Here is a 57,671-nt window from a genome sequence, read left to right as displayed (position 1 = left end):
TCATGTAATGCGGTGGCGAGTGCGCGGGTGGTGCCCACTAAGGTTTTTTCTTGCCCTTGTCTTAAGAACTTTTCCATTTCCCACACATACTCATAGCCAAGCCAAGGCAATAAAAACAAAAAGCAGGATAAGAAAATAAACTTTGTTCTAAGCCCCAAACGCAGCATTAAGCTTGCTCCCAGCGATAACCCATACCGTAAACGGTATCAATGCAATCAAATGCATCATCTAAAGCAATAAACTTTTTACGAATGCGTTTTACGTGCGAAGTAATGGTGCTGTCATCAACATAAATTTTCGCATCACTCATTAATTCGTTGCGGCTTTTTACATGACCTGGACGCTGCGCAAGTGAATGCACCATCCAAAATTCTGTCACAGTTAAATCAACCAGTTGCTCTTGCCAAAAAACCTGCATGCGCTGGGTATCTAACTTTAACGGGCCGCGATGTAAAAGAGCGGTTTGATCAGCAGGTTGATCGAAGGCATCAAGGCGTCTAAACAATGCGCCAATGCGAGCAGCAAGATGCGCCATACTGATGTCTTTGGTTAAGTAATCGTCAGCACCCATGCGCAGGCCACACACGGTATCAATTTCGCTATCGCGGGCGGTTAAAAATATAATCGGTAAGGTTTTAGAAAGACTGCGTAATGTTTGGCAAAGTAAAAAACCACCATCTACTTCATGGCCAAGGCCAATATCAACAATGGCTAAATCTGGTAAAGATTGATTAAATGCCAGTTCAGCACTGGCTCTGTCAGCAAAGCCTACAACCTGATAGCCCTGAGCGCTGAGCATTTCTGTGTAGTTTTCGCGGATTGCTGTTTCATCTTCAACGATTGCTATTTTCTTCATTGTTAATACTTACTTAAATTCTTTCTATAGCGAACTATACCTAATTTTTTGCCTTGCGTACTGGCAAAAATGCGATTGCCATTTTTCTGCCACAATTGCTCAGCAGTTTGCCTTTTTTGATCCCCTTTATTGCCATTTCGACTTGTTTTAATAGCTCCATACCAAGTTCGCAACACCAACCAATGTTGCCAAGCAATTAAGTACAAAAAGGATTAAACCATGAAAAAATTAATTATTGCCACTGTCATTACCACTGCTTTATCAACAACACAGTATGCGGTTGCTGCAAATCAAACAAAGCAAGATACACCAAAAGAAACAGCGATAGGCCTTAGTGCTGGTGCCGTTGTTGGCGGCTTAGTAGGTGGTCCAATTGGCGCGTTTGTGGGGGCATTTGCTGGCGGCTTAATTGGTGAAAAAGAAGCGGCAGAAAACACCATTGATGAACAAGCTCACGCATTAGTCGTAATGAAAGAGCAAACCGCTGATTACCAACAAGTGATTGCTGATAACGCCGCCCTAAGTGAGCAGCTTGAATTATTAGCGGATGAAAAAGAGCAGTTATTGCAAGCCCAGCTTAATACTTTACTAGCCATGACGGTGCAGTTTAAAACTGGCTCTAGTGAAATTGCCCCGCACTTTGCTAATCAACTCGACAAAGTAGCTCAGTTACTGATTGCCCAGCCAAATCTGGCTATCGACTTAAATGGCTTTGCAGATCAGCGCGGTGATGAGTTGGCTAATTTAATGCTTTCAAAGCAACGTGTAAATGCCGTGCAAAGCTACTTAATTAAACAAGGCGTGCCGCATACCCGCTTAACCGCAACCGCCTTTGGTGAGCAGCAAAGTGTTGCTGATTCAAATAACTACGAAGACAACATCTTTGACCGCCGCGTAACATTGACGACGCGCCCTGTGACACAAAGTAGTTTGCGTACAGCGCAAAGTAACCACTAATTCATCGGTCGATGGAGTGACTAATTATGTTGAGTAAACGCACCAAAAGGCTCATGTATATGAGCCTTTTTATCCTGCTGTTAGGTTATGCTGTTAACCCTGTGTTCGCTGCTAATGCCAGTGCCGAACTGCGTTTTTATGATGACTCAAATAGCCAAGTGTCGTCGGGTTTATTAGTGAAAAACGATGTCACTATGACACTCACGGGGCTGATTAATCATGTTGTTGTTAAACAGCGTTATCAAAACCCGCATCCATTTGCGGTCAATGCTCGCTATGTGTTTCCGTTACCTGATGAAAGTGCTGTGCATGCCATGCAAATGCAAATAGGTGATCGCATTATCACAGGCAATATTGCCCTTAAGCAGCAGGCTGAACAGCAATTTGTACAAGCTCAAAAGCAGAGTAAACGCGCCGCTTTAGTGCGTCAGCAACGTGCTAATATTTTCTCTACTGATGTGGCAAATCTTGGAGCCGGTGAAGAAATTGAAATTACTTTGCAATACCAAGAGATCATCGGCTTTCGTGATGGTGTGTTTTCGTTGCGTTTTCCGACCACTATTACGCCGCGATACGAACCTTTAACGGCAGAATTACAGCAAAAAACGTATCTAGAAAAAAAAGACACAGAACAACAGAGTGAACCAGCGACTAATAAAGCGCAAGTGGCATCAGCGTGGCTAAAACCTGTTTTTCACCATGCTAAAAGCCAAGAGTCTGATGCGAGCCTAAACCTTGCTATTTCGATGGATATTGGCCTAGAGCTTAGTTACATCAACGCCAACTTAGACGGTATGCAAGTCGATAACCCGAGTTTTGGCCGTTATCAATTATCGCTTAATCGTGACATTCCGATGGATAGAGACTTTGAGCTAACATTTAAGCCCCTTGATAAAGCTCACTCACAGGCTGCATTTTTTACCGAAACAGTCGCAGGGCAAGAGTATGGCTTATTAATGCTAGTGCCGCCAAGCGATCACTTTACCTCGCAAGCTCGTCTTCCCCGTGAGATGGTGTTTGTTGTAGATACCTCCGGCTCAATGCATGGTCAATCTATGGAGCAGGCTAAACAAGCCTTATTTTATGCCCTTTCGTTATTGGATGAAAATGATAGTTTTAACATCATAGGCTTTGATAACGAAGTGACGGTATTAAGTGACACGCCAATGATTGCCAATGACTTTAATATTCGCCGCGCTGAGCGCTTTATTTATGGTTTACAAGCCGATGGTGGCACCGAAATCGCAAAAGCACTGACGCAGGTACTTGATGGTAAACAGCATGATGGCTTTGTACGCCAAGTGGTATTTTTAACCGATGGCAGTGTGGGTAACGAAACGCAGTTATTTAAGCAAATTCAATCTGACTTAGGTGACAGCAGGCTCTTTACTGTGGGTATTGGCAGTGCGCCTAATAGCTTTTTTATGACACGAGCGGCTGATATTGGCCGTGGTACTTTCACTTTTATTAGTAGCACCAGCCAAGTACAGCCAAAAATGCAGCTGCTTTTTGATAAGCTAGCGCATCCCGCGGTTACTGAGCTTGCTCTTGAAGGCAACAAAGCTGCACTTGAATACTGGCCATCGCCATTACCTGACTTGTATTTTTCAGAGCCGGTTTTGGTTGCCATAAAGCTTGATGGCAGTCAGCACTTAACGTTAAAAGGGCAAACAAACTCAGGACCCATGACCATTAACTTAGCAACGGCCAATGCCGCAAACGGCGAAGGTATCGCTAGGCTCTGGGCAAGACAAAAAATTAAGTCACTACTGCTTTATAATGAAAAGGATGCGGTACGCGCAGAAGTTGAGACATTAGCACTTCAGCACCATTTGCTCAGCCCTTTTACAGCCTTTATTGCGGTTGATAACTATGCGGGTAATGAGATTGCAGAGCGTTCAATGCAAGTACGCAACAAACTACCTAACGGTATGACGCTGCCGCAAACCGACGGACAAAGCCGCGTGTTTATGCTACTTGGGTTGTTGCTGCTTACATTCTCATGGTTATGGCAATGGCGACGCTAAAAAAAGCGCTGCCAGTTTGCAGCGCCTTACTTGGCATCGCATTGTTTGTTAATGGTGGCTATATGCAGGCGAAAGCTTGGCTGGCACAGGCTCTAATTGAGTCAGCTTGGCAGCAAGCTTTGCAAAGCCCTAATGAGCAAGTGAGGCCATGGTTTTACGCCGATGGTTATGTCACCGCACAGATAAATTGGCCAAGCCAGCAGCAAGAGTTAACAGTACTTGCTGGTGCATCGGGGCGAAACCTTGCGTTTGCCCCTGGGCATTTTTTGCCAAGCGGTGAACTTGGCAGCAAAAATGGGGTATTAATAGCTGGCCATAACGACACCCACTTTGCATTTCTAAAACATGTCGCAGTGGGTGAGCAGTTCAGTTTGCAGTTGCAAAATGGCCAGATTGAACACTATCAAGTTCGCAGCATTGATGTTATTCATCAAAGCGAACAGGGCTTTTTAGCACAATCAGGCCTTTATTTATTAACCTGTTATCCTTTTGACTCGTTAGCGTCAGGCACTGAGTTTAGGTTATTGGTATCGGCTGATAAATTATCGTCGTCTACTTCAACTTTGAGCTCTTGATGACGTTGGCTGACAATAACACCTGCAAATACCACTGCAATACTCACCCATTGCCAAACAGTCAGCACCTCGTCTAGTAGAATGGCTGACAAAATTAACGCAAAAATTGGAATAAGATTAGAGTAGGCGGCAGCGGTTAACACCGACACTTTACTGATGGCGTAATTGTACATGCCATAGCCACCTAACGTAACACATGAGCCTAAATATAAAATGCTCAGTAGGGCACTTAAATCGTGCTGATTTTCGCTCGGTAGTTCGATGAAAAATAAAAAAGGCGCAAAGAACAAGCTACCACTAAACCCTTGAATTGCAATTAAGGTAAGCGGTGAATAGCGCGTCACTAAGTGTTTTACACTCACGGTATAAAATGCCGCGCACAACATCGCCATCAACTCTAAAAAGTTACCAAGCAGAGGGTTAGGGGCTTGCTCAGTGCTTGGTGATAATAGCGTTAATAAAATACTGCCACCAATACATAAGGTAAAACCAACGACAATGGCTTTACTGATGTACTCTTTTAATATTAAGAACGCCAAAATGGCAACGATAATTGGTAAACAAGAGACAATAACCCCAGCTTGCGATGCTGACGTGTACTCTAGGGCATGCCCTTCAAATAAATAATAAAAGCAAGGCTCAGCCAGTGACATCCCAATTAAATACTTCCAGTCACCTTGTTTAAACTCAAAGCGGATCACATATCGCCATAAACATAAGCAAATCAGTAATGTGGTTAGCATTCTTAAAAAAATCACTAACACAGGGTCGTAAATATTGATTGCGTGCTTTAACGCAATGTAAGAGCTACCCCATAAAAAGGTCGCGATAATTAAGCATATACTGGCTGGCATAGGTGTCGATATTGAGTAAAAAATGAGAGCGTGATCCTAGCATGAATTTTTTTTACTTGTTCAAAAACTGTTAACTGGTATATATAAATTCCCTATTATTTATTACAGACTTTAAAACACACATGCAAAGGCCACACGTCGTTGTTGTCAAGCTAGGTACGAGTGTATTGACTGGCGGTACAGACAAATTAGATAAAGCACACATGGTTGAACTTGTTCGCCAATGTTGCGAATTAAAAAAACAGGGTTATCAGGTTGTTTTAGTATCAAGTGGCGCGGTTGCTGCTGGGCGCGAGCAATTAGTTACTCCCTGTGGCCGTTCTTTGATTGAAAAACAAATGCTGGCCGCGATTGGTCAAGGGCAGCTTATTCATATTTGGCAAAGCTTGTTTGCTTTGTATGGCGTGAATGTTGGGCAAATGCTACTGACTCGCGCCGATGTAGAAGACCGTGAACGTTACTTAAATGCCCGCGATACCTTAAATGCGCTACTTGCGCACAATGTGGTGCCTATTATTAACGAGAATGATGCCGTGGCCACTGCCGAAATTAAAGTCGGTGATAACGATAACTTATCTGCTTTAGTCGCAATATTAGCGAATGCTGAAAAGCTGTTACTGTTAACTGATCAAGAGGGTCTATTTACAGGCGATCCTCGCTCTGATGCCAGCGCGACACTTATCAATGAAGTTGAGCATATTAATGATGAACTCAGAGAGCTTGCTGGTGGCAGTGGTACAACACTTGGTACCGGTGGTATGGCAACCAAACTGCAAGCTGCCGATATTGCACGTCGCGCGGGTGTTGAGGTGATCATTGCCAAAGGTGCTGGTAAAAATGTGATTTTAAATTGCATGGCCGACAAGCTTCCTGGTACACGTTTTTTAAAGCTCACTGCACCAAAAGATGGCCGCAAAAAGTGGTTACTTGCAGGGCCTAAAAGTACGGGGCAATTAGTGATTGATGATGGTGCAAGCCTTGCGCTTAAAGAGCGTGGCGCGAGCTTACTAGCAAAAGGTGTAAAGACTGTGCGAGGACAGTTTGAGCGCGGCGATGTGATTGAAGTAGTGTCTAATCAAGGACAGTGTATTGCTAAAGGTCTTGTTAATTTTAATCACCAAGAAATTGATCAAATTAAAGGCTGCCATTCATCGCAAATTACCCAGTTGCTTGCATTTGCACCTAGCAGCGAAGTCATTCACAGAGATGATATGATTTTACTGTAGTTTTTTAGTAATTTTTATAAAGTTAACTAGACTAAAGTTATAGTTAGTTTAGAGGGCTTTCTAAATGCCAGCAAACGCTTGCGGACATGACTGGATAATCTCAATAACGCAACAAGAAGAAGAGCCTGAACTTGATCAGGCGCTTATCAATGCGGTGACGGAGCTCGAAGAGTTTTCTCGGTTCGCTATTTATGTGAACAAGTTATTCAAACCAGGGCTACCAGCTCGTTTACTTAACAAAGACTCAGTTATTGAAGAGTTAAATGAGCATGAAGTAAGTGAGTTAATAGAGAAAGTCAGTCGCAACAAAATTCGCATTAGCCGTAATTATGGGGTTATTTCTACCTATGTGCCTATTTACCATATAGGAAATGTGATGGGGGTGCTGGTGATAGAGTCTGAAAAAGAGCTTTCAGAGCGCTCAAGTATGTTAGCCATTTATATGCTAAATATCTATGCTAACCAATTGTCATTGCTACACAAGTCTAAATTAGATCCCCTTACTGAGTTATTAAATAGACAAACCTTTGATAAAAAGGTGATTGATATCGCAGCAGAAGCGACACTTGAGCCAAAAGATCATCAATACCATCCTCACTGGTATCTGGCGATGGTGGACATTGATCATTTTAAGCGTGTTAATGATAATTTTGGTCATGTTATTGGTGATGAAGTTATTTTACTGGTAGCCCAATTGCTTAAAAATAATTTTCGCATTGAAGACTATGTTTTTCGTTACGGTGGTGAGGAATTTACTGTTTTGTTTCAAGCGTCTGATGAAACTGATGCGCGCAATGCACTTAATCGTTTTCGTGCTTGTGTGGCAGAGTATCCTTTTCCTCAAGTTGGAAATCTAACCGTCAGTTGCGGTTTTTTACCTATTTGTGAGTTTGAAATGGTCGCAAGCCTTGTTCAAAAAGCAGATGTTGCACTATATCATTCTAAAAATAATGGTCGTAATCAGGTAACATCGTACGCTGAGCTCGGGATTCAAGATAGCAAACGCTCTGATGACTCAATAGAGCTTTTTTGAATCTGTTGTCGCGATTATTGCTGTGTTAAAATTGCCCACCATCAATTTTAATCAGTATGAGATTTTACATGAAGTTTGTTCGTTGGTTACTCGGTCGCATTATTTTATTCTTTGATTTTATTTTTACACCACGCAGTAAAAAACGTCCTGCGGCTGAGCAAGCTGCGCTTGATTCAGTGACATCGCAATTTAAATTATACCAATTCAAAGCATGTCCTTTTTGCGTAAAAGTACGCCGTGCTATTAAGCGTCAAGGCTTAGCCATTGAAACCCGTGATGCGAAAGGTAACCAGCAATTTCGTCAAGAGTTACATGAGCAGGGTGGAAAAATTAAAGTCCCTTGTTTACGTATTGAAGAAAATGGCCAAGTAACTTGGTTGTACGAATCAAACGATATCATTGCTTATTTAGATAAAGTCGCTGCATAAAGCGGCTTTTCACTTCGATTATAGCCCGTGCTGTGCTAGCATTTGGGCAAATTTTTAATTGTCTTTTGAGAGATATAACCATGACAATTCGCACCCGTGTTGCTCCGTCACCAACAGGTGACCCGCACCTAGGTACTGCATACATCGCATTATTTAACTACTGTTTTGCTAAGCAGCAAGGCGGTGAGTTTGTGTTACGTATTGAAGATACAGACCAAGTTCGTAGTACGCCAGAATCAGAACAAGCTATTATGGATAGCTTACAATGGTTAGGCTTAAACTGGGATCATGGTCCAGATGTGGGCGGTGAGTTTGGTCCATACCGTCAATCTGAGCGTAGCGATTTATATAAGAAATTTGCGCATCAGTTAGTTGAACAGGGTAAAGCATTTTACTGTTTTGCAACCAGCGAAGAGCTAGACCAAATGCGTGAAGAGCAAATGGCCGAAGGCCTACGCCCTAAATACGATGGTCGTGGTTTAAATCTTTCTGAAGACGAAATCAAAGCGAATCTTGAAGCAGGTAAGCCTTACGTTATACGTATGAAGATCCCAAGCGAGGGCACGTTTAAGTTTAACGACTACCTACGTGGCGAAATTGAGATCCCATGGGAAAACGTAGACATGCAAGTGCTACTTAAAGCAGATGGCTTCCCAACTTACTTCCTTGCTAACGTTGTTGATGATCACCACATGCAAATTAGCCACATCTTCCGTGGTGAAGAGTGGATCAACTCAGCGCCTAAGCTATTAAAATTATACGAAGATTTCGGTTGGGAAGCGCCAGTACTTGGCCACTTACCGTTACTGCGTAACCCAGATAAGTCAAAATTATCGAAACGTAAAAACCCAACGTCAATCAATTACTATAAAGAAATGGGTTACCTACCAGAGGCACTATTAAACTATCTAGGCCGTATGGGTTGGTCAATGCCAGATGAGCGTGAAAAGTTCACCTTAGCAGAGATGATTGAACACTTTGATATGAAACGTGTGTCGCTAGGCGGCCCAATTTTCGACGTGGATAAGCTTAGCTGGTTAAACGGTATGTGGATCCGTGAGAACTTATCTGACGAAGAACTAATGCAACGTTTTGTTGATTGGAAATTTAATACTGAGCTATTCGCTAAAGTATTACCAGAAGCAAAAACACGTATTAATACGCTTTCTGACATGGTTGACCTTGCGGGTCACTTTGTGGGTGGTATTCCAAGCTATGACCCTGCGCTATTAACAGCGGGTAAAGCGGGTGAAGATGCAACTCGTCAAGCATTACAGTTCTTTATCTGGCAACTAGAAGGCTTACGTAGCTGGGAGAAGTCAGAGATTTTTGCGATTGCAAAAGCGGTTGCAACTTTCCATGAATTGAAGATTAAAGACTTTCTTGAGCCAATCTTTGTGGCTATCACAGGGAAGACCTCATCAACATCAGTACTTGATGCGATGGAAATTTTAGGCTCTGACCTATCTCGTGCTCGCTTACGTGTTGCATTGGCGCATATTGGTGTGTCGAAAAAGCAAGCGAAAAATATTGAGCGTGCTTATCGGGATTATCCGCAAGCATAGTTTTACTAGGTAATCTATTTTAAGCCGAGCATCGCTCGGCTTTTTTGTATCTAAATCAAACTTTCTTCTTTTTTTCATTGAAATATAATACTACTTGTTTAGTATTAAATATGAACAATTTATCACTTGTAGAAACAACTTAAGTAGCAGTATAAGGTGGCTGCAAGCGAGGATTTAAATAATTACTGGTTATTAAAATCAGTTTATTTTCAAGGAGAAAGTGATGTTTAAATATCTTGTGGTCTGTATGACCATACTGGCTTTTAGTCTACCCAGCTACGCCGCCGATAAGCCCAATATACTCGTTATTTGGGGGGATGATGTTGGTATGTGGAATATCAGTGCCTATCATCGCGGTATGATGGGAGGCAGTACCCCTAACATAGATAGCATTGCCAATGATGGCATGATATTTATGGATCACTACGCACAAGCCTCTTGCACCGCAGGGCGTGCAGCATTTATCACAGGTCAGTACCCGATGCGTACAGGACTTAGTACGGTAGGCCTTCCTGGTGCACCGCAAGGCTTGCAAAAGAAAGATCCAACACTTGCAACTATGCTTAAATCCAAAGGGTATGTAACAGGTCAATTTGGTAAAAACCATTTAGGTGACCTTGATGAGCACTTACCAACTAATCATGGCTTTGATGAGTTCTTTGGTATTTTGTATCACCTCAATGCTGGTGAATATGTTGAGCAGCAAGATTATCCGCAAGACGCTAAAACGCAAGAGAAATTTGGTTTAAAAATGCGTGGTGTGATCCACTCAAAAGCGCTTGCTAACGGTAAGCAAGAAATTAAAGATCTAGGACAGTTTGGTAAAGAGCGTCAGCGCAACTTAGACCAAGAGGTACTTGTTGAATCAAAGCGTTTTATTCGTGATGCAGTTAAACAAGATAAGCCTTTCTTTGTTTGGCATAACACCACACGTATGCATTATCAAACTAACTTAAATAAAGCGTATGATGGTAAGACTGGCTATGGTTTATACGCTGATGGTATGGCCGAAATGGATGACGATGTGGGTGAATTACTTAACTTGCTTGATGAGTTAAAAGTCGCAGATAACACGATCGTGATGTTTTCGACTGATAATGGCGCGGCATCAAACTCTTGGCCTGATGGTGGTAACCAACCATTTCACGGTGAAAAAGGTGTTGGTGGCTGGGAAGGGGGCTTCAGAGTGCCTTTAGTTGTGAAGTGGCCTGGTCATATTCCAAAAGGTGTAAGCACCGGTGAGTTCATGACAATGGAAGATTGGATGCCTACAATTATGTCATGGGTGGGTGATAAAGATCTCAAAGCTAATTTATTGAAAGGCACCAAAATTAATGGTCAAAAGTACAAAGTGCATTTAGATGGTTTTGATCAAAGTGATATCTTACTAAATAACGGTAAAACAAAGCGTAAAGAGTTTTATTATTTCACCGAAACTACTTTCCATGGCATGCGTTATGGTGATTGGAAGCTTATTTTCACTGAGCAAAACCACTGGTTTAGATCAACACAAAATGCACTTACTTCTCCTTACATTATTAACTTAAAAATGGATCCATTTGAGCGTTTTATTGATGCTCGGGGTTATGATGAATGGGCTGAAAACCGTAGCTGGATTTTAGGCCCTGCGGGCAATCAAATTGCAGAGTTTGTGAAAACCTTTAAAGCTTTCCCACCAAGCCAAGAAAGTATGTCGGTACAGGTTGGAAGTGTTGCTGAAATGATTTCAAAGCAAGCACTTAATCGTTAGTAATGCTTAAAGTGTCGTTTACAGCTAAGAAGGGCCTACGGGCCCTTTTTGTATTTAGGTAATATAAAATGTTGAAATGGCTATGTAGCAAAATGTACAAGGTATTTCATATTTTCTTTAGTGTGATAATTTCATTACGGGTGTGTGAATAAGTCGCTCATCTTTGGCTAAAGAAATATACAAAGGTGTATTCAAACGTTATGATCGCAAGGGTAGAGGCGCTTTTTAGTCGCATTAATTGTTGCCATATAAATACATTTTGATACCAACAGGGTGAATAAAGTTGATAAAAAACTTACTTGGCATAGCATGTTGTTTAACCTCATTAGTTACATATGCGCAGACAGATTTAGGGCAACCTCACTACATCGAAAAATCTACCTTGAATGCCAGTATAACGCTTGGCTATGGTGGCATAGAAAACCCAGTCATCAATGCTGACAATATTACCTCACCTGTTTTACCAAGCTTGGCTTACTATGGAGAACATTGGTATTTTGATGATTTTTCAGTTGGCTACAGTCTATTAGAAACGCCTAGTTACTACCTTGATCTCTTTGGTCGTTTTAATGATGATGGTTTTTTCTTTGAGTTGGATGGCATCGACAAATTATTTGCGGTAAGTGCAGTCTCTAGTAAATCAGGCGGTAGGCCGAGTATCCCTTCAGCAACACCAATAAACCTGACGGCGATTGAGCGTGATTTGTCTTATATGGTGGGGTTATCTTCTGCTGTTCAGTTGTATGATGATGTGTGGCTGAACACGGCATTCGTGCAAGATGTAACTGATGTACACAATGGCCATGAGTTCTTTGTTAATGTGTATCGTAATTTCGAGATGCTTTTTGGACTGGCCAGCCTTGAAATAGGTGCTGTCTATAAAAATAGCGAGTTAATTGAGTATTATTATACTGTGGCAGCTGGGGAAAGTAAGACACGTCTGCCTCATTATAATTTAACCAGTGCCATTAATTACCATGTTAAAGCAAGTTATAGTTACCCAATAAACGAGAGTGTAAGCATTGATTTAAAACTTAAGCATACTTGGCTTGATAGTAACCTTGCCCACTCACAGATGGTAGACAAAGGGGGATATTTCTCAGGTTTTGCAGGAGTTACTTACCACTTTTAGGCCAAGTAATAGAGATAGCAGCTCCGCCAGTTGGGCCGTTATTATTTAAAGAAACCTTTCCTCCGTGCCAACTGACGATACGATAAACTATATATAATCCAAGACCATAACCACTGGCTAACTTATCACCTTCGCCTTGCTTAAAAGGCTCTATGAGCGCATCAGCGTTAACAGGTAAGCCTGAGCCGTCATCTATTACACGGATAACATAATAGCCTTGCTCACTTTTGCTTTGGATAGTAATCGTTTGTCTTGCATATTTTGTTGCATTTATAAGCAGGTTTTGTACTGCAATTGCCATAAAGCTGCTTTCGCAATATGCACTCGTTTCGTGCAGTTGGAGATCGAATGTGAACTCTTTATAGAGGTCAAATTTACTCACTTCATAACTTATTAATTCATGAAGGTTGGTTTTTTCTTGAGTAAAGACGCTTTGTTGATGCTCTAGTCGTGCAAATGAAAGATATTGCTCTAAACGCAGCTCAATTTCATCAATGTCTCGTTCAATTTGACTACTTTGTTCTAACTCTATGTCGGTGATTGAAAGTGCAAAGCGCATACGAGACAGTGGCGTACGAATTTCATGTGAAATAATGCGTGATAAATCATTATGCAGTTGTACAAACCGGTTTATTCGCTCTGACATATGAGTAAACGTATTAGCCAGTGGCGCTATTGAGGAGCTAGGCTTGATATCTAAAGTAATGGGGTGTGGTTTTTTACTAAAGCGGTAGGCTGCCTGTTGTAATAGGCTTAAGTCCCTAAACACAGGGCGTATAAAGACTAGGATCATTGCAGCTAATAAGCTGTAAAAAGCAAAAAAAGCCAACCAATCAGTTGAGCTTTGCGTCATTAGCTCGACAGGACCTATACGTTGAATACTCCCATTGTTGCTCTTTAAATAAATAAACTGCTGGTCGTTTTCTGTAACACTAATAATGCCATCTTTATTAAAAGCAATTTGCAAACTCTCTGGGAGTATTAATTCACTCACATTAAACGATTGAATGCGCGCGTCTTTATCTTGTGCAATTTGAGCCAGTTCATCTACGCTGATTTGTATACTCGGCGAATGCTCTGAAAAAAACTCATTGTATAATTGGCCAAATGCAAGCACCAAAGCGATTAGACTAACGGTAATGATCAGATAGAGCTTAAAGAATTGCTGTTTCATTTTTATGTTATATCCAAGCTATACCCTTTGCCGCGAACAGACTTAATATCAAGAGAGTTACTGTGTTGGTTGATAGTGTCTTTTAGTTTTTTTCGTAAGCGACTAATTTTTAAGTCTATAGCACGGTCTAAACCATCATATTCTCGGCCTATAACATGCTTAAAAAGGATTTCTCTGGAGACGGGTAACGGGCTGTTTTTTGCAAGATAGGCGATAATTTCAAACTCGCTTTCATTAAGGTTAAGTGCCGTACATTGGAAATAAATGTCCTTCTTAAGATTATCAATCCGCAAAGGACCATGTGTGTCAGAGTTATTACTTTGACCTACTGTGTGGGCAATAATTGTTTTAATCTTTGCTAATAAAAGCTCCGGTTTTATTGGCTTAATCAGGTAATCATAAGCGCCGAGATCAAGGCCTTTTATCTGAGATTGTACTGAGTCTAAAGCGGTTAAAAAAATCACAGGACAACTATACTTTTCTTTTAATTGAGTAATTAACTCAAAGCCATTCCCGTCAGGTAGCATGATATCGCAGATAATTAGAGAGGGTAGAAACGTGATCTCACCATTGTGATAAGCTTGAGCGGTGTTGAAAACATCAATTGTATAGCCGTGCTTTAATAAAAATTTTTGGATTAAGCTGGCTAGCTTAATATCATCTTCAATTAAAAAAATATGCTGCATCATAAACTCCAGCCAAAGCGTCGTTTTATACGGAAATCTTTAGCTTCATAACTTGCTATCGATAGAAGTTGTTGTTGAACAATTTTATTATTTAATGGGTTGATTAACTTTATTGTTAGTGGGTGCTCTGTTTTGATATTCAGCTTTTCAATGATCAAACTTGTTTGTGTGTAACACTGAGTGTGCTGTGGACGTTGTGTTATTTCTAAGCAAAGCTCACGGTATGGTGCAATTCTAAAGTGTATTTGTACTTTAAATTCACACATTTTTTGTTTTACATCAGTAATACACAAAACCGGTGATACCTTAAAAAAAGGAGCATCGATTTTTTGTGCCTGAGAGTTTGTTGATATTACTGATAAACATAAAAGCAGTGATATCCAACTTAATTGGTTGATCATTTAATCAAACCTTTCTCTTTTTGATGTGTTTGTGCAAAGTGATATAAACCATTAAATACTGTTTTTTCAGCCAAACTCAATGTATGAGCCCAATTACTTATGTTGTTATTTTAATTTGTAGCAGGGAGAGTGTGGTGAATACATAATAAAAAAGCATGTTTATCATACCTTATTTTAAACTTTTGCAACAAATTGACGCTTGTTATATATGACCTCACTTAAGGGGGATGTTGCTGTAAAAAATAGGAGATTGTTTTTTATAGAAAAATGAATATCAATTTATTCTTGGCTAGTAATTTATCATTAAATTACTTTGTGTGAAAATTGTTCATCAGTCTTTACTTGTTAACAGTTGTGTACAAAAAGATACAAAATACCCCTGGTTGTTTTTCAAGCATTCTTCGTAATCATTCATATACATTTTGCTCTCAAAAGTTGAATTGTGAACAGATTCGACCTCTCAACATGTTTTTTCTGGTAGTATAGTCAGGTTATGAGTAGTTTAAGCAGTGAACAATTATGTTAAGTCCTTATTATCAGCAGCACGCTGATTACGTTTCTATCTCTCGTGAGCAGGGAAGTCGTTTTGCTAAGTCTGTAGCGGATGATTTCAACCCTCTTCACGACATCGATGCAAAAAAGTTTTGTGTACCCGGTGATCTTCTTTTTTCACTTGTATTAAACCAATACGGCATCAGTGAGAAAATGGAATTTACTTTTGCAGGCATGGTGGATGAAACATCGCAATTAACTTTTCCTGCTGGGGCTGATGAATTTGCCATTACTGATGGTGATAAAATCATGCTTAAAGTGAAGCGTGAAGGGGCTGTAAGCCAATGCGCTAAACTTACAAATAGTTTGATTAAGAACTATGTTGAGTTTTCAGGTGCCGCATTTCCGCATGTTATTATCCCATTAATGGCGAAACAAGATGTAATGATTAACCCTGCAAGACCTATGGTTATTTATGAATCAATGCTAATTAATCTAGAGCGTCTTGATATCGAAGAGCCAGAGCTTGAGTTTGTTGAACCTGATTTTACTTACACAGGCAAGCGCGGAAAAATTATCTTACGATTTAATTTACTAGAAAATGGTGAGAAAGTCGGCTCAGGTGAAAAACACATGGTTGTTTCTGGCATTCGCGAGTATTGCCAAGCAACGGTTGATGAATTAATTAGTTTTTATAATCAACGTAAAAGTACATTAAACCACGCTTAATAGTACTGTTTTAGATAAAAGGCGCATTAGCGCCTTTTTTGTTTGTGGCCATGTGCGTACAATACTCGCTTTATAGCCAATGTACTTCATATCATGTCAGTAGCGACTTTTTCAGAATTAAACCTTGCCCCCGAACTTTTAGAAGCTCTGCAAGCGGAAAATTATCAAACCCCAACTGCAATTCAAGCGCAGACAATCCCGCTTATTTTATCGGGCGCTGATGTGATGGGCAGTGCACAAACAGGAACAGGTAAAACAGCAGCGTTTGTGTTACCTCTGCTGCATAATTTGTTATCTGAAGAGACACTTCCTGACACGGTTAAAATACTTATTTTAACGCCTACTCGCGAGCTTGCTCAGCAAGTATTTGCAAGTGTAGAGCGCTATGCTGCGCATACTGATATAAAAGCAGCTCTTGCTTATGGCGGTGCCAGTATTGGGCCACAGATCAAAGCCATAAAAGGCGCACAGCTTGTGGTAGCAACACCTGGGCGCTTACTTGATCATGTGATTAAAGGCAGTATTAAGCTTTCAAACATTAATGCCTTGGTGTTTGATGAGGCTGATCGCATGCTTGATATGGGGTTCATCGACGAGATAAAACGTATCTTGCGACATGTGCCAAAAGCGCGTCAAACCTTACTTTTTTCAGCCACATTTGACGACAGCATTTTTAACCTTAGCAAACAGCTCTTAAATGACCCTAAGCTGGTTGAGGTGAATAAACGTAATTCCGCTGCGACAGAAGTAGAGCAAGTTGTTTATGCGGTTGATGAAGACCGTAAGCGCGAGCTGGTGTCACATATGATTGGTATGAAAAACTGGCAACAAGTGCTGATATTTACCCGCACCAAACAAACCGCTGATTTACTTGCTAAAGAAATGTGCAAAGACGGCTTAAAAACAGAATCCATTCACGGTGATAAAAGCCAAGGCGCACGTGACAAGGCACTACAAAACTTTAAATCTGGCGCAACGCGTGTGCTTGTGGCAACAGACGTTGCTGCACGTGGTCTTGATATTGCCTCTTTAAGGTACGTGATAAACTATGAGCTGCCTTATGTTGCAGAGGATTATGTGCACCGAATTGGCCGCACAGGGCGAGCGGGTGAGAAAGGTTTTGCAATGTCGCTGGTGAGTATTGACGAACAATACCTGCTTGATGAGATTGATATTTTGCTCGATACACGCCTTACACCGCAATGGTTACCAGGTTATGAACCTGATTTAAGCAAAGAGCCGAAACAAATCAGAAAAAACACCAATAAAGCACGTCGTTCACGAGATAAAAAACGTATTTTAGGAAAAAAAAGTCCGAGACGTCGTTAAATTTGGCGTATATTTAAACTATCCACTGGTTAATTTGAGTGTGTAGTATGTTTGAAGCCAATAAATGTGCATTTCGTCAACCGGACAACCAGTTTTCGCTACAAAAGTGGCAAAAAACAATTGATTTAATGACAGAGCTATTTTCTGCCCCAGCTGGTTTTATCGTGCAAAAAAACAATGATGCGTATCGCATCATTGTCTCAAGCAAACAACAAGAAAACCCCTATGATGTGGGGGCTGAATCAAATGCTGACGATAATATCTTTTGCAAGCAAGTTTTGCGCGACTTAGCACCGCTTTATGTTCCTCATGTGAGTGAGGACAGTCAATGGCATGACAGTCCTTATAGTAAAGATGGCATAGAATCATATTTAGGAGTGCCAATTTGTTGGCCTAATGGAGAACCATTTGGCACATTTTGTGTGATGGATTTTGAACAAACTGATTATCAACCAAGCCTAATAGAACTCATAAAGCAACTCAGAGACATGGTTGAAGATGATTTAGCACTGTTAGATAGCTTCGCACAAATGCGTGAAATTGCCATGCTAGACCCATTAACGAATATTTATAACCGTCGCGCCTTGGACTTACTCTCGCAACATAAATTAAATCTAGCAGCTCGTCTAGGCTTTGAAGTATGCTGCTTATTTATTGATATTAATAACTTTAAACCGCTTAATGATAATTTTGGTCATGAGGTGGGAGATCAAGCTCTAATTAGCCTTGCTGACTCGATGAAAGGCACTTTACGAGAGGCTGATATTATCGGTCGACTAGGTGGTGATGAGTTTGTTGCCCTTCTTCAAGCAACGAGTGGTGATTGTATCGATACGATTATGAAAAAGCTTGAGACCAAGTTTAAGGCAAACCTGCAAAGTCAGGGCTTGCCAGAACTTAGCCTCAGTATCGGCTATGCGATGCTTACTCAACATAATGAAACATTTGCTGATCTTCTAAAACGTGCAGACGAAGATATGTATGAGAAAAAGCAAGCCTATAAACGTGATTAGGCTATTTGCTTCTCTGCCAGGTTTAATTCCATCGTTGCTTTAAGTAAACGGTAAAGATTGATAGATGCATCAATTTCTTCTTTACGGTTAGTTAAACTCTCAATATTTAAGCCAAGCGGTACATTTAAATGAGCGCAACTTTGCAATATTAGGTCGAGGTTTTCACGGCAAATACGTACAGACTCGCTTAGTGGGTTAGCGGAATCAAGCATGCGCCATTTTGTTGCCTCTGGTACAGATATACCCAACCACTGCATAAACTCAAGTGTTTTCTCACCACCACAGGGTGTGAAAGTAAGAATGATTCGTTTCGGTGAAATGCCAAGTGCTTTACAGCTACGCGCATAACTGGTGATTAAGTCGATTGTAGCCTGTGCGTTATACACAGCTTGGGAGATAAAAAACTGACAACCTTGCTCAGTTTTTTCAAGCAATCGCTCATGCTCATTGCGTTTGCTAGCATGACGCTCAGCTATGGTAACGCCACCTAAAAATATATCATTATCTTGTTTTTGAAGTGTTTTATAAGCATCAGGCAGGCTCAATTTGATATCGCCATGAGATGATGGGCTACCAACTAACACTAAGTTTTTTAAATCAAAATCATTACGAGTTTCAGCTAGCCATTCGTTAAACTCAGCTTCACCGCGTTGAGCAACGCTTTTGTACGTAATAACATCTTGTTGAGACAAGTTACGTAATAAATGAGAGTACTCACGTGGATCGACGGTTTCTTTGAATGGAAATGGGCGTGGTTTTGCCGTACGACTACTTTCATCTTGAATGTCATAGATAATCACACCATCGTATTCAATTTCGTGTAAACGACCTAATAGCTTTTGCGCAATGGTTTCAAGCTGAGCTTTATCAGTGCCAGATTTAGGCGGTGTGGTACCAATAAGGTAAACACCTTGATTGGTGTCTTCAATTTTCTCTTGTAATGATAAAGCCATAATCCTCATTCCAGCTGTAGTTGCGTCTATGAGGATAATATAGCAGCCATTTAGACGTCTAGATAGATTTTTTTCGTGAAAGTTTTTCAATGACTATGAATTTTGCTCAACTTAAGAGGCCGTTGTTCGTAAAAATTGACACACCTGTTTACATTAATTCTGCCTTCAACCCTCATATTTTCTGGTACTTTGGTGCATAATCAACGGTTAATAACTATGAGAAAAATAACTAACAAGGGAACATAATGAAATTTAGATTATTAGCAACAGCCGTTGCTGTCACGCTAGCGCTCGGCGGATGCGCAAGTAATTCACAGTCAACGATGGTTAAAGAAGTCGAGGTTGAGCAGTCAGTAAGCCAAGATGATAATCGTGTATTTAGCCAAGATTACCTATTAGAAGAGCTTGAAAACGGTCTTCGTGTAATGGTGGTAAAAACAGATTACCCAGATGTTGTGTCACTGCAAATTCCAGTATCGGTTGGTTCACGTAATGAGGTTGAAGCAGGTAAAACCGGTTTTGCACATTTCTTTGAGCATATGATGTTTAAAGGCTCTGAAAAATTCCCGCAAGATGTGTATTCAGATATTCTAAAAAACTCAGGTGTTGATAATCGCGCATACACAACCAACGATTACACTAACTACCACTTAAACTTCTCAAAAGAGCACTTAGATAAAGTACTCGAAATCGAAGCGGATATTTTTCAAAATCTGACTTACAGCGAAGAGCAGTTCCGCACTGAAGCGCTTACCGTAAAAGGGGAATATCTAAAGAATAATGCCAGCCCAATTCGTAAGTTACTTTCTGCTGTTCGTAACGAAGCATTCGAAAAACATACGTATAAACACACCACCATGGGCTTTTTTGAAGACATTGAAGCTATGCCTGATCAAATGGCGTATGGTAAAGAGTTCTTCGCTAAGTTTTATAAACCTGAATATGTATCTTTAGTTATTGTTGGTGATGTTGATCCACAAGAAACCATAGCAATGGTGAAAAAGCACTGGGGCAACTGGGAAAAAGGCGATTACCAAGCTGATATTCCTGTTGAGCCAAAACAACAAGCAGCAAAATATGTGCATGAAAAAAATGATGGTTTACCAGGTCACTGGTTGCTTGTGTCTTACAAAGGCACAGCATGGGATCCAACTCAAAAAGACCGTGCAGCCCTTGATCTGATCTCGCAGCTTTATTTCTCTAACAACTCGGCACTTTATCAAGAGCTTGTTGTTGATAAACAAATTGCCAGCCAAATGTTTACCTATAACCCTGATACTAAAGATCCTGGGTTATTACATGTGTTTGTAAAAGTCGAAAACGAAGCGGACCTTGCAAAAGCCCGTGATGCGATTAACCGTACTTATGCACAAGCACGTACTGAATTGGTTGATGCGCAAAAGTTAGCTGACTTAAAATCTAACTTAAAATACAGCTTTATTAATGGTCTTGATTCATCGCAGTCAATTGCCTCAACGCTTGCAAGCTACATGCATTTTGAGCGCGACCCTGAAGTGATAAACCAACTGTATGCAACTGCTGATAGCATCACTCCAGAAGATATCAAAGCGGTAGCAAACAAATATTTTGTTGATTCAAGCCGCACCACAGTGACAATGTCGGCGCTTGATAAAGTGGCAGGCTTTGATCACGAGGTTGACTTAAACGCGGCAGTGGCGAGTATTGAGCAAGCCCCAACAGAGCGTCATTTTAAAGTACTTGATAAAACAAATAGCTCGCCACTGGTTGATGTGAACTGGTTATTCAATACCGGTGCAGCAGCTGATCCACAAGGCAAAAAAGGCTTAGCGGCACTCACTGCTGCAATGCTAGCGCAAGGTGGCTCAGAAACGATGAGCTACAAAGATATTCAAAAAGCATTATACCCACTGGCGGGAAGCTTTGGCTATCAAATCGATAAAGAGATGATTTCACTACGTGGTCGTGTGCATAAAGACAATGCTGCCAAGTGGTATGCACTTGTTAGCGATCAATTGTTAAATCCTGGCTTTAGAGAAGATGATTTCAAGCGTCTGAAAAAAGAGCTTATTGATAGCATTAAAGCGGGTCTGAAAGCGTCAAATGACGAAGAGTTAGGTAAAGAAGTGCTTTATCATCAGCTTTATAAAGGCCATCCATACGAAAGCTATAACTATGGTGATTTATCAGATCTTGAAGCGTTGACGCTTGACGATGTAAAAGCGTTTTATGCTAATCAGTTTACCCAATCTAAGCTAACTGTGGGTTTAATTGGTGCGATTCCGAGTGATGTTAAATCAACTATGCTGAAAGATTTAACATCGCTTCCACAAGGTAAAGAAAGCCGCTTAACGATCCCAGATGCGCCAGTGCTAAAAGGGCATCATGCAACGATTGTTGAAAAATCAGCGCAATCTACCGCTGTGTCATTTGGTTTCCCTATCGATACTATTCGTAGCAGTGATGATTGGACCGCACTTTGGTTAGTGCGCTCTTACTTTGGTGAACACCGCAGCTCAAACAGCTTCTTGTATCAGCGTATTCGTCAAACCCGTGGTATGAACTATGGTGACTATGCATATATTGAGTACTTCCCGCGCGGTATGTTCCAAACTAAACCTGATGCTAACTTAGGTCGTTCAGAGCAAATTTTCCAAGTGTGGTTACGACCGCTTCGTTCTAATAACGATGCGCACTTTGCAACGCGTACGGCGCTGTTTGAGCTTGATAAGCTAATTAAAGAGGGTATTAGTAAAGAAGACTTTGAAGCGACGCGTAACTTCTTAATTAACTTTGTGCCACAAATGGTTGCAAGCCAAGATCGCCAATTAGGCTATGCGCTTGATAGTGAGTTCTATAACACAGAGAGCTTTGTTGACTATGTGCGCGGCAAGCTTGAAAAGCTAACCCTTGATGATGTTAACCGTGTTATTCGCGATAATCTGCAAACAGAGAATATCCACTATGTGTTTATTACTGGTGACGGCAAAGATATGCAAAAACGCTTAGCATCAGAGCAAACATCGCCTATGGTGTACAACGCTGAAAAACCAGCAGAGCTTGTTGCTGAAGATAAAGTGATTGCAGACTATAAACTTGCGATACCGGCGAAAAATATTAAAGTACTTGATGTCGAAAAAGTATTTCAATAATAACTAATCAATGCCTCTGCCTAGGGGCATTTTTTATGTTTAATAGCAAATAACGATGACACTCTGGTTATTAGATATAACCAGAACAAATAAACAACGGGTTAGTACATCTTGCTACAAATCCGTTAAACTTAAGTAATAGCAGTTAGGTACAACCAGAAAGGCAAAATTATGCGTCATGAAATTTGGCAAAAGCTTCGTGAAGAAGCAAACGAAGTCGTTACTCGTGAACCTCTTTTAGCAAGTCACGTTTATTCGTGTGTGTTAAATCATGAGTGCTTGGGTTCGGCGCTAAGTTTTATTGTTGCTAATAAGTTGGCGGATGCAGTGGTTTCAGCATTCACAATTCGTGAATTGTTTGACCAGGCCTTTGTTAAGTGTGATTTGATGTTGACCCATGTCGCTCATGATATAAAAGCAGTAAAAGATCGTGACCCTGCCGCAGATAGCTACTTAACGGTGATACTTAACTTAAAGGGCTTTCATGCAATACAAGCACACCGACTTGCAAACTGCCTTTGGTTACAGAATCGAAAAGAACTTGCTCGCTTTATTCAAAGTAGAACTTCTGAGGTATTTGGTGTTGATATTCATCCTGCTTGTAAAGTGGGTCATGGTATTATGTTTGACCATGCAACAGGGATTGTAATCGGTGAAACAGCGGTTATTGAAGATAATGTATCGATTCTTCAATCAGTTACTTTAGGTGGTACGGGCAACGAACAAGGTGATCGCCATCCTAAAATTCGTGCGGGTGTGTTGATTGGTGCCGGTGCGAAAGTGTTGGGTAACATTGAAGTAGGAGAGGGCGCACGCATAGGTGCAAACTCTGTGGTATTAAGCCCTGTTCCAGCACATACAACCGTTGTTGGAGTACCTGCTAAAGTGGTGGGTAAACCGAGCTGTCCTTGTCCAGCGGAAAGTATGAATCAAAACTTTCTGGATGACAGCACCACAAGCGCAAGCAATGCATCTCATACCAGTGCAATGCTGTAGTTCTTTATAATAAAGAGCAAAAGAACCTTGTCTAAATTAGCGTTTGGTTTGTCGATTGTAGCGTCATTTATTTGTGGCGCTATCATCATGTTTATGCTTCAAACTGATAACACCGTTTTGCCAACTTCAGAGCGGACGCAAATAAGTGTCATAGAGCCGGCTATTTCTGAGCAAGCAGCACCAGTTGCACCTATTAATGTGAGTGGAGTTCCTAATGTTGGGCATCAAACTTCACTTGAAGAATTAACTCAAGAAGCGCTTAAGCAGCAAATTGCCGAGCTTGAATTACAAGTCGAGAGCCAGCAGGCTGTGATTGCAAGTTATCGTACTAACGCACTTACATCCGATGAAATAGACTCCCACCTTGATAAGCTTTACACGCTTTTAGCACAGCAAGAACGCAATGAAGCATGGGCCTATCAAGTTGAAACAGCTATGAGTGACTTTTTAATTATGGCTGACTTACCTATACAGCCAAATGTTAGCATCTCTAAGTGTAAAAGTTCTGTTTGTCAGTTTAAGTTACAACGCCCAGATGACGTTGCAGTACTTCCTGAGCATTATTGGCGAAATATAACAGATGATTTAATGCTGCAAAGCTGGTGGAAACAGTTTAAATATACTTCCACCACATCGAGTGACGATGAGCTAGTCATCGTTGTAAGTACAGACTAATCAAACCACTTTTGATTGCAACTGGCCATCAGCCAATTCAGTGGTGAGCAATTCTCCGCTATTAACCTGTGACACTGATTTCACCACCTGACCTTGTTTGTTTTTAGTAATGCTATAACCACGTGCTAATACACTTAGTGGACTGACTGAATCTAAGCGGCTCGCCTGCAGTGATAGATGATTACGGGATGTTGTAAGTTGGTGCTGTATAGCTTGTGTTAAACGACCTTGCAGCTGTGTAAGCAAGTGCTCATAGCGAGTAAGTTGTTTTTCTGGTGAGCTTTGCATTAAACGAGGAGTAAGGTTGCCAAGTACTCGTTCATGGCGCTGAATTTTACTTTGCATAGCACGATGTAAAGCAAGGCTTAATTCATCCAGCTTTTGTGCCTGCTGATTGAGTTGATTTCGTGGGTGACAAAGTTGTAAGCGATGCTCAAATTGCGTCGCTGTAGTACGTTTAACTGCCAAAGCATGTTTAAAGGCATGATTTAAATGCCTAACAAGCTGATTTACTCTGCTATGTAACTCTTCACTATTTGGACTGACCAACTCGGCTGCTGCAGAAGGTGTGGCTGCGCGTATATCTGCAACATAGTCACTGATAGTGGTATCTACTTCATGGCCCACAGCACTGACAATAGGCAGGTTGCTGGCATAAATGGCGCGTGCCAGTAACTCATGGTTAAAACACCATAAATCTTCCAATGAACCACCACCACGACCTAATATTAGTACATCTACTTCGTTACGTTGATTGGCGATGTTTATTTTTTCTATTAGTTGGCTGTGAGCATCAGCGCCTTGCACCATGGCCGGATAAATCACCACTTCAAGTTGGGGAGCACGGCGTTTCAAAACGGTTAAAATATCGCGAATGGCCGCACCTGTGGCCGAGGTAATTACGCCAACGCGATTGATATTTGTTGGTAATGGCTTTTTATAAGCCGAGCTAAACAGGCCTTCGGCGGCAAGGCGCATTTTAAGCGCATCGAACTCTTGTTTTAATAAGCCTTCACCAGCAGGTGCCATATGCTCAACAATCAGTTGATAATCACCACGGGGTTCATACAAAGATACACGGGCACGCACAGTGACTTGTGCGCCATTTGCTGGGCGAAATGTTTGGCCACGATTATTACCGCGCCACATAGCTGCTTTTACTTGTGCGCGATCGTCTTTTAATGTGAAATACCAATGTCCTGAAGCAGGCGCAATAAAGTTTGAAATTTCACCACTTAACACTAAAGAAGAAAAGCCGCGTTCTAGTACACTTCGGATCTCTTTATTAAGGCGTGATACGGTATAAATGTCTTGTGAATTACCCATTGCAGCTAAATTTAATCTCTTTGCTATAAACTAAGGCTACTTTATCATAAATAATTGCACAATTTTATTTACTCGGGTTTAGAACGCTGATAAAATTTGGCCGCAATTCCTTATACTCAGATCCACATGTGAGAAGTTGCCAATATGCTTAGAATTGCTAAAGAAGCTCTTACCTTTGACGACGTACTACTAGTACCAGGTCATTCTACTGTTTTGCCACACACGGCAAATATTTCAACTCGCTTAACGCGTGGTATCAATCTTAACTTGCCGCTAGTTTCAGCATCTATGGATACTGTAACAGAAGCTCGTTTAGCGATTGCGCTAGCGCAAGAGGGCGGTTTAGGTTTCATCCACAAAAACATGACAATTGAAGAGCAAGCTAAAAACGTGCGTAAAGTTAAAACGTACGAAGCAGGCATTGTTTCTTTCCCTGTTACTGTGACTGCGGATCTAACAATTGCTGATGCCATGGCATTAGCAGAAGATAAAGGTTTTTCAGGTTTTCCTGTGACGGATGGTGATAATAACCTAGTGGGTATTGTTACAAGCCGTGATATGCGCTTTGAAACCAAACTTGAGCAACCTGTTTCTACAGTTATGACGAAAAAAGAATCGTTAGTGACTGTTAAAGAAGGTGCAGACCGTGATGAAATTTTAGGTCTAATGCACGAGCACCGTATCGAAAAAATTCTCGTAGTTGATGATGCTTTTAAACTTAAAGGCATGATCACTGTAAAAGATTATCAAAAAGCACAAGACAAACCACACGCATGTAAAGACGAGCAAGGTCGTCTACGTGTAGGTGCCGCTGTTGGTGTTGGTCCTGGTACTGACGAGCGTATCGCAGCACTTGTTGAAGCAGGTGTTGATGTATTACTTATCGATACATCACATGGCCACTCACAAGGTGTAATCGATCGTGTTGCTCAAACACGTCAAGCATACCCAGATCTACAAATCGTAGCAGGTAATGTTGCGACAGCTGAAGGTGCGATTGCTCTTGCTGATGCGGGTGTTGACGCTGTTAAAGTGGGTATTGGTCCTGGTTCTATCTGTACTACTCGTATCGTAACAGGTTGTGGTGTACCACAAATCACTGCTATTTCTGATGCAGTTGAAGGCCTAAAAGGCCGTGATATCCCTGTTATTGCTGACGGTGGTATTCGTTTCTCTGGTGACATCGTAAAAGCACTTGTTGCAGGTGCATCATGTGTAATGGTGGGTTCAATGTTAGCAGGTACTGAAGAAGCACCGGGTGAAGTTGAGCTATATCAAGGTCGTTACTACAAGTCTTACCGTGGTATGGGTAGCCTTGGCGCTATGGACCAAAAAGAAGGTTCATCAGACCGCTACTTCCAAAAATCGAACGAAGCAGACAAGCTTGTTCCTGAAGGTATCGAAGGCCGTGTTGCTTATAAAGGCCCTATCGCGACAATCATCCATCAACAAGTGGGCGGTCTTCGCAGTGCAATGGGCTTAACTGGCTGTGCAACAATTGAAGAGTTAAATACTAAACCTCAATTTGTTCGTGTTACTTCAGCTGGTATGGGTGAATCACACGTTCACGATGTGCAAATCACTAAAGAAGCGCCAAACTACCGCTTAGGTTAATAACCTTAAGGTATTGAAATTACAATGGGCTAGCTTTTGCTAGCCCTAATTTATTTATCATCTCCCTTTGGGAGAGCAGTTCCTGACTAACGAGATACTCCATGAGCAAAGACATTCACGATTCACGAATTCTCATTTTAGATTTTGGTTCGCAATACACACAGTTAATCGCACGTCGTATACGTGAGATTGGTGTTTACTGTGAGCTATGGGCATGGGATGTAACTGAAGAGCAAATCCGCGAATTTAATCCACAAGGTATTATTTTGTCGGGTGGCCCTGAGTCTACAACACTTGAAAACAGCCCACGTGCTCCTGAGTATGTATTTAACGCAGGCGTGCCAGTACTTGGTATCTGTTACGGCATGCAAACGATGGCAACGCAACTAGGTGGTAGCGTACACAGCTCTGATAAGAAAGAGTTTGGTTATGCGCAGGTTGAAAAAGTAGGTGATTGTGCATTATTTGACGCTATCGAAGACCACATTACTGACGGCGGTGCAGGCGTACTAGACGTTTGGATGAGCCACGGCGATAAAGTGATGGAAGTACCTGAGACTTTCAAAACAACGGCTAAAACGTCAACATGCCCACATGCTGCAATGTCTTGGGAAGAAAAGCGCTTCTACGGCGTACAGTTCCACCCAGAAGTAACTCATACTCATCAAGGTTTACGTTTACTTGAGCGCTTCGCGATTGATATCTGTGGCTGTGAAAAGCTATGGACACCCGCTAAAATCATCGACGATGCGATTGAGCGTATTAAGGAAACGGTAGGTGATGACGAAGTTATCTTAGGTTTATCTGGTGGTGTTGATTCATCTGTTGTTGCCATGCTTATTCACCGTGCAATCGGCGACAAGCTAACGTGTGTATTCGTTGATAACGGTCTTCTTCGTTTAAACGAAGGTCAGCAAGTTATGGACATGTTCGGTAACAAGTTTGGCCTAAACATTGTTAAAGTAGATGCTGAAGATCAATTCTTAGCAGACTTAGCAGGTAAGTCAGACCCAGAAGATAAGCGTAAAGCGATTGGTCATACCTTCATTAAAGTATTTGACGAGCAAGCTAAAAAGCTGAAAAGCGCTAAATGGTTAGGTCAAGGTACTATCTACCCAGATGTTATCGAATCTGCAGCATCAGCAACAGGTAAAGCACACGTAATCAAGTCTCACCACAACGTAGGTGGTTTACCAGACGACATGGAAATGGGTCTTGTAGAGCCGTTACGTGAGCTATTCAAAGATGAAGTGCGTAAAATTGGTCTTGAGCTTGGCCTACCTTACGACATGCTTTACCGCCACCCATTCCCAGGACCTGGTTTAGGTGTTCGTGTACTTGGTGAAATCAAGAAAGAGTACTGTGACTTACTACGTCGCGCAGATGCTATCTTCATTGAAGAGCTACACAAAGCAGAGCTTTACCACAAAGTAAGTCAAGCCTTCACTGTATTCTTACCAGTTAAATCGGTAGGTGTAATGGGTGATGCGCGTAAATACGACTGGGTTGTATCACTACGTTGTGTAGAAACAATCGACTTTATGACGGCACGTTGGTCACACCTACCTTATGAGTTCTTAGGTGTGGTTTCTAACCGCATCATCAACGAAATCGATGGTATTTCACGTGTTGTTTACGATATTTCAGGTAAGCCACCGGCAACAATCGAGTGGGAATAATTCACTTTAAGCTAGTCACTTGTACTGAATATTTATAAAGACACAAAAGCCCGCTTTTATAAGCGGGTTTTTTGTTATTTAGTCGTTATCATTTGGTATAACACTCTAGTCCTTGCATATAGAGTTGACTGAGCTCTTCTGCGGATATACTTGGTGCATTTGTGGCCGAATTAGATGATTGTTGAAAGATATGCTGAGCGATTAGTCTACCCATGTTTTGGGCGCTGGAGGTTTTATGAATACGAGTTTCATAAAACTTCTTCAAAATAATCTTGAGGCTAAATTCGGTCTTAAATAATTGAGCTAGGTGCCAAGCATCTTCAAGTGCTTGGCTAGCACCTTGCCCCGATGTGGGGAAGGAAGCATGTGCAGCATCTCCGATAATAATGAGATTCTCCTTGTGCCAATAGGGAAGTGGGTCAATATCATGTACAAATATGCGTTTTAAGCTGCGTGGATTATAACTATTGAGTACCTGTTGAACTTTTTTAGGCCAATCTTGAAAACGCTCATGCATTTCTTCAAACCACTGCTCCATTGGTTTCGTTTTATCAAGGTTACTAGGCCATGCAGCAGCCCAGTAACAATGTTGGTTTGCTACAGGTACTATACCAAAGCGTTCATTATTATCTCTAAAGTCATGAATTGTCTGCTCAAAAGGAGTCAGATCAATTTCACTGGTGCCTATTACATTAATGAAGCCTTGGTATTTAGTTGGCATAGGCACTTTATATAGATACTCTCGAGCTTTCGATTGCATTCGTCCATCACATCCCACCACAAGATCAAACTTATCTTTTAATTGCGCAATGTCTTGAGTATTGACGGCTTGGTTGAAGTGAATAGTGGCACCCAGTTTCTCTAGTCGCTCAGCAAGTATCTTTATTAAGTCACGACGTAATATGCTAATAGTTGAAAAGCCACACAGAGAGTTTAGTGTTTGAATATTAAACTCACTTTGCTGAATAGCTTGTTTGTCGTAATGTCGCATAGCAACTGGTTGACCACCATGCTGGCTGAAATCATCTATTAAACCTAGCTGCTCAAGCACAAAGGTCGCATTAGGCCATAACGTAACACCTGCACCGATTGTCGAAAAGCGGTTGTTTTTTTCGAATAAGGTAACCTTGATACCTTGTTTTCTTGCAAATATCGCTAACGCAAGGCCAGCAATACCTGCACCTATAATGGCTATATGTTTAATTGAACTCATTTAAATCTTCCCAGTTTTTAAGAAAAAAATGATTATCACTGGTCCAATAGATAGGATAAATATGGTAATTTTGGTTTGTAAATCCCATTTTTTGAGATAGTTTTGCTAAACAATATTGAATTACAGTGGCTTCTTAGCTTCCAGAAAGTATTTGAACAATTAAGTTTTAAGCGGGCCGCTGAGCTGCGCCAAATTCCCAAATCAAATGTGAGCCGTCATGTTGCACTTTTAGAACAAGCGTTGAATGTACGGTTATTGGAACGTACAACACGAAAAATGGTTGCGACAGAAGCGGGAGAACTTCTTTACCAAAACGTAACTCCGCTGCTTGTTGCGATGGGGGATGTTTTACAAGAAACCTATCAAAATAGTGATTTAGTTTCAGGGCATTTAAAAGTCATTACACCTGATTTACCGTTTTTGGCAGAGGCTATGGCTGAGTTTTGTTATAAACACCCTAACATTCAGTTAAGTTGTGATACTCAGCTTAATCCCGAAGAGGGGCTATTAGAAGGGTTTGATATAGTGATACGTTTTGGACGAGGCCCTGTGGAGGACTCTGGATGGGTTGCAAAAGAGCTAGTGCGTTGGCCAAGTTGTGTCGTAGCTTCTCCTCATTTACTAGATAAACACCCTAAACCAAATTCAACGATTGAACTTGGTAAGCTTCCTTGTATTACAAGCTTATCAGTCTTACAAGGAATGCCATGGAAATTCAAACAAGCAGGCACAGTTAATGTTGCATCCCGTTACAAAGTAAATAGTGGGCATATGGCAAAGTCTGCTGCACTTAAAGGGTTAGGTTTTGCGATACTTCCTTATGATGCGTGCAGACAAGAGTTAGAAGAAGGGCTGTTAACTAAAATAGATTCCTTAGCAGATGAGCCTGAAGATTTGGTTTTGTATGCTTTTTATTCTGGGCGTAGATATCCGTTCAAAAAAGTAAAAGCATTTATTGAGTATCTTCAACTTGTTATTCAGCAACATTATCTTTCAAGCGAATGAAGCGCTTTAAATGATTATAATTGTGTTTGGCTCTTTTAGTTTCTGCAGTAGCTTGGGTATGTTTAAAAAGAGCTTTGTTAGCTTGCTAATTCGCCGTTTTGTTTATTTTGGAAGCAATTGAACTGCAAACCGTGTTTTTTTACTTTACCTTTATAAAAAGCTCTATATAATTCATCGTCATTGCAGGGGCGTAGTTCCAATTGGTAGAACAGCGGTCTCCAAAACCGACGGTTGGGAGTTCGAATCTCTCCGCCCCTGCCATTTCTTCCTACTTTACTTTAATCGCAAATCTTCTTATATTACTTGCTCTTAATCATGATTGAGTTGTTATGAACCCAAGTTACGCTGCGATATTTTCTGTACAACCTTTAGAATTAAATCAACACTTTCAAACTGTGTCTGACGCTTCGCTTGAACACATACCTACGCCTCAACAAACGCCTATAACGCTGCCGTTACAGCTTCATCAAGATCTTGAAAAAGCGCTGTCTCCTTTAGTAATAACGCAAATTGTTAAGGCCACCAGTATAAGTTGGCAAGAGGGCTGTTTAAGCTTGCCAAGCGATAAGCTTACTAGTGAGCAGAAAAAGCAACTTTGGTCTTTAATTGGTGAACAACTTGATAAACTTTAAATCTGTTGATGCAAACGATATTGCACAGCTAATGGTCATTGAAAATGCCTGTCATAGTCATCCGTGGACAGAAAAAACCATGTTATCGTGTTTAGCGGGTCGTTATTTTAATTTGGCTGCTTTTCAAGGCGATGACATGCTGGGTTTCTATATTGGTGAGAAGGCAGGCCCTGATTATACCTTGATGGATATTTGTGTTGCGCCTAAATACCAAGGGCAGGGAATAGCAAGGCAATTACTAACGGCGTTTATTGAATATGGTGAACAGCATGAAGCTGAGAACCTATTTTTGGAAGTACGCGAATCGAACAATCGTGCAATTACTTTATATGAACGTGCGGGCTTCTCACATATGTCAGTGCGAAAAAATTACTACCCTACTGCAACAGGCAATGAAGACGCTATTTTAATGGGGTTAACGCTGAGTTTTTAAGCCCATTAAGCGGCGTTTTCAAGTGCATTAATAAGTGATTCATAGCTTGCATCAACCTGCTCGGTATTATTACTACGTAGCGCGCTTTCAAGTTGTCCTGCGGTTTTATGAATAGCTTCAAAGCCAAAACATCCCGCACTGCCTTTTAAGCTGTGTGCTAATGAGCGCAGTTCTTCCCATTCCTTAGCACGATAAAGCTGAATGACTTGGCCCAAATAGTCTGGTAACTTTGAACGATAGTTTTCGTTAATTTGTTGGAATTTCTCACTTTTTAGTAAGTTTTCCCACTTATTCTGGCTGTCTTTTTCTATATTTAAATAACTTACTAAAACTTGTTCTAGGGCACTTTTGTCAATGGGTTTTGCCAAAGCTTCGTTGCAGCCAGCTTTGATATACCTGTCAACATCGGTCTTCATTACATTGGCTGTTAACGCGATGATAGGGCCATCATAGGCTGCGTGTCGAAGCATTTGGGTCGCTTCTAAGCCACCCATCACAGGCATTTGCATATCCATTATAATTAGTTGGTAGTCATTAACTAATGCCATTTCTACAGCTTCTGCGCCATTTTTGGCTATATCAGGCTCAAGCCCCCATGTCTGTAATAATAGCTTGATCAGTAACTGGTTATCGGGATTATCTTCAGCAACCAAAATACTGGCATCAAAGTTATTTTCAGCAAATGATAAGAGTAAATCTTTTCCAGGCGACAGCTGTTTATTATCATAAATAAAGGCGTCATCCTGTAATTGCTTAGCGTTTAGATGGCAAGCTACTTGAATTGTGAAGCAACTTCCATTGCCAGGTTCACTAACAAGATGGACATCACCTCCTAATAATTGCGCTAAATTCTTTGAAATACATAACCCAAGTCCTGTACCACCAAAGCGACGAGTTGTGGTGGCATCGGCTTGTTCGAATGGCTTAAATACCCTTTCAACTTCACGCTCAGACATACCAATACCGGTATCTTTAATTGCAAACTCTAAGAATTGTTTGCTGCTGTTATAGCAAATACTAATAGAGATAGAGCCTTGTTCGGTAAATTTCACTGCATTACTAGCAATATTGATCAAAATTTGTTTTAAACGAGTGGTGTCGCTGTTGATGATTTTGGGGATAGGTAAACTGTAATCGATATCAAATTGCAGTTGTTTTTCATTCGCTAGAGGGCGAATAATTGAGTCTATGTCATGTACAAGCTGTACAACGTGACAAGGACTACACTCTACGGCCAGTTTTTCGGCTTCAATTTTAGACAAGTCGAGAATATTATTAATCAGTTCAAGTAGGTGTTTTGAATTACGTAAAATGGTGCTTAAGTGCTGCTCATCATTGACTGCATTTTTATTATGTAAGAGTTGCTCTGTAAAACCCATAATTGCGGTGAGTGGTGTACGAATTTCATGACTCATATTAGCTAAAAAGCGGCTTTTTAATTGGTTTGCTTGTTCAGCTTGCGCAATGGCCACCTCAAGCTTACTGTTCATTGCTTCAAGGGCTTTTGTACGGCTTTCTACCTTTTCTTCTAAGTGATGTTTGTATTCTTCAAGCTCGTCTTGATAATGACGAATTTGATTCACCATGTGGTTAAAGTCGTTGAAAAGCACGCCGACTTCATCGTTTGTATGGGCTGGCAAATACACGGATAAATCGCCATCCCCAACACGGTGGCTCGCTTCACCAAGTAACTCAACAGGGGTGAGGAGTAAGTTGCGAACAACAATATAAATAAGAATGGGTAAAGCGATCACTGAAATAATGACAATTAAAGCTGTGATCAGGCTAATCGCTTTGCCAGACTGGTAGAGAAGGTTTTTAGGTGTGGTTGATACAAAGTAATCACCATCGGTCATTTGTACTGCGTAAATAATACGCTCTTCTTTATCAATGCTAGAAAGTTCAATACTGGCAAGTTTGCCATAGTCAGCAAGACTCTTAATTTGCTCTAGTTCATATTCACTTAAATAACTACCCCGTAAATCATAGTCAGAGCTAAAAAGAATTTGCCCTTTAGTGGTTAAAAACAAATTTAAGGTGTTATTAAAAGGCGCTTCTAGAATGCTGGTGTTTAAAATCGAGGGCTCGACATGTACAACAATAAAGCCTAGTTGCTGCGGGCGCTTCAAATAATAGTCTATGTTGTAAATTGGATGCACAAAATACAGGCTGGTGGAGCCATCCTCTTTTGGGATCATAAACTGTTGTTGTCGTAAGTTTGACTGCTGTACTTGTTTAAAAAATGGATACTCTTTTGGAGCGGGTGTTAATTGACTCGAATAGAAGGCATCACTTGTCCCATCTGGCGCTAAGTAGTTAATACTTACAATATCAGGATAGGCCTCCGAATAGCTTGCAAATACATTCATTAATTCACCCAAATGTTCAATATATTGGGTTTTTGAGTCTGTATCGCGAGCTAAAAAATCAGCAAGCACGGGGGATGTTGATAAAAGTCGGGTGATCGAGTGGAAGGAGTCAATATAGTTAAATATTTTTTGTTGTTGTTGCTCAACAAAGCGGCTGACAATAAGTTCAGCTTGTTTTTTTGTGGAGTTAGTTACATTGGTCAGCGTAAACCCGCCTAAAAATAACAAAGGTAAGATCACAAGCGGCGTGATATACCATAATAATCGAATGCTGAGTTTACTGGTTTTCATGACCTAACTTTATTTCCCTCCGTGTAATTTACCAATAGTATGCGTTACAACTTGATTACACAAGCTTAGAAAAAGATGAACAACTAAAACAACAAAAAGGTTGAATAATTACTTACAATCGCTGCTTTTTTGGCTAAGACAAACAGGGTATAATGCCCGCAATTCTATTTTATTTTTACAGTGTGCACTGCTTACTTTTTATGGAGTGAGTATCAGTGGCACTTTGTTCTGACTAAAAGCGGCTTACATGTCTAATTTAACTACCGAAATTAATAAACGACGCACCTTTGCGATCATCTCGCACCCAGATGCGGGTAAAACCACTATTACAGAAAAAGTTCTGTTATTCGGACAAGCGATTCAAAAAGCCGGTACCGTAAAAGGTCGTGGCTCAAACCAGCACGCAAAATCAGACTGGATGGAAATGGAAAAAGAACGTGGTATCTCGGTAACCACGTCTGTTATGCAATTTCCTTACAATGAGCGTCTAGTTAATTTACTTGATACTCCAGGACACGAAGACTTCTCTGAAGATACTTACCGTACATTGACTGCGGTTGATTCATGTTTAATGGTCATCGACGCGGCGAAAGGTGTTGAGGATCGTACTCGTAAATTAATGGAAGTAACACGCTTACGTACTACACCTATTGTAACCTTTATGAATAAGTGTGACCGTGATATTCGTGACCCAATGGAGTTATTAGACGAAGTCGAAACTGAGCTAAACATCGCCTGTGCGCCTGTTACTTGGCCAATTGGTTGTGGTAAAGAATTCAAGGGTGTGTATCACATTCACCGTGAAGAAACGATTTTATACAGCACAGGCCAAGGCCACACAATTCAAGAAGTGCGCGTTATCAAAGGGTTAGACAACCCTGAACTTGATAATGCAATTGGTAGTGAACTTGCTGAGCAACTACGTGAAGAGCTCGAGCTGGTAATTGGTGCATCGCACGAGTTTGATTTAGATCTGTTCTTAGCAGGCGAGCTATCACCTGTGTATTTTGGTACGGCACTTGGTAACTTTGGTGTTGACCATGTTCTTGATGGCTTAACTGAGTGGGCACCTGCGCCATTACCTCGCGAAACAGAAGACCGCCAAGTTGCGGCAACTGAAGATAACTTCTCTGGCTTCGTATTTAAAATCCAAGCGAACATGGACCCTAAACACCGTGACCGTATCGCCTTTATGCGTATTGTATCTGGCAAATATAGCCAAGGTATGAAAATGAACCATGTGCGTATTGGTAAACAAGTGAGTATTTCTGATGCGGTAACCTTTATGGCCGGTGATCGTGAACGAGCGCAAGATGCTTACGCAGGTGACATCATTGGTCTACATAACCACGGTACGATTCAAATTGGTGATACTTTCACGCAAGGCGAAAAAATGAAGTTTGGCGGTATTCCTAACTTCGCACCAGAATTATTCCGTCGTATTCGCTTAAAAGATCCATTAAAACAAAAGCAATTGTTGAAAGGCTTAGTTCAGCTTTCTGAAGAAGGCGCTGTGCAAGTATTCAGACCGCTTATCAATAACGACCTTATCGTTGGTGCGGTCGGTGTACTACAGTTTGATGTGGTTGTTGCGCGCTTAAAAGCAGAATACAACGTAGATGCGATTTACGAAGGTGTGAGTGTTAACACTGCACGTTGGGTAAGCTCAGACGATGTTAAAAAGCTTGAAGAGTTTAAGCGTAAGTGCGAAAGCAACTTAGCGCTTGATGGTGGCGATAACCTTACTTATATCGCGCCAAGTCGTGTAAACCTAAACTTGTCGATGGAGCGCTATCCAGACATCAAGTTTAACCATACACGTGAAAACTAATACGCTAAGTCTGCTTCAAATTTAAGTGCCCGTACAGCGGGCCATAAAGGTAAAAATTACAATGAATATTCGTACTCTTTTAATCGAAAAAGCAATTGCTGCTATGGTTGCAGCAGGGTTACCTGAAGACACTAACCCAGCGGTAACACAAAGCACACGTCCACAGTTTGGTGATTATCAAATCAATGGCGCAATGGGCGCAGCTAAAAAACTAAAATCAAACCCGCGTGAACTTGCACAAAAAATTATCGATAATCTAGACCTTACTGATATCGCAGAAAAAACTGAAATCGCAGGCCCTGGTTTTATCAACATTCACTTAAAGCCTGAGTTTTTATCAGCTAGCTTAAAAGCGGCAAACGAAGACGAAAAACTCGCAGTTGCGCCACATGCAACGGCGCAAAAAGTAGTGGTTGATTACTCATCTCCTAACCTTGCCAAAGAAATGCACGTAGGTCACTTACGTTCAACCATCATTGGTGATGCAGTTGTTCGTGCCCTTGAGTTCCGTGGCGATGACGTTGTTCGTCAAAACCACATGGGTGACTGGGGTACACAGTTTGGTATGTTAATCGCGCACTTAGAAGATCAAATCAAGCAAGGTGTTGATTTAGAATCAGTGGCGTTAGCTGATTTAGAAACCTTCTACCGTGATGCGAAAAAGCGCTTTGATGATGAAGAAGGCTTTGCTGATAAAGCCCGTGATTACGTTGTTAAATTACAAGGTGGCGATGCACACTGTGAAAAACTGTGGAAGTTATTCATTGCCACGTCTGTAAAGCACTCTGAAGAAGTTTATAAGCGTCTAAACGTAACACTTACGCAAGATGACATCATGGCAGAAAGTGCCTACAACAGCGAACTTGCCAACATTATCGCGCTATTAAAAGACAAAAATATTGCCGTTGAGTCTGACGGTGCGCAAGTGGTGTTTTTAGATGAGCTGGCTAATAAAGACGGCGAGCCTTCAGTGTTTATCGTACAGAAATCAGGGGGTGGTTTCTTATATGCAACAACTGACTTAGCTGCTTGTGATTACCGTTCGAATAAACTGGGTGCGGATCGCATCTTAATCTTTGTAGATGCACGTCAAAGCTTACACTTCAATCAAGTTGAGCTAACAGCACGTAAAGCGGGTTTATTACGTGATGAAACAAGTTATGAATTTTGCCCATTCGGTACCATGATGGGTGAAGACGGCAAGCCATTCAAAACTCGTACGGGCGGTACAGTTAAACTTGCTGATTTACTTGAAGAGTCAATTACCCGTGCAGCAGCTAAACTTGCTGAGCGTGAGTCTGATTTAAGCGACGAAGAGCGTAGCGAAATTGCCCGTAAAGTAGGTATTGGCGCAGTGAAATATGCGGATCTGTCTAAGCACCGTACTAGCGACTATATCTTCAACTGGGACACAATGCTGAGCTTTGAAGGTGCGACAGCGCCTTACTTACAATATGCATATACGCGTGTTCGCAGTATCTTCCGTAAATCAGGTATTGATGCGGCGTCATTAACAGCTGACGTTGCAATCAACGAGCCACAAGAAAAAGCGCTGGCACTTAAACTTCTTCAGTTAGAAGAAGTACTTGATCTAATGATCAGCGAAGCAACACCGCACGTATTATGTGGGTACCTATATGAACTAGCAAGCCTATACATGACGTTCTACGAAGCATGCCCAGTTCTAAAAGAAGGTGTAGAGCCAAGTGTACGTGACAGCCGTTTAGTACTGTGTAATTTGGTTGCGAAAACACTGCACTCAGGGTTGGATCTTTTAGGTATCGAAGTCATGGAGCAAATGTAATCTGCTTCGTGTAGTTCGCTTTGACTGCGTTGTCGTGCTTTTTTAGCCTTAGTCACATACAAAATGTATGCTCCTAGGCATAAAAAAGCACTCCGCCTTGTCAGCACTCCTACACTTGCAGAAGGCTTAAGTACTTATAGGGATAAGTCGGTTTTCCGCCTTGTCTTAGGCTAAACTACTTAGGTGAATTCTGCTTCGTATAGTTCGCTTTGACAGAACATTTGCAGGAGGCTTAAGTACTCAACGATAAGTCGGTTTTCCGTCTTGTCTTAGGCTAAACTACTTAGGTGAATTCTGCTTCGTGTAGTGCGCTTTGAAAGTACTCTTCCACTTGCAGAACGTTTAAGAACTCATAGCTTTGTAGGTTGGGTAGAGCTAAGCGAAACCCAACAAATTGACAGCTCAATAACCTTGATTAATCTTTAGCTGATAGCGATAGAGGGAATTTTATGAAACTTGAAGATATTCGCCGTGAATATTTACAGGATGGTTTATCTGAAGAAATGCTTGATGCATCTCCAATCAAGCAGTTTGAAAAATGGCTTGAGCAAGCTGTTGCCACTAATTTGCCTGATCCTACGGCAATGGTCGTCGCAACCGTTGATGAGCATGGTCAGCCTTCGCAGCGTATCGTGCTGTTAAAGCATCTTGATGAAAATGGCTTTGTGTTTTTTACCAATACCGGCTCGCGCAAAGCGCAGGAGCTAAAAGGTAATAACAAAATTTCTCTTCACTTTCCGTGGCACCATATGGAGCGACAAGTCATTGTCTATGGTGAGGCTAAACCCTTACCAACAACGGCTGTGGCGAAGTACTTTTTATCGCGTCCAAAAGAAAGCCAGTTAGCTGCATGGGCATCAGAGCAAAGTCGTCCTGTGTCATCGCGTAAGGTGTTGATGGAAACATTCGCGAAAATGAAGCAAAAGTTCTCTGAGGGTGAAATTCCACTCCCCGATTTTTGGGGAGGCTACTGTGTTGAGCCGACTAAAATCGAATTTTGGCAAGGCGGAGCACACCGCTTACATGACCGCTTTATGTATCAACGCCAAGCCGATGGCAGTTGGCAGTTTGGTCGTTTAAATCCTTAAATGCGTTTTATTGATTCCCACTGCCACCTTGATTTTAGCGAATTTGATGAGACTCGCACAGAGCTTATCAAAGCATGTAAGCAAGTGGGGATTGAACATTTTATTGTGCCGGGTGTGAGCTTGGCACAATCTACAAAACTATTCTTTTTTGCTCAATCAGAGCCAAGTATCTCAGTTGCTTTAGGCTTACATCCTTATTTTTTATCTGATCACCAAACTCATCACCTTGCTGAATTAGAGCAGCTAGCAAAAGCCCATTTAGGGCAATTTATCGCCATTGGTGAGTGTGGCCTAGATCGTAGTATTGATGACCTTAATAAACAAACGCAGCTTTTTGAAGGACAAATAGAGCTTGCCAACCAACTTGCTTTACCACTCATTGTGCATCACAGACAAAGTCATGATTTAATAGCTCGCTCATTTAAGCGCTGTAAACCCAAATACGGTGGGGTTATTCATGCCTTTTCAGGCTCTGAACAACAAGCCCAGAGTTATATAAAACAAGGGTTTAAGTTGGGGATCGGTGGCGTGATAAGTTACCCGCGAGCGGGTAAAACTCGTAAAGTTATAAGCGCAATTGAGCCACAGCATTTAGTGCTTGAAACCGATTCACCCTCAATGCCGCTAGCTGGTTTTCAAGGGCTGGTAAATACACCACTTAAAGTGCGTGATGTATTTGCGTACTTATGCGAACTTAAAGGTATAACGGGCGATGCCCAAGAAGAGTTTGCTCAGGCACTTTATGAATCTTGCTCCGCACTTTTTCGCATATAACGATTGACTTGCCAACGTTTTAACCCTCGGCCAAGTTGCCAAGTAAAAATACAAGTAATTACTAGCATAAGAAGCACTTGGCGGCCTAAATCATGAAAGCTGCTGTGGCTTGTCGCTATTGAAGCTTGTGTTAAATAAGTAATAGCAACAAAGCCAATAGGGCGCTCGTCATCACTTATCACAGGTTCTACGAAAGGGGTTTTTAAGCGGCTAATGCCAGGTGTTGAATCTGGTAGTAAGCCAAAGGTGTGATGGCTTTGCCAGTTATCACTTGCGGCTATTTGTATCCCTTGTTGATCATAAATCGTTGCTGCTAAAACAAACTCATCTTCAGCTATGTTATTGCACAGCATATTTAGCGCAGGCTTATTCTTCTCCTGTAGAGGGGTCTGAGCATTGAGAGCCATAAATTTAGTTAGGCTGATAGCGGTGCTATTTGAACTGTCATAAAGTAGTTGATGAGACTGAAAACTACTATTAACCGCAACCCAACTTAAAAGCACAAAACATGCGGCCGCTAAGCTTAATCGCACAAGTCGTTGGCGATAGCTGGCGGAAAAAGGAGGCTTAAGATGGTTATTTTTCATAGTCACCGAATGCGCTGCTGACAGCTTTTATGATTGATGATACAACTAAGTCTGTATAATAACCTTATTAGTTAATTGATTACGAGTAGCAAATACGCGTTTAATCACAGACATAAGTCTAATTGGAGCCACTATGTCACAGCTTAGCTTAGCTGCAACCAGTTCAGCAAATTTAGCCGAAGAAATAATACTAAATTGCTGGTATGAAATTAAAAATAATCATCTTATTCAAACCAATTTACTACCTAAAGCAAATCATGGCGTAGCAAGTGTTGCATTTGGTTGTGACTTCTCAGCGGCTAAGTTGCTTAATCTTGTAGAGTTTTTGTCGCAACATGGTTTTAGTAATCTATCTATTTGTTGCTACCAGCCTACAGAAACATTGTTACCAGCATGGTGCCTATACAGTGATTCACAAAAGCCATTGAGTCCTTTGTTATTGCAAGCGTTTTCTGCTGAGCAAGGTTATCAGTTAGTGCAACTTACAAACCCTGCTAACGTGAATGAAGCAGGGCTTTTATTAATGGATATGGACTCTACAGCGATTACGATTGAGTGCATTGATGAAATAGCACGTTTAGCTGATGTGTACGATGATGTTGCAGCTGTAACTGCGCAAGCGATGGCTGGTCAACTTGACTTTACACAAAGCTTAAATCAACGAGTAGCAAAGCTTGCAGGTATCGATGTAGCGTTAATCAATGAGCTAAAACTAAATCTACCTCTGATGCCTGGCATTACCGAATTGTGCCAGTATCTAAAAGCGCACAATTGGCACCTTGCTATTGCTTCTGGCGGTTTTGTACCATTTGCAGAACACGTTCAATCACTTATTGGTCTTGATGAAGTACACGCAAATACACTCGAATTTAAAGATAACCGCCTGACAGGTAAAGTAACCGGAACGATTGTTGACGCCGAGCAAAAAGCACGCGTTCTTGAGCAAATTCAACAGAGACTCGGGCTTGATAACCGTCAAACCGTTGCCATGGGTGACGGCGCTAATGATTTAAAAATGATGGCTAAAGCAGGGCTTGGTGTTGCTGTTCATGGTAAACCTAAAGTAGTTGAACAGGCAGATACAGCTATCAATGAAGGTTCTCTGTTACAAGTTGCATATCTACTTGCAATCCCATTAGATTACACGCTTTAACCATATTTTTTTACGCTTATTCATTTCAGTTTTGAGTACCTCATCAATATCAAAATGAGTAAGCGCTTCATCCGTAATGTCAATTACATCACCAACCCCTGCAACAGCCCAGAGTGCTTCTTCAAGGTCTTTTGCTTTATGTAGCGCATACTGGCTTACATATTTAAGCTCATTTGATAAATAGTCTATATCTGGGCGGCCGGTGCGAGACACATATAAACGAAAGATAAACACTAAATCATTTTTGAGTGCTTTTTTTATAAATAAGGTTTGTGGTTGATAGTCATCTTCACTAATACAGCGGCTGGTTATTGCTTCGTTGATTGTTGCTTTACGTGGATCAAAACGTACAAATAAAGTAAATGGTAAAGGCGGATCTTGGCGGCTACGATCTTTAATTAGTGGTGTGATCACCTCTGTGATCTGATCGGTAGATAAAAAGCCATCGATCTGAGTTTGCTCATTTAGCAGGGCAAAGTTTTGTAAAAGTATATGTAATGGCGTCGGATATAAGCCAAGCCCGATCGCGCCTGCCTTAAAATGAGCGGCTTCTTTATGGAAGTACAACGGAAGCTGGCAAACACTTTTAGTCACCATGTTTCTTAGTGCTGTAGAAAGCCCTGGAATTTTTGGGGACTCTTCACAGGCGTGCAACTTATCTTTATTGTTTTCAATTAGAGCCGTAAAAAACTGAATGCCCATATGGGGTAAGTCAGTAAGACGGTGTACTTTTAAGTTAACTGTTGTTAGTGATTTGCTTATCGCCATCACTTCGTAAGCAAGGCTTGATAAGTCATGTTTTTTAGTTATTTTTTGTAAATCGGGAAGGCCTAACTTAATTATATCGCCTTTTTTAAACTCAACAGGGTTATCACACTCAATTTGTAGGCCCATGACCGATAGATCACGAGTATAGCCTGAAATTAATTTGTCATTATGAGCAACAGAGACCGCTGTTTTATATAAATAGCGTTTATGAGCGCGTAAATTGACGTACTCAAGTGCGACAGGTGTAAGTGGTGGCGGTGTTTTATGTTTAGTATGACCAAACTGCTTTAATTGATTCACTAAGCGCTTGTCGAATGTACGTTGCTGGTAAGTGTGTTGCTCATACTTCGAACCAACAGCGGTTAGAATCAATAAGTACTTAACATCTTTAATCAGCCCCTGAACTCTAGGGCTTGGTGGTTTATTTAGCTTTTCGATATCTTTACCTGCACTACTCGGTAAAGATAGCGGAATATATGAATCTTCAGGGTGGCTTGGCATTAATTGTAACTTAAAGCATTGCCAGCTTTCTTTTTGACTACCAAAACCAAAAAATAAATTGCGAATTTCAGGTTGGCTATCAAGTTCCGTTCGTGTGGCTGAGTAATAGTAAATCTTTCCAGCGACCACATGCGTAAAGGTATACAGGTACTCCTCTTTTACCGCATCGGTAGTGCTTAACAGATGACCTATGCGCTGTTGGTTTATAATGCTATATAAGCATGACAGCTTACGTTCATCACAAAAATAACGATGTATAAACGCATTATTTTCGGTTGTTAATGCTAAAGTGGGGTATAACTTATTACCTTGTAAGCTTAAAAAAGTGTAAAGCGAGGTAACACGCGGGATATAGTATTGTTCATAGCCTTTCGAAACAACCGCATCCAAGGTGTTATCGAGGTTAATCTTGTAGCGGCGCTTATTGCCGTGAATAAAGCTTTTTAGAAAGCTATCGAATTGTTCATTATTCTCAATAAAGGTGCGTTTTAAGCGAACATGATTGTACTCACGCGACACTTGCTCTACAGCAACAACTTCGTATTGAATGCCGTTTTTTAAACCTAACTCAAAGTCTTGTTCAAGCCCAACTAAGCGTAAACCAATTAATTGTCCCTTGGTGACTTTGTATTTAGGTGAGAGCTTGATTTTTGCGCCGCTTAGGGAGATGTCTGAAGTTGAAGCCGATATTTTGCCGCTCTTATCTAGCTCAACAGTAATTTTTATTGAGTAGTTCATGCGCTCTTCACGACGACTTTCATAAGAGGCAAATTTAATTACCTTGGCAGGTAAGTCGCCGTTATCTTCGATTGAAGAGGTATTTTCGTTTGCTTTTTTTTGCATTACTCTGTGGTTATTTTCGGTGTTCATAACCGCTTCGTATACAGCAAGCGTGTAACCACCGTGGCGTTTGATTGCGTCTTCGAACACCTCAATGGCCATGTCGTCCATAAAATGCTGTTTGCCTTCGTGTTCGTAAGGCCTAACTTGACCGGTAACTTGACCTCGTAAATCAATAAAACGAGCCACAGGCTGAGATAAACGTGACATTTCCATTTTGATCAAAAACTGCTCTGGCTTTGTTAAGCTAGCTGTCTTTGATTTAAATAGTTTGTCGAACTGGGGAGTGCCTAAATGTGCCTTGAGTTCTTCAACAAGGTCTTCATATTTAAGCAGTATGTCTTCAGCCATTTATAAAACCATCACCGTCAATCGAAAAAAGTAGGTATACTAGCAGGCAACCACAGTGTTAAAACGCCTTACGAACCACTTTTTATTTCATTAGTTATTGTTATAGGTATTCGCCAAATAAATGGCAAGCACTGTAAAACTTTATTTGTAAGCAAAAACTATGCCCTAAAATATAGCGTTATTACGCAGTTAAGCGAATAAAGCCTTAAGGGAATTGATTTGAGGCACGTCCGTTGTGTGTCGTCACTAGAGATGCCGACATCTTAAATCGTTAGTTCTGTTATCTATTGTACATTTAAATACATCACAAATCAGCGACCAAAATAGGTAAAGCTCAATGGCAAAATCAGCAAAAATCGAATTTGTCTGCACTGAGTGCGGCATGAACTATCAGCGTTGGCAGGGGCAATGTAAATGCGGTGCTTGGAATACACTGGCAGAATTTAAACCTTCAGCAGGGCAATCTAAACAGGCTGCAAGTCGCGCTGCGGTGGCAGGCTATGCGGGAGGCGCTGGTGGCGGTTCCAAAAAAATTAATGAGGTAGAAACAGCGGAAGCTGAAAAACGTCTGACTGAAATAGGCGAACTTGATCGCGTGCTTAGTGGCGGTGTAACGACAGGTTCGGTGAATATTATTTCTGGTGATCCAGGGGCAGGTAAAACGACCTTGTTGTCCGATTTAATTGCGCGTATGTCAAAATTAATGCCTTCTTTGTACTGTACTGCTGAAGAATCATTATCGCAGTTTAAAAATCGAGTTAATCGCTTGCGTTTGGATTATAACCAAGATGAGCTTTACTTACTCTCTGAAACCAGTGTTGAAGCGATTATCGAAGAGCTTGATAAAAATAAAATTAAGTTTGCTGTTATTGACTCAATTCAAGCTGTGGTAACTGAAACAGCAAACGGCAGCCCAGGTTCACCATCGCAAGTAAAAAGCGCAGCACAAGCGTTAACACAATACTGTAAGCAACATGACGTGACTATGTTTATCATTGCTCATGTTAATAAAAATAATGAAATAGCGGGTCCGCAAACGTTAGTGCATATTGTTGATGCACTGCTGCATATAGACACTAACGACGGACAAATACGTACTTTACGTGCCAACAAAAACCGTTTTGGTGATATTGATACGGTGGGTATTTTCAGAATGTGTGAGCGCGGTATGCTCAGTGTTGATAATCCAAGTGAGATATTTTTATCGGGTTCAAGCACTGAGTCGCCAGGTTCAGCAATCACCTGTATTCGCAAGGGGAACCGTAACCTCCTTCTAGAAATTCAATGTTTAACAACAGAAACTGAAGCAGAGTTTCCACAACGTGTTTGCGTTGGATTGAATATGAATCGAATTAAAATGCTGACAGGTATTTTACGCAAACATACAAAAACGAAAATTTTCCATGATACTTTTTTCAATATTGTTGGCGGTTTAAAGATAGATGAGTCAGAGACTTGTATTGACCTTGCCTTAGTCACGGCACTGTTAAGCAGCCTCAATGAATTTGTTGTGCCTAGGACAACTTGCATCATGGGGGAACTGAGCTTAAACGGTGATGTCAGACCAATAGATAGTGGCGTGCCGCGAGTAAAAGAGGCTGCACAGCATGGTTTTACAGAGATATTTATTCCATATCGAAACTACCATAAATCAATGGAAGGTTTAGGAGCAAAAATTACACCAGTGAAAACGGTGCATGAGCTCTTGTCATTAATTAATTAGTGACAATTTGATAAGCTAGGGCAGTGTTGACCTTTAAGCTCAACACTCTCAAGAAATTAGCACCAACTTAAAGGAAATAAAATGAAGAAGTTAGTAATTGCAGTTGCTGTCGCAGCTGTTGCAGGTGGCGCATATTATGCGAACTACACAGCAACACAGGAAGTGAAAAAAGTGGTTGATCAGCAAATCGCTGCACTTTCAGCTCAAAGTGGTGTTGAGGTGATGTATGACGATATTTCAGCAAGTGTATTTAGTAACAGTGTGCAGCTATCTGGTATCAAAGTGCAAAGTGTTGAAGGGGATGAGCAAGTTGCCAGTATTGATACCATTGAAGTGACAGGCTATGAGGAAGATGCCATTCCTCCGCACACTGGGTTTGTAATGACTAACTTTCGCTTTAGCGATTCTTTCTTAACGCAACTGCCACAAAGTGCCAATAGTAAACTAGCCTCTACGAGCTACAACGTAAACTCATCGCTTGATTACAATAAAGACTCAGGTGATAGTGACTTTGCACTGAAAGTAACCGCAGCAGATGTAGCTGATGTTACGTTTAATTTAGGATTAGCCAAGTCTACCCCTTTGATGGAAGCATCACTTGCTATTAGCCAACAACAAAAAGCCTCTGGCGGTGCACAACCAACCCTTGAGCAGCAGCTTCAGCAGCAGTCAAAAATGATGGCTGCTATGTCAGAGTTAGAACCTCGCAGCGTTGAATTTGCGATTGAAAACGAAGGTGAATTAAAAGCGGTAGTAGAAAGCTTTTTAGAAGCGCAAGGTATGACGCATGAGCAATTTCAGCAGATGGTCACAATGCAGCTGCAACAGGCCCCTGTTAGCGCAGATTTAGCGACAGCGATTATTAATTTTGCCAATGGTTTATCTTCATTATCTTTGTCTGCAAGTTTACCTGAGGGCAAAACGATGCTAGAAATTAACCAACAAATTATGAGCCTAGCTGGTCAACCAGAAGAACTTGCTAAATTTATTAATTTAGACGCTAAAGGAGAATAAGTAACTAACGTTAAGTTACTTATTCTTCTAGAAAATGGCCTTAAAGGCTAGCTGTATTAGACTGGCTAACTTTAAGGTTGTTTTTCACACGGTTAACTCCTTGACTGTGCTCTAAAAACTTTTGTGCTAATGCGCGTTTAAAGCCCGTTTCCGTGGAGCCATATAATTCAATCGTATCGCCGTTAACAATAACTTGTAGGTTCTCGATAGAAAAATTAGGGTTACTCATCAGCTTTTGAAGAGCTAATTGCTGAAGTCGAGGCTGAGCCGATGTGCTAGTAGTTAATACACTGGTATTAGCGCTAACTTGTGTTGCGCATGCAAGTAAAAAAATACAACAAAATGATGTAAGTACTACTGTTAGTTTGAAACGGTTCATACGATTCCCTCGTGAATGATGAGCATATGCTGAACCAGTTACAATTTTTATTCCAAGATGTAATGCATTGATTTTAAAGAGTAATATATTGTTTATAGTTTTTTCAGTAAAAAAGCTATGAATTAATTACACACTAGTTAGTAAAAATGGCAGCAAAAAGTACACACAAAAATGCCGTGACAAGCACGGCATTTTTTAGTTATTACAGCATCTACGAAGGTTATTTTTTCTTTTTCGCTTTTACCTTTGCTTTCTTTTTAGCCTTCATCTTTATAGGATCCTTTTTCTTTTTCGACGGGATCTTTGCTTCTTTGTGTTGTGGCTCTAATCCTTTAATAACACGACGCTTTAACTTTTGTTCAATATAGCGTTCAACCTTGCCCAAAATAGCAACGTCATGTGCTTCTACAAATGAAATTGCTGTGCCTTTTTTACCTGCACGACCGGTACGGCCAATTCGGTGCACATACACATCTGCTGTACGGGGCATATCAAAGTTAATTACATGGCTAATATCAGCTACATCAATACCACGCGCCGCTACGTCAGTTGCAACTAAAATTTTATTGCGACCAGAATGGAAGTTTTCCATTGCTTTCATGCGTTTATCTTGTGGCATTTCACCACGTAGCCAAGCAACACGAAGCCCTTCGTTATTTAGAGCGCCAATCAGAGTTTCAAGGCGCTCACGTGTTTTTACAAAGACAATGGCTTTTTGCAGATCGTCACTGTTAAGCGTATCAATGAGCATCTTTAATTTGTGATTATAATCATCTGCTAAGTGCACCCATTGATGAATTTTGCCTTTTTCTTTGCGTGACGATTCTGCTTCGAGTAGTGCAGGATCATTCAAAATGCGCTCGGCAAATAACTCAACGCTGTCGCCTTCTAATGTGGCAGAGAATAAGAAGCACTGACGACGATTACGCGCTTCATCACAGATACGTAGCATTTCTTTGCGAAAGCCCATATCAAGCATGCGATCCGCTTCATCGAGAATAAGCATTTCGACGTTTTCAGCGTGGAAGTTCTCAGTTTCGAGATATTCCATTAAGCGACCTGGTGTCGCAATAAGAATGTCGTTATTGCTTTCAAAAATCTCTTTATGTGTCCCGTAGTTAATACCGCCCGTTACAACACCTATTTTTAAGTGCGTTTGTGCAGCTAGCAGTTCACATTGCTCATGAATTTGATAAGCAAGTTCACGAGTGGGGGTCATGATCAGCACCCGTGCAAAACCTGGATCGCGACGTGGGAAGTCAAGCAAGTATTGAATTGCAGGAATCAAAAACGCGGCTGTTTTACCCGTACCAGTAGGGGCAGATGCCAAAATATCACGACCTTGTAGTGCTTCAGGGATCGCTTGTTGTTGAATACTTGTTGGCGTATCAAAACCCATTTTATTGATGGCATTTAACAGCTTGTTATCGATATCAAATTCAGAAAATTGCATAGAGTGACATAAATAGAGGACAATTAGACTTGATTATACTAGCTATCAGCACTGTGGTGAATGAAAAGGTGAAAAAATGTCAGGCTTTGTGTTTAAACAATTTACAGTTGAGCAAACTCGTTCTGCGATGAAGGTTTCGACAGATGGTATTTTATTAGGTGCTTGGGCTGAATTGGCAAATGCAAAATCCCTTCTCGATATAGGTACAGGAACGGGGTTGCTTGCTTTGATGGCAAAACAGCGTGCTCCAAAGGCGAAAGTGGTGGCAATCGAAGTAGATGTTGAGGCGTGTATTGACGCTAAGTTTAACTTTGCAAATAGTCCTTGGCCTGAGATTTGTTTACATCATGGTGCCATACAGTCTTTTCAATCAACACAGCCCTTTGATGTAATTATTACTAACCCTCCGTATTTTAATGCGAGTCTAAAAGGGGACAATGAAGCACGTAATACGGCGCGTCATACAGATGGTCTTGGTTTTTCTGAGTTAATTGAGTGTTGTACTAAGTTAAGTCACGCCAACACCTTACTCAATGTAATTTTACCCTGCAAAGAGGCATCTTCTTTTATTGAACAAGCTAAGTGTAAAGGGTTGAACTTGGCGCGTATGTGTAATGTACGAACCACATTAAAAAAATTACCTAGCCGAAGTTTAATGTTATTTTCTTTACAGCCAGAGGTTTGTCAGACAAGTTCTTTGACTATTCATGCTGCAGAAGGCGGCTATAGTGATGAGTATGTTTCTTTGTGTAAGGATTTCTATTTAAAAATGTAACTATCTAAAAATAGAGTGTTTACTCAAGCCTTGCTATAGTGGTGGCGTTTTAAAATTATAAGAGCTGTTTATGTTACGTTTATCTATAACTTTAAGTGCATTACTTTTCTCTCAATATACTTTTGCTGCGTTGAGTCCTGTGGGACTTTGGAAAACAATAAATGAAGAGACAAACGAAGCAAAATCACTGGTACGCATTAGCGAACAAAATGGCGTATTAACAGGAAAAGTAGAAAAAATTCTCAATCCAGCAAAGCAGGATGCTATTTGTGAAGAATGCGATGGTGATAAAAAAAACCAACCAATTCTTGGCATGACAATAATTGAAGGTGCAACCGATGCGGGAGATGGAAGCTGGCAAGATGGTGAGATTCTTGACCCGAATAGCGGTAAGACCTATACCTTAAAACTAACGCCACAAGAGCAAGGTCAAGTGCTTGAAGTTCGCGGTTATATTGCTTTTTTCTACCGTAACCAGTATTGGCAGCGTGTAGAGTAAACAAGAGAAAAGCCAAGCAATGCTTGGCTTAATATGCGTTATTTTTATAAGCTTTCGCTGTACTCAGTCATGACTTGTTCAACCCACGAGGCAATGCGTTCATCGCTCAGTTCATATTGACTGTCTTCATCAAGTGCTAAGCCAACAAACTGTTTACCATCTTCAGTGAGTGCTTTTGAAGCCTCGAATTCATAACTGTCATCATTTGGCCACTTACCTAATAAAGTAATCGTTTGGTCGCAAATTTCATCGTGTAACATACCGAGCGCATCTTGAAACCACTGGCCGTAACCTTGTTGATCGCCCATACCAAACAGAGCCACGGTTTTACCATTTAGGTTAACATCTTTAATGTCGTCCCAGATTGATTCCCAATCTTCCTGTAATTCACCGAAGTCCCACGTTGAAATGCCGAAAATAACAAAATCGAATTGCTCAGCATTTTTTAATGGCTCATCTTTGATATTGTGAAGACTCACTATGTCTTGGCCGATAATATCGCGAATTTTTTCAGCTGCTATTTCTGTGTAGCAGGTTGTAGAACCATAAAATAAACCAATCTGCATCGTATTTATCACTGTGTATTTGCCTGATATGATAGGTGCAAGTTTACCGTAAGGTATAATCAATTGATACCTTGATAAGGATGAGAGTACGCGTGGCTGATCATAATTTTCCCGCAGAGAAAGTGTTAATGTCGCCTAACAATGCCGAACATTTAGAGTTATTTTTAGATACGCTGTATCTCGAACAAGGCGTTAGTGAGAATACGCTGGCTGCGTATCGAAGTGACCTTGAAAAGTTTTGTCAATTTTTAAAAGATAAAGATCTTCTAGCTGTGAGTAATGAAGATATTGAAGCGTATTTAGCATATCGCGTTGATTTGGGACTTAAATCACGCAGTACCGCGCGTAGTATTAGCGCACTTAAACGTTTTTATCAGTATTTTGTTCGCGAAAAAGCGATAGCTGATTCGCCGATGGTCAATATTGCTCAGCCAAAAGCAGGGCAGTCATTGCCTAAAACGCTGTCTGAAGCCGAGGTTGAAGCACTCCTTGGTGCTCCTGATATCGAAGATCCAATGGGGCTTCGCGATAAAGCTATGCTTGAGCTTTTATATGCAACAGGACTTCGTGTTACAGAGCTAGTGGGGCTTCGAATGGAGCAGATTAACTTGCGTCAAGCTGTGGTGTTTGTAAAAGGTAAAGGTAATAAAGAACGTTTAGTTCCCCTAGGTGAAGAAGCCATGTATTGGCTTGAACAGTTTTTAAAAGTGGGCCGTTCACATATGATTAAGCATGCCACTGATTTTGTGTTTCCATCTAAACGTGGAATCGGCATGACACGACAAACCTTTTGGCATCGTATTAAACACTATGCTATTTTGGCATCAGTTGAATCGCCATTATCACCACATACGCTGCGTCATGCGTTTGCAACGCATTTGCTTAATCATGGAGCTGATTTGAGGGTGGTACAAATGATGTTAGGTCATAGTGACTTATCAACAACCCAAATTTATACCCATGTAGCCAATGAGAGATTGAAGTCGGTACACGAGCAACATCACCCACGTGCGTAGTGCAAGATTTTTAAAGATGTACCGGTCTATACTAGAAATGATCAGGATATAGGATAGTTATGAAAAAGTTAGTTTTAGCCACGGCATTGCTTGGCACAAGTCTTAATGTGATTGCCAATGGTGTATCGACCACCGACGCTGCAGATGCGCCTATCATCGCTAAATTTGCCGAATTAGGTGTAACCGTAAAGCAAGTAAATCCAAGCCCTGTCGCTGGTCTTAAAGAACTGATTACAGATAAAGGGGTACTTTACGCAAGCCCTGATGGTCAATTTTTAATGCAAGGTACATTAATCGATCTAGAAAATCGCGTAAACCTTACAGAACATGCATTAAGCGATGTACGTAAAGCCGGTATTGCTGAATATGAAGACTCAATGATCGTTTACAAAGCAAAGAATGAGAAACACTCAATTACCGTATTTACTGATATCACCTGTGGTTACTGTCGTAAATTACACCGTGAATTAGATGACTTTTTAGATGCAGGTATCACAGTTAAATACCTTGCTTTCCCACGTGGTGGTTTACGTGGAAAAGGCTACCAAGATTTAATGAATGTATGGTGTGCAAAAGACCCTGCTGAAGCGCTTACAGAAGCCAAAGCGGGTGCAGATGTTGCCGCTGTTGAAGGGTGCAGTGCGCCAATTGCAGAGCATTACCAGTTAGGTCAAAGCTTTGGTATGTCGGGTACGCCGGCTATTATTTTAGAAGATGGTACGATGATCCCTGGTTATCAATCAGCTGCGCAAATCAGCCAAGCACTTGATGCATTGCCAAAAACATCTTCATAATCTTTTTATAAAAAGGCCTATTTAGGTAGGCCTTTAATCTGCTTTAAGCTAAGAAAGTAATACGTCCAACATGGAAAAAATAATCCAAGTTCGTCCTCGTGTTGATGACTCATATCTTCCACATCACTTACATCCTGTTATCAAGCAAATTTATGCCTCTCGTCAGGTTCAAGATGCCAAAGAATTAGATAATAGTGCAGCAACATTACATGACTTTAAGCTGTTTAAAGACATAGACAGAGCTGTGTTGTTATTACAAGACGCGCTGGCATCACAAAGCCGTGTGCTAATAGTGGGTGACTTTGATGCCGACGGTGCAACGAGCACCGCAACCTTGATGCAAGGTTTGGCTATGTTTGGTTTACAGAACCTTGACTATTTAGTGCCGGACAGATTTAGCCTTGGTTATGGTTTGAGCCCTGCACTTGCTGAGCAAATCGTGACAATGCAGCCTGAGCTGGTGATTACCGTCGATAATGGTATCTCCTGTATTGATGGCGTTGCTATTGTAAAGCAAGCAGGTATTAAAGTGCTGGTCACTGATCATCACTTGCAAGGTGAGGCATTACCAAATGCCGATGCGATAGTGAACCCTAATCGCCATGACTGCTCTTTCCCATCAAAATCCATTGCAGGGGTTGGCGTGGCGTTCTATTTACTGATTGCACTGCGCAGCCATTTACGTGAACAAGGGTATTTTCAGCATAATCCAATGCCTAATTTGGCCGAATTACTTGATATTGTTGCTCTTGGCACTGTAGCTGATGTAGTTGCGCTTGATGCCAATAACCGCACCTTAGTGCATCAAGGTTTAGCACGTATTCGAAGTGGTAAAACACGCCCTGGGATCAGTGCGTTAATCGAAGTGGCAAATCGCAATGCAGCTCGTTTAAGTGCCAGTGACTTTGGCTTTTCATTGGCGCCACGCTTAAATGCAGCAGGGCGTTTAGATGATATGAGTTTAGGCATAGCCTGTTTATTATCAACCGATATAAATCAAGCACGCCGTATTGCCGGCGAGCTTGATAGCCTTAACCATGAGCGCCGTGAAATAGAGCAGGGCATGCAAACTGAAGCACAAGCCGTACTTGACCGTTTAGCGTTTAAAACTGAGTCAGTGCCGGATGCCATTTGTTTATACCAAGCCGATTGGCACCAAGGTGTCATTGGTATTTTGGCTGGGCGCTTAAAAGAGAAGTATCACCGTCCTACGGTTATTTTTGCCGCTGGCGATAACGGCGAAATAAAAGGCTCTTGCCGCTCTATTGAAGGGCTGCATATGCGTGACTTACTAGAACGAGTAAATACACTCTATCCGCATTTGATCAGTAAATTTGGTGGTCATGCTATGGCGGCGGGGCTGAGTATCAATGAGCAATGCTTTAATGAATTTAAAGCGGTGTTTGAGAAAATGGTGACCGACACACTGACTGATGAGCATAAACAAAGCATTTTGCTAACCGACGGTGAACTGCCCAATGACTGCTTTTCGATGGAGTTCGCCAATCAGCTAAAAAATGCAGGACCTTGGGGGCAGCAATTTCCAGAACCTGTGTTTGAACATGTTTTCGAAGTAATACAGCAGCGTATTGTCGGTGAAAAGCACTTAAAACTGGTTTTAAAGCATCAATCAGGGCGCTTAGTTGACGGTATTGCATTTGGTGTTGACGTACGAGCATGGCCAGACACTGAAGTGAGATACGTCAAAGCTGCTTATCAGCTCGATATAAATGAATTCCGTGGCAAATTTTCGTTACAACTGATTATTCGAGAGCTACAAAAAGTGACATAAAAATATCGTCTTTATCGGCATAAAAGGCTAATAAAACGCTCGGTTTTTTGTTAAAATCGGGCGTTTTTAATATTTGTAGATAATTTACCGTAATTATTGTCGTAAGCTGTGCGCGGTAAATCAGCCATTTTGGAGTAATGTACATGTTTGAAGTGAATCCTGTGATTAACCAAATCAAGGAAATTCGCGAACGTACTGAACTGCTTCGGGGGTACCTTTGACTACCCTCTTAAGAAAGAGCGGTTAGAAGAAGTTAACGCAGAACTTGAAGATTCAGCAGTATGGAACGAGCCAGAGCGTGCGCAAGCGTTAGGCCGTGAGAAGTCATCACTAGAAGCTATCGTTGAGACCATTGATAATCTCGTTACGGGCACAGACGATGTTGAAGGCTTAGTTGAACTTGCAGTGGAAGCTGAAGACGAAGAAACTTTCCAAGAAGCTGAAGCTGAACTTGAAGATTTAAATGCACAACTTGAAAAGCTTGAGTTTCGTCGTATGTTCTCTGGCGAGCAAGATCAAAACGATGCTTACCTTGATTTACAATCAGGCTCAGGCGGTACTGAAGCACAAGACTGGTGTAACATGTTACTGCGTATGTATTTACGTTGGGGTGAGGCAAAAGGCTTTAAAGTTGAACTTGTTGAAGCAACTGATGGTGATGTGGCTGGTATCAAGGGCGCAACAGTGCGCTTCGTTGGCGAATATGCATACGGTTGGTTACGTACAGAAACAGGTGTTCACCGTTTAGTGCGTAAGAGCCCGTTTGACTCAAGTGGTCGTCGTCATACCTCGTTTGCATCGGCATTCGTTTACCCAGAAATCGACGATAATATCGAAATTGATATTAATCCGGCTGACCTACGTATTGACGTTTACCGTGCATCTGGTGCCGGTGGTCAGCACGTAAATACCACTGAATCTGCGGTGCGTATTACTCACGTGCCAACCAATACGGTTGTTCAGTGTCAAAATGAGCGTTCACAGCACAAGAATAAAGACCAAGCAATGAAACAGCTAAAAGCGAAATTGTTTGAACTTGAGCTACAAAAGCAAAATGCAGAGAAACAAAGCCAAGAAGATGCAAAGTCAGACATTGGCTGGGGTAGTCAAATTCGTTCATACGTGCTTGATGACTCGCGCATTAAAGACTTACGTACAGGCGTTGAAAATCGTAATACTCAAGCGGTTCTTGACGGCGACTTAGATAAATTTATTGAAGCCAGCCTTAAATCTGGCCTATAACCACCAAGCTAAAAAAGAGCTAAAAAATGACTGATCAAATCCAAGACGAAAATAAGTTAATCGCTGAGCGTCGTGGCAAATTAGACGCAATCCGCGAAAATTGCCCTGCCAACGGTCATCCAAACCAATTCCGTCGTGAACATTACACGGCTGATTTGCAAGCTGAGTTTGGTGATAAATCGAAAGAAGAATTAGTTGCTGAGCAGCACGTTGTATCAGTAGCGGGTCGTATTCTTGCGAAACGTGGTCCTTTCCTTGCGTTACAAGACATGAAAGGTCAAATTCAAGCGTACGCGTCAAAAGACGTACAAAAAGAGTTAAAAGCAAAATACGGTCAACTTGATATCGGTGACATCATCGGTGTTAAAGGCGCACTTAATAAGTCAGGTAAAGGTGACCTATACGTAGAAATGACAGAGTACGAGCTACTGACTAAGTCATTACGTCCATTACCAGAAAAATTCCATGGTTTATCAGACCAAGAAACTAAATACCGTCAACGTTATGTTGACTTAATCACTAACGATGCGACGCGTGAAACATTCCGTATTCGCTCAAAAGTTGTTGAAGGTATCCGTCGTTTCTTAGCAGAGCGTGACTTCATGGAAGTTGAAACACCGATGCTACAAGTGATCCCAGGTGGTGCGTCTGCACGTCCATTCGTAACACATCACAATGCACTTGATATCGACATGTACTTACGTATTGCACCAGAGCTTTACTTAAAACGTTTAGTTGTTGGTGGCTTTGAACGTGTATTCGAAATTAACCGTAACTTCCGTAACGAAGGTTTATCAACGCGTCATAACCCAGAATTCACAATGATCGAATTCTACCAAGCATACGCTGATTACATTGACCTGATGAACATCACAGAAGACATGCTACGCACTGTTGCGACAGACGTACTTGGCTCACCTATTGTTGTAAACACAACGAAAGATGAAAACGGTGAAGTGGTAGACTCAGTAGAGTATGATTTTGGGAAGCCTTTTGCACGCCTAACAATGAGCGAAGCTATTCTTAAGTACAATCCCGACTTTGATGCGGCTGTATTTAATGACCCTGAAAACCATTTTGAAGAACTTAAAGCGTACGCGAAGCAAGTACACGTTAAAGTGCCAGAAAACTGCGTATGGGGCCCAGGTAAGTTCTTATGTGAAATTTTCGAAGAGACAGCTGAGCACAAGTTAATTCAACCAACTTTCATCACAGCTTACCCGTGGGAAGTATCTCCACTTGCGCGTCGTAACGATGAAAACCCGTTTGTAACTGACCGTTTCGAGTTTTTCGTTGGTGGTCGTGAGTTAGCCAATGGTTTCTCTGAGCTTAACGATGCACAAGACCAAGCTGAGCGTTTCTCGCGTCAAGTTGAAGAGAAAGACGCCGGTGATGATGAAGCAATGCACTACGACGAAGATTACATTCGTGCGTTAGAGTACGGCTTACCGCCAACAGCGGGTGAGGGCATTGGTATCGATCGTCTAGTGATGTTATTTACTGACTCACCAACAATTAAAGACGTGATTTTATTCCCACACATGCGTCCTCAAGCTGATTAATCAGCTAATGTCTTTAAAACGCCGCTTTTAAGCGGCGTTTTGTTATCAGAAAATTCTGAAATTTTCCACTTATCCCCTTACATTCTTTTTTTAATTAGCTGATCTAAAAAGAGTTACTGAATTGCTATTTTTTCATAGTAACTTAGTTTTAACTTTTTATTCTAAAGTGTAATTGTAATAGTGTTATTTTTAACCTGGTTATGAGAAAATTGCGCGATTATCATCCAATGCGTAAATGGACTTTATAATAATGAAAAAGAAGCCTTCGCAGTTGCCTACTGAAGCAAATAAAAGCGATCACCAGCGTGATGCGTTTTATCGTGCATGTATTGCTGAATTTCAACAATTGGGTTATCAAGATCAATATCTCGCAGAAATGACTGATGAGCTAATTCCTTTAACAGGCTTGGATATATTGACTAATAAGGAAAAACCAGCGAAAGACTGAGCAAAAAATTGTCTGTTTTTTGTTGTTATGACCATTCTGTGACCATCTACACTATTTTCCTTGAAAAGTGTTTGACATATTGCCTGAAATCTTTATTATACGCCCCACAAGATGGAGAGGTGGCCGAGTGGCCGAAGGCGCTCCCCTGCTAAGGGAGTATAGGGTTT

The 57,671-nt window shown here is 41.2% G+C and carries 50 protein-coding genes and 1 tRNA gene (1 of these 51 running past the window's edge); 36 read left to right on the top strand and 15 right to left on the bottom strand.

Features of this window, described 5'->3' with window-relative positions:
• Together pdsS and pdsR are read right to left on the bottom strand one after the other, a co-directional pair.
• Positions 1 to 167: the 5' portion of a proteobacterial dedicated sortase system histidine kinase gene (gene pdsS / locus NYF15_RS04990; RefSeq protein WP_371352997.1), read on the bottom strand. The gene continues 1,960 nt to the left of window position 1, outside the view; 167 of the gene's 2,127 nt are visible here — the first part of the coding sequence; the start codon lies at positions 165 to 167; its stop codon lies off the left edge, out of view.
• The gene (pdsR, locus tag NYF15_RS04985) at positions 167 to 856 is read right to left on the bottom strand and encodes a proteobacterial dedicated sortase system response regulator (RefSeq protein WP_193987727.1); all 690 of its coding nucleotides are present in this window, start codon (positions 854 to 856) and stop codon (positions 167 to 169) included. The genes pdsS and pdsR overlap by 1 nt, the downstream gene beginning before the upstream one ends.
• 219 nt (positions 857 to 1,075) lie before the next feature.
• On the opposite strand from pdsR, the gene pdsO reads away from it, so the two are divergent.
• Genes pdsO through NYF15_RS04970 form a run of 3 tightly spaced genes read left to right on the top strand, consistent with a single transcriptional unit; the run spans position 1,076 to position 4,415 of the window.
• Positions 1,076 to 1,813, top strand: a complete 738-nt coding sequence (gene pdsO, locus NYF15_RS04980; protein ID WP_371352996.1) for a sortase-associated OmpA-like protein PdsO — start codon at positions 1,076 to 1,078, stop codon at positions 1,811 to 1,813.
• Positions 1,814 to 1,839: 26 nt separating this feature from the next.
• On the top strand, positions 1,840 to 3,840 hold the full coding sequence (locus NYF15_RS04975; protein WP_371352995.1) for a marine proteobacterial sortase target protein: 2,001 nt from the start codon (positions 1,840 to 1,842) through the stop codon (positions 3,838 to 3,840).
• Positions 3,828 to 4,415 (top strand): class GN sortase, encoded by a 588-nt coding sequence (locus NYF15_RS04970; protein ID WP_371352994.1) that lies wholly within the window; start codon positions 3,828 to 3,830, stop codon positions 4,413 to 4,415. The genes NYF15_RS04975 and NYF15_RS04970 overlap by 13 nt, the downstream gene beginning before the upstream one ends.
• Here the strand turns inward: NYF15_RS04970 and NYF15_RS04965 are convergent.
• Complete coding sequence (locus NYF15_RS04965) at positions 4,322 to 5,269, bottom strand: DMT family transporter (RefSeq protein WP_371352993.1); 948 nt, start codon at positions 5,267 to 5,269, stop codon at positions 4,322 to 4,324. The genes NYF15_RS04970 and NYF15_RS04965 overlap by 94 nt on opposite strands.
• Before the next feature lie 122 nt (positions 5,270 to 5,391).
• Here NYF15_RS04965 and proB point away from each other — a divergent pair, with 122 nt between their 5' ends.
• From proB to NYF15_RS04935, 6 genes are all read left to right on the top strand, one after another.
• Positions 5,392 to 6,495 (top strand): glutamate 5-kinase, encoded by a 1,104-nt coding sequence (proB, locus tag NYF15_RS04960; RefSeq protein WP_371352992.1) that lies wholly within the window; start codon positions 5,392 to 5,394, stop codon positions 6,493 to 6,495.
• 64 nt (positions 6,496 to 6,559) lie between these two features.
• Complete coding sequence (locus NYF15_RS04955) at positions 6,560 to 7,528, top strand: GGDEF domain-containing protein (protein WP_130149587.1); 969 nt, start codon at positions 6,560 to 6,562, stop codon at positions 7,526 to 7,528.
• A gap of 68 nt (positions 7,529 to 7,596) precedes the next feature.
• Entirely contained in the window at positions 7,597 to 7,956 is a 360-nt protein-coding gene (locus tag NYF15_RS04950; protein WP_062569547.1) for a glutathione S-transferase N-terminal domain-containing protein, read from the top strand.
• A gap of 80 nt (positions 7,957 to 8,036) precedes the next feature.
• A complete protein-coding gene (gene gltX, locus NYF15_RS04945; RefSeq protein WP_237118024.1) occupies positions 8,037 to 9,521 on the top strand; it encodes a glutamate--tRNA ligase in 1,485 nt (494 codons plus the stop codon).
• 223 nt (positions 9,522 to 9,744) lie between these two features.
• Positions 9,745 to 11,271, top strand: a complete 1,527-nt coding sequence (locus NYF15_RS04940) for an arylsulfatase (RefSeq protein ID WP_237118025.1) — start codon at positions 9,745 to 9,747, stop codon at positions 11,269 to 11,271.
• Positions 11,272 to 11,554: 283 nt separating this feature from the next.
• Entirely contained in the window at positions 11,555 to 12,403 is an 849-nt protein-coding gene (locus tag NYF15_RS04935) for a MipA/OmpV family protein (protein ID WP_371352991.1), read from the top strand.
• On the opposite strand, the gene NYF15_RS04930 is transcribed toward NYF15_RS04935, so the two are convergent.
• The 3 genes from NYF15_RS04930 to NYF15_RS04920 are packed head-to-tail and all read right to left on the bottom strand — an operon-like array spanning position 12,387 to position 14,664.
• Entirely contained in the window at positions 12,387 to 13,577 is a 1,191-nt protein-coding gene (locus tag NYF15_RS04930) for an ATP-binding protein (protein ID WP_371352990.1), read from the bottom strand. The genes NYF15_RS04935 and NYF15_RS04930 overlap by 17 nt on opposite strands.
• Before the next feature lie 2 nt (positions 13,578 to 13,579).
• A complete protein-coding gene (locus NYF15_RS04925) occupies positions 13,580 to 14,266 on the bottom strand; it encodes a response regulator transcription factor (protein ID WP_371352989.1) in 687 nt (228 codons plus the stop codon).
• Positions 14,263 to 14,664: a DUF3019 domain-containing protein gene (locus tag NYF15_RS04920; protein ID WP_237118029.1), complete on the bottom strand. Its 402-nt coding sequence runs from the start codon at positions 14,662 to 14,664 to the stop codon at positions 14,263 to 14,265. The genes NYF15_RS04925 and NYF15_RS04920 overlap by 4 nt, the downstream gene beginning before the upstream one ends.
• Before the next feature lie 519 nt (positions 14,665 to 15,183).
• Between NYF15_RS04920 and NYF15_RS04915 the strand changes: the two genes are divergently transcribed.
• The 3 genes from NYF15_RS04915 to NYF15_RS04905 all read left to right on the top strand — a co-directional run bounded on the left by NYF15_RS04915 (position 15,184) and on the right by NYF15_RS04905 (position 18,227).
• A complete protein-coding gene (locus NYF15_RS04915; protein WP_062569549.1) occupies positions 15,184 to 15,885 on the top strand; it encodes a DUF3581 domain-containing protein in 702 nt (233 codons plus the stop codon).
• Positions 15,886 to 15,978: 93 nt separating this feature from the next.
• Positions 15,979 to 17,214 (top strand): DEAD/DEAH box helicase, encoded by a 1,236-nt coding sequence (locus NYF15_RS04910; protein WP_341803175.1) that lies wholly within the window; start codon positions 15,979 to 15,981, stop codon positions 17,212 to 17,214.
• Positions 17,215 to 17,261: 47 nt separating this feature from the next.
• A complete protein-coding gene (locus NYF15_RS04905) occupies positions 17,262 to 18,227 on the top strand; it encodes a sensor domain-containing diguanylate cyclase (protein ID WP_237118031.1) in 966 nt (321 codons plus the stop codon).
• Here NYF15_RS04905 and NYF15_RS04900 read toward each other — a convergent pair.
• Positions 18,224 to 19,180, bottom strand: a complete 957-nt coding sequence (locus NYF15_RS04900; protein WP_341803173.1) for a hypothetical protein — start codon at positions 19,178 to 19,180, stop codon at positions 18,224 to 18,226. The genes NYF15_RS04905 and NYF15_RS04900 overlap by 4 nt on opposite strands.
• A 245-nt stretch (positions 19,181 to 19,425) precedes the next feature.
• Here NYF15_RS04900 and NYF15_RS04895 point away from each other — a divergent pair, with 245 nt between their 5' ends.
• The 3 genes from NYF15_RS04895 to NYF15_RS04885 all read left to right on the top strand — a co-directional run bounded on the left by NYF15_RS04895 (position 19,426) and on the right by NYF15_RS04885 (position 23,982).
• Complete coding sequence (locus NYF15_RS04895) at positions 19,426 to 22,311, top strand: M16 family metallopeptidase (RefSeq protein ID WP_371352988.1); 2,886 nt, start codon at positions 19,426 to 19,428, stop codon at positions 22,309 to 22,311.
• 171 nt (positions 22,312 to 22,482) lie between these two features.
• Positions 22,483 to 23,307: a serine O-acetyltransferase gene (gene cysE / locus NYF15_RS04890; protein WP_062569554.1), complete on the top strand. Its 825-nt coding sequence runs from the start codon at positions 22,483 to 22,485 to the stop codon at positions 23,305 to 23,307.
• Between the two features lie 27 nt (positions 23,308 to 23,334).
• Complete coding sequence (locus NYF15_RS04885) at positions 23,335 to 23,982, top strand: hypothetical protein (RefSeq protein ID WP_371352987.1); 648 nt, start codon at positions 23,335 to 23,337, stop codon at positions 23,980 to 23,982.
• Here the strand turns inward: NYF15_RS04885 and xseA are convergent, their stop codons facing one another.
• A complete protein-coding gene (gene xseA / locus NYF15_RS04880) occupies positions 23,983 to 25,308 on the bottom strand; it encodes an exodeoxyribonuclease VII large subunit (RefSeq protein ID WP_371352986.1) in 1,326 nt (441 codons plus the stop codon). It abuts the gene before it with no gap.
• Between the two features lie 144 nt (positions 25,309 to 25,452).
• Here xseA and guaB point away from each other — a divergent pair, with 144 nt between their 5' ends.
• A complete protein-coding gene (gene guaB, locus NYF15_RS04875; RefSeq protein ID WP_371352985.1) occupies positions 25,453 to 26,922 on the top strand; it encodes an IMP dehydrogenase in 1,470 nt (489 codons plus the stop codon).
• A gap of 101 nt (positions 26,923 to 27,023) precedes the next feature.
• Complete coding sequence (guaA, locus tag NYF15_RS04870; protein WP_371352984.1) at positions 27,024 to 28,601, top strand: glutamine-hydrolyzing GMP synthase; 1,578 nt, start codon at positions 27,024 to 27,026, stop codon at positions 28,599 to 28,601.
• Positions 28,602 to 28,689: 88 nt separating this feature from the next.
• Here the strand turns inward: guaA and NYF15_RS04865 are convergent, their stop codons facing one another.
• Entirely contained in the window at positions 28,690 to 29,814 is a 1,125-nt protein-coding gene (locus NYF15_RS04865) for an FAD-dependent oxidoreductase (protein WP_371352983.1), read from the bottom strand.
• Positions 29,815 to 29,916: 102 nt separating this feature from the next.
• Between NYF15_RS04865 and NYF15_RS04860 the strand changes: the two genes are divergently transcribed.
• The 4 genes from NYF15_RS04860 (at position 29,917) to rimI (ending at position 31,884) form a co-directional block, all read left to right on the top strand.
• Complete coding sequence (locus NYF15_RS04860) at positions 29,917 to 30,819, top strand: LysR family transcriptional regulator (RefSeq protein WP_371352982.1); 903 nt, start codon at positions 29,917 to 29,919, stop codon at positions 30,817 to 30,819.
• A 184-nt stretch (positions 30,820 to 31,003) separates the two neighbouring features.
• A tRNA-Trp gene (locus tag NYF15_RS04855) sits at positions 31,004 to 31,080 on the top strand.
• A 68-nt stretch (positions 31,081 to 31,148) separates the two neighbouring features.
• Positions 31,149 to 31,451, top strand: coding sequence for a hypothetical protein (locus tag NYF15_RS04850; RefSeq protein WP_130149607.1), 303 nt, complete (start codon positions 31,149 to 31,151; stop codon positions 31,449 to 31,451).
• Complete coding sequence (gene rimI, locus NYF15_RS04845) at positions 31,438 to 31,884, top strand: ribosomal protein S18-alanine N-acetyltransferase (RefSeq protein WP_237118039.1); 447 nt, start codon at positions 31,438 to 31,440, stop codon at positions 31,882 to 31,884. The genes NYF15_RS04850 and rimI overlap by 14 nt, the downstream gene beginning before the upstream one ends.
• Before the next feature lie 5 nt (positions 31,885 to 31,889).
• Here rimI and NYF15_RS04840 read toward each other — a convergent pair whose 3' ends face one another.
• Positions 31,890 to 34,544, bottom strand: coding sequence for an ATP-binding protein (locus NYF15_RS04840; RefSeq protein WP_371352981.1), 2,655 nt, complete (start codon positions 34,542 to 34,544; stop codon positions 31,890 to 31,892).
• 247 nt (positions 34,545 to 34,791) lie between these two features.
• Between NYF15_RS04840 and prfC the strand changes: the two genes are divergently transcribed.
• The 4 genes from prfC to NYF15_RS04820 all read left to right on the top strand — a co-directional run bounded on the left by prfC (position 34,792) and on the right by NYF15_RS04820 (position 40,041).
• Complete coding sequence (gene prfC / locus NYF15_RS04835; protein ID WP_371352980.1) at positions 34,792 to 36,375, top strand: peptide chain release factor 3; 1,584 nt, start codon at positions 34,792 to 34,794, stop codon at positions 36,373 to 36,375.
• 61 nt (positions 36,376 to 36,436) lie between these two features.
• A complete protein-coding gene (argS, locus tag NYF15_RS04830; protein WP_371352979.1) occupies positions 36,437 to 38,179 on the top strand; it encodes an arginine--tRNA ligase in 1,743 nt (580 codons plus the stop codon).
• A 449-nt stretch (positions 38,180 to 38,628) separates the two neighbouring features.
• Positions 38,629 to 39,267 carry a pyridoxamine 5'-phosphate oxidase gene (gene pdxH / locus NYF15_RS04825; protein WP_062569566.1) on the top strand — a complete coding sequence of 213 codons (639 nt, stop codon included), beginning with the start codon at positions 38,629 to 38,631 and terminating at the stop codon, positions 39,265 to 39,267.
• Positions 39,268 to 40,041, top strand: coding sequence for a TatD family hydrolase (locus tag NYF15_RS04820; RefSeq protein WP_371352978.1), 774 nt, complete (start codon positions 39,268 to 39,270; stop codon positions 40,039 to 40,041).
• Here the strand turns inward: NYF15_RS04820 and NYF15_RS04815 are convergent.
• On the bottom strand, positions 40,008 to 40,628 hold the full coding sequence (locus NYF15_RS04815) for an AhpA/YtjB family protein (protein WP_130149613.1): 621 nt from the start codon (positions 40,626 to 40,628) through the stop codon (positions 40,008 to 40,010). The two genes, NYF15_RS04820 and NYF15_RS04815, sit on opposite strands and share 34 nt — an antisense overlap.
• A gap of 133 nt (positions 40,629 to 40,761) precedes the next feature.
• Between NYF15_RS04815 and serB the strand changes: the two genes are divergently transcribed.
• Positions 40,762 to 41,781: a phosphoserine phosphatase SerB gene (serB, locus tag NYF15_RS04810; RefSeq protein ID WP_130149614.1), complete on the top strand. Its 1,020-nt coding sequence runs from the start codon at positions 40,762 to 40,764 to the stop codon at positions 41,779 to 41,781.
• Here the strand turns inward: serB and NYF15_RS04805 are convergent.
• Complete coding sequence (locus tag NYF15_RS04805; protein ID WP_237118043.1) at positions 41,764 to 44,241, bottom strand: PilZ domain-containing protein; 2,478 nt, start codon at positions 44,239 to 44,241, stop codon at positions 41,764 to 41,766. The genes serB and NYF15_RS04805 overlap by 18 nt on opposite strands.
• A 337-nt stretch (positions 44,242 to 44,578) precedes the next feature.
• On the opposite strand from NYF15_RS04805, the gene radA reads away from it, so the two are divergent.
• Positions 44,579 to 45,964 carry a DNA repair protein RadA gene (radA, locus tag NYF15_RS04800; protein WP_130149616.1) on the top strand — a complete coding sequence of 462 codons (1,386 nt, stop codon included), beginning with the start codon at positions 44,579 to 44,581 and terminating at the stop codon, positions 45,962 to 45,964.
• An 81-nt stretch (positions 45,965 to 46,045) separates the two neighbouring features.
• A complete protein-coding gene (locus NYF15_RS04795; protein ID WP_371352977.1) occupies positions 46,046 to 46,978 on the top strand; it encodes a hypothetical protein in 933 nt (310 codons plus the stop codon).
• 40 nt (positions 46,979 to 47,018) lie between these two features.
• On the opposite strand, the gene NYF15_RS04790 is transcribed toward NYF15_RS04795, so the two are convergent.
• Together NYF15_RS04790 and srmB are read right to left on the bottom strand one after the other, a co-directional pair.
• Positions 47,019 to 47,357, bottom strand: coding sequence for a BON domain-containing protein (locus NYF15_RS04790; RefSeq protein WP_371352976.1), 339 nt, complete (start codon positions 47,355 to 47,357; stop codon positions 47,019 to 47,021).
• A 220-nt stretch (positions 47,358 to 47,577) separates the two neighbouring features.
• Positions 47,578 to 48,810 carry an ATP-dependent RNA helicase SrmB gene (gene srmB / locus NYF15_RS04785; RefSeq protein WP_130149619.1) on the bottom strand — a complete coding sequence of 411 codons (1,233 nt, stop codon included), beginning with the start codon at positions 48,808 to 48,810 and terminating at the stop codon, positions 47,578 to 47,580.
• 76 nt (positions 48,811 to 48,886) lie between these two features.
• Here srmB and NYF15_RS04780 point away from each other — a divergent pair, with 76 nt between their 5' ends.
• A complete protein-coding gene (locus NYF15_RS04780) occupies positions 48,887 to 49,585 on the top strand; it encodes a tRNA1(Val) (adenine(37)-N6)-methyltransferase (RefSeq protein WP_371352975.1) in 699 nt (232 codons plus the stop codon).
• Positions 49,586 to 49,655: 70 nt separating this feature from the next.
• Complete coding sequence (locus tag NYF15_RS04775) at positions 49,656 to 50,084, top strand: DUF2147 domain-containing protein (protein ID WP_130149621.1); 429 nt, start codon at positions 49,656 to 49,658, stop codon at positions 50,082 to 50,084.
• 44 nt (positions 50,085 to 50,128) lie between these two features.
• Here NYF15_RS04775 and fldB read toward each other — a convergent pair whose 3' ends face one another.
• On the bottom strand, positions 50,129 to 50,650 hold the full coding sequence (gene fldB / locus NYF15_RS04770) for a flavodoxin FldB (protein ID WP_062570025.1): 522 nt from the start codon (positions 50,648 to 50,650) through the stop codon (positions 50,129 to 50,131).
• Positions 50,651 to 50,778: 128 nt separating this feature from the next.
• On the opposite strand from fldB, the gene xerD reads away from it, so the two are divergent.
• From xerD to NYF15_RS04740, 6 genes are all read left to right on the top strand, one after another.
• Positions 50,779 to 51,666, top strand: a complete 888-nt coding sequence (gene xerD / locus NYF15_RS04765) for a site-specific tyrosine recombinase XerD (protein WP_371353022.1) — start codon at positions 50,779 to 50,781, stop codon at positions 51,664 to 51,666.
• Positions 51,667 to 51,725: 59 nt separating this feature from the next.
• On the top strand, positions 51,726 to 52,460 hold the full coding sequence (gene dsbC / locus NYF15_RS04760) for a bifunctional protein-disulfide isomerase/oxidoreductase DsbC (protein ID WP_130149623.1): 735 nt from the start codon (positions 51,726 to 51,728) through the stop codon (positions 52,458 to 52,460).
• A gap of 70 nt (positions 52,461 to 52,530) precedes the next feature.
• Positions 52,531 to 54,252, top strand: coding sequence for a single-stranded-DNA-specific exonuclease RecJ (gene recJ, locus NYF15_RS04755; RefSeq protein ID WP_371352974.1), 1,722 nt, complete (start codon positions 52,531 to 52,533; stop codon positions 54,250 to 54,252).
• 143 nt (positions 54,253 to 54,395) lie between these two features.
• Positions 54,396 to 55,494 (top strand): peptide chain release factor 2 gene (prfB, locus tag NYF15_RS04750; protein ID WP_130149625.1). Its coding sequence is split into 2 segments (ribosomal slippage): positions 54,396 to 54,470 and positions 54,472 to 55,494, totalling 1,098 coding nucleotides; the frame shifts between segments, so codons are not numbered across the junction.
• A 26-nt stretch (positions 55,495 to 55,520) separates the two neighbouring features.
• Positions 55,521 to 57,056, top strand: a complete 1,536-nt coding sequence (gene lysS, locus NYF15_RS04745; RefSeq protein WP_130149626.1) for a lysine--tRNA ligase — start codon at positions 55,521 to 55,523, stop codon at positions 57,054 to 57,056.
• Between the two features lie 250 nt (positions 57,057 to 57,306).
• Entirely contained in the window at positions 57,307 to 57,504 is a 198-nt protein-coding gene (locus tag NYF15_RS04740; RefSeq protein WP_130149627.1) for a hypothetical protein, read from the top strand.
• Positions 57,505 to 57,671: the final 167 nt, after the last annotated feature.

Source organism: Pseudoalteromonas sp. 68 DY56-GL68 (assembly GCF_041414825.1).
Classification (GTDB): Bacteria; Pseudomonadota; Gammaproteobacteria; order Enterobacterales; family Alteromonadaceae; genus Pseudoalteromonas.
This window is presented reverse-complemented; position numbering and strand designations above follow the sequence as displayed.

Bases quoted from the DNA above. Each gene is read 5' to 3' on its own strand.
- NYF15_RS04970 (WP_371352994.1), top strand. From the start codon at position 3,828: ATGGCGACGCTAAAAAAAGCGCTGCCAGTTTGCAGCGCCTTACTTGGC.
- NYF15_RS04965 (WP_371352993.1), bottom strand. From the start codon at position 5,269: ATGCCAGCCAGTATATGCTTAATTATCGCGACCTTTTTATGGGGTAGC.
- pdsR (WP_193987727.1), bottom strand. From the start codon at position 856: ATGAAGAAAATAGCAATCGTTGAAGATGAAACAGCAATCCGCGAAAAC.
- guaA (WP_371352984.1), top strand. From the start codon at position 27,024: ATGAGCAAAGACATTCACGATTCACGAATTCTCATTTTAGATTTTGGT.
- lysS (WP_130149626.1), top strand. From the start codon at position 55,521: ATGACTGATCAAATCCAAGACGAAAATAAGTTAATCGCTGAGCGTCGT.
- NYF15_RS04950 (WP_062569547.1), top strand. From the start codon at position 7,597: ATGAAGTTTGTTCGTTGGTTACTCGGTCGCATTATTTTATTCTTTGAT.
- NYF15_RS04915 (WP_062569549.1), top strand. From the start codon at position 15,184: ATGTTAAGTCCTTATTATCAGCAGCACGCTGATTACGTTTCTATCTCT.
- NYF15_RS04905 (WP_237118031.1), top strand. From the start codon at position 17,262: ATGTTTGAAGCCAATAAATGTGCATTTCGTCAACCGGACAACCAGTTT.
- pdxH (WP_062569566.1), top strand. From the start codon at position 38,629: ATGAAACTTGAAGATATTCGCCGTGAATATTTACAGGATGGTTTATCT.
- NYF15_RS04940 (WP_237118025.1), top strand. From the start codon at position 9,745: ATGTTTAAATATCTTGTGGTCTGTATGACCATACTGGCTTTTAGTCTA.
- NYF15_RS04865 (WP_371352983.1), bottom strand. From the start codon at position 29,814: ATGAGTTCAATTAAACATATAGCCATTATAGGTGCAGGTATTGCTGGC.
- prfC (WP_371352980.1), top strand. From the start codon at position 34,792: ATGTCTAATTTAACTACCGAAATTAATAAACGACGCACCTTTGCGATC.
- recJ (WP_371352974.1), top strand. From the start codon at position 52,531: ATGGAAAAAATAATCCAAGTTCGTCCTCGTGTTGATGACTCATATCTT.
- cysE (WP_062569554.1), top strand. From the start codon at position 22,483: ATGCGTCATGAAATTTGGCAAAAGCTTCGTGAAGAAGCAAACGAAGTC.
- NYF15_RS04820 (WP_371352978.1), top strand. From the start codon at position 39,268: ATGCGTTTTATTGATTCCCACTGCCACCTTGATTTTAGCGAATTTGAT.
- proB (WP_371352992.1), top strand. From the start codon at position 5,392: ATGCAAAGGCCACACGTCGTTGTTGTCAAGCTAGGTACGAGTGTATTG.
- NYF15_RS04775 (WP_130149621.1), top strand. From the start codon at position 49,656: ATGTTACGTTTATCTATAACTTTAAGTGCATTACTTTTCTCTCAATAT.
- NYF15_RS04910 (WP_341803175.1), top strand. From the start codon at position 15,979: ATGTCAGTAGCGACTTTTTCAGAATTAAACCTTGCCCCCGAACTTTTA.
- NYF15_RS04805 (WP_237118043.1), bottom strand. From the start codon at position 44,241: ATGGCTGAAGACATACTGCTTAAATATGAAGACCTTGTTGAAGAACTC.
- NYF15_RS04895 (WP_371352988.1), top strand. From the start codon at position 19,426: ATGAAATTTAGATTATTAGCAACAGCCGTTGCTGTCACGCTAGCGCTC.
- xseA (WP_371352986.1), bottom strand. From the start codon at position 25,308: ATGGGTAATTCACAAGACATTTATACCGTATCACGCCTTAATAAAGAG.
- NYF15_RS04840 (WP_371352981.1), bottom strand. From the start codon at position 34,544: ATGAAAACCAGTAAACTCAGCATTCGATTATTATGGTATATCACGCCG.
- NYF15_RS04920 (WP_237118029.1), bottom strand. From the start codon at position 14,664: ATGATCAACCAATTAAGTTGGATATCACTGCTTTTATGTTTATCAGTA.
- NYF15_RS04925 (WP_371352989.1), bottom strand. From the start codon at position 14,266: ATGATGCAGCATATTTTTTTAATTGAAGATGATATTAAGCTAGCCAGC.
- NYF15_RS04930 (WP_371352990.1), bottom strand. From the start codon at position 13,577: ATGAAACAGCAATTCTTTAAGCTCTATCTGATCATTACCGTTAGTCTA.
- NYF15_RS04850 (WP_130149607.1), top strand. From the start codon at position 31,149: ATGAACCCAAGTTACGCTGCGATATTTTCTGTACAACCTTTAGAATTA.
- fldB (WP_062570025.1), bottom strand. From the start codon at position 50,650: ATGCAGATTGGTTTATTTTATGGTTCTACAACCTGCTACACAGAAATA.
- guaB (WP_371352985.1), top strand. From the start codon at position 25,453: ATGCTTAGAATTGCTAAAGAAGCTCTTACCTTTGACGACGTACTACTA.
- dsbC (WP_130149623.1), top strand. From the start codon at position 51,726: ATGAAAAAGTTAGTTTTAGCCACGGCATTGCTTGGCACAAGTCTTAAT.
- NYF15_RS04955 (WP_130149587.1), top strand. From the start codon at position 6,560: ATGCCAGCAAACGCTTGCGGACATGACTGGATAATCTCAATAACGCAA.
- radA (WP_130149616.1), top strand. From the start codon at position 44,579: ATGGCAAAATCAGCAAAAATCGAATTTGTCTGCACTGAGTGCGGCATG.
- NYF15_RS04795 (WP_371352977.1), top strand. From the start codon at position 46,046: ATGAAGAAGTTAGTAATTGCAGTTGCTGTCGCAGCTGTTGCAGGTGGC.
- serB (WP_130149614.1), top strand. From the start codon at position 40,762: ATGTCACAGCTTAGCTTAGCTGCAACCAGTTCAGCAAATTTAGCCGAA.
- NYF15_RS04815 (WP_130149613.1), bottom strand. From the start codon at position 40,628: ATGAAAAATAACCATCTTAAGCCTCCTTTTTCCGCCAGCTATCGCCAA.
- NYF15_RS04790 (WP_371352976.1), bottom strand. From the start codon at position 47,357: ATGAACCGTTTCAAACTAACAGTAGTACTTACATCATTTTGTTGTATT.
- NYF15_RS04780 (WP_371352975.1), top strand. From the start codon at position 48,887: ATGTCAGGCTTTGTGTTTAAACAATTTACAGTTGAGCAAACTCGTTCT.
- srmB (WP_130149619.1), bottom strand. From the start codon at position 48,810: ATGCAATTTTCTGAATTTGATATCGATAACAAGCTGTTAAATGCCATC.
- pdsO (WP_371352996.1), top strand. From the start codon at position 1,076: ATGAAAAAATTAATTATTGCCACTGTCATTACCACTGCTTTATCAACA.
- NYF15_RS04900 (WP_341803173.1), bottom strand. From the start codon at position 19,180: ATGGCTTTATCATTACAAGAGAAAATTGAAGACACCAATCAAGGTGTT.
- xerD (WP_371353022.1), top strand. From the start codon at position 50,779: ATGTCGCCTAACAATGCCGAACATTTAGAGTTATTTTTAGATACGCTG.
- gltX (WP_237118024.1), top strand. From the start codon at position 8,037: ATGACAATTCGCACCCGTGTTGCTCCGTCACCAACAGGTGACCCGCAC.
- NYF15_RS04975 (WP_371352995.1), top strand. From the start codon at position 1,840: ATGTTGAGTAAACGCACCAAAAGGCTCATGTATATGAGCCTTTTTATC.
- NYF15_RS04740 (WP_130149627.1), top strand. From the start codon at position 57,307: ATGAAAAAGAAGCCTTCGCAGTTGCCTACTGAAGCAAATAAAAGCGAT.
- argS (WP_371352979.1), top strand. From the start codon at position 36,437: ATGAATATTCGTACTCTTTTAATCGAAAAAGCAATTGCTGCTATGGTT.